We start from the raw sequence: 56,042 nt of genomic DNA, 5'->3' as shown, positions 1-56,042 counted from the left end.
GCCTCCTGCCCACGGTTACACCTACCCGAACGTCTCGGATGATCCTGACCAGACGGACGTTCTGCGAAACCGTCTCGGCCTGCGCCGCCATTCCGAGCTTCACCCCGAAGAGTACCGCCGCACCAGTCACAGGATTCTGGAAATCCGGATGGGTCTGGGGCCGTCCGGGCATTTCGATGCCGACCACCTGAAGGCCATCCATCGGCATATCTTCCAGGACGTCTATGAGTGGGCTGGTCACATGCGCCACGAAAGGCCGGTCGTGGACGGAGCACGGGTCGAACCGATCGGCTCCATGCGGAAAGGGTCAACAACCTTCCTGCCCGGTTCCCATATCGACATGGGGCTAAACGAAGCCTTCAAGCCGATCCGCAACCCGGATGTCCTGAAGAACTCCACGCCGGAACAGTTCGCGGCCGTCGCCGGAAAGGTTCTAAACGAACTCAATTATGTCCACCCGTACAGGGAGGGCAACGGCCGAACGCAGGACGCGTTCATCGCGGAACTCGGCCGTCATTACGGGCATAACGTGGACCTCTCCGTCATCACAAGAGCCCGCATGGTGTCCGCGTCCATCGCCGGCACGCAGGATCCGGATCACCCTGCTATGCCCGCCTTGCTGACAGATGCCACCGATCCCACCCGTGCGCGTGCCCTTAAGGAGCTGCTGCAGGACATGGGCTCTGGCCCCGCCGCAAGGCCGCTGGATGACCTCGTCATCCGCACGGCCGCGCCTGGGGAAACGGTCTTGGGGATCTTCAAAAGCCGGACCAGCCTTTCCGGTGCGTTCGAAACGCCTGAGGGGATCGTGGCGGTCCCCGTAGCGGATCTCCGAAACGCCGTCCGACAGGATGGCGGATACACTGTTACCGTGCAGTCCGATTTTTTGACGGCCTCTGCTGCTCCAACGCTTCGACCCGTACCGCGTCCGGTCATTCCGGCTGTCTTCGGGCCTGCGGAAGAGAAGCGCGAAAGCGCGCTCCTGGCGCAGGCCAAGGAAGAAGGCCGCAAGGCCGCCGCCTCTCTTCATGCGTTCTGGTCGGCCCCGCCTTCCCTCGTCTGCCGCGACATCGAGGCCGCGATCCGCCAGGAGGGCGGCGATGCAGCACAGGCCTTCACCGGCATGAAGGCCGGAGGCCGTCATGCCGCGCTCGGGAAAGAGATCGAAAAAGAACTGCGCCACAATCCCACTTTCGCGCGCGAGCTGGGCAAGGTGCAGAAGGACATGGCAGCCTATGGCGACAGTCGGGAAAAGGCCTTTGCGTTTGGTGCCGCTCACGGTCGGGAAGCAGAAATCCTGACAGAACTGTCCGGGACGGATCGGGACATCGCCCGCCATGCCAGCCGGACTCCCACCTCTGAACCGGGCCGCGCCCTGATCCAGACCCTGACCGGCCAGCCCGCCCTGACCTCCACAACGGACCCGGCAGGCCACCCGTCTCTTTCGTCTGCCCGAACACCCGGCCCCGGCTGATCGCCCCCTGTTTTCCTAGACCCATCCTGCCCGTGCGGCCCTGCAGCAGACGCGGGCCTGACACCTGCCGCCGAGGGTCGCGCAGTGGCTTTACGGACTGGCACGGCGACTGTCAGACTGAACGCTGGATGCGAGGCCGCCGTCGTGGAACGTGCCTCCCCGGACGGTCCGCAGGACTGGCCGGGGAGGTTGAGGAGCCGTCTCACGAACAGAACACCCACACCAGGACCGTCCGTCATCGGAAAAGAATGCGGGTGAACCGTTACCCGGAAGGGCCGAGACGCAGGGGCCAGACGCCCGACCAAGGGCGGCTGGACCCTGTGGCTCGGTGGAGCTTGGCGACGCAGGAGCCTAGCGGAATAGGGTGAGCGAACCCGTCAGGGCCGCCCCGAACCCTTTTTCTGCCAGTCGCATCTTTCCGCGTCATTCTGCCCTTCTGAAGCAAAAAACACGCCATCATCCGAGGCGTCCGCTTCGTGATTAAGGACATGAAACAGATGCTCACCATACCGACGGTCTGGCCGTATTTCCTCTTTCTGTTTGGTCTCCAGTGGCTAATTACGGCTATTCGTGAGCGAAACAGCGCCAAGCTCCTTGGCACACCCTATGCGCTTTTCGACATCGCTACAGCGTGCATGGCGACGATGATGCTTTGGCTGCGGCGCTCGACCCGGTACGCACTTTTTCTGGCGATCCCGGTTACGGCTCTTTGCGCCGTCCTGTCTCTTGGATTGTACCTGCTGGGACACGAGAAGGAGGCGATCAGCGCTCTGGACGTGGCTTTGATGGCAGGGTTCGGAGGCTGGTTGCTCGAACTACTCTCTTCCATGATCGAAGAAATCTGAACCCTTCGCTTCTTCGATTGCCTTGGCGCAGCCCCCCTGTGGGGGGCGAGCATTGGGGGCAAAACACTCCGCGCCGACGAGGCGCGTCCGCCTTCCCGGAAAAAACGACGGGGGAATTGAAAAGGGCGGACGGGAGAAGAGACCGAGGGCAGAGCCGAGGCCGTCAGCGCGGCCCCGGTGAGTGGCCGGACCTGCTGGCCCGGCCTGTGGGGGTTAGAGAACGGCCCCCCATTGTGCGGCGCGGACGTTCTCGGTGAGGCTGCGGGCGTTGTCCTTGACGTAAGGCTTCCAGTCTTCCCCGATCAGTTCGCGGTAGGCGTCACATGCGCCCTGAGCCATGACGGCGAGCGCGTAAGCTTTGGGGGCCTGCTGTGCAGCGAAACGGACGGCCCGATCTACGCGGTTTTCCCCGCCGTCGATGCCTTGGCGGTCTTCGTCGCGGCTTTCGTTGCTGAAAGAGTTCTGTTCGTCGCGGGCAAGCTGGCGCTTGTTCTCGTAAAAATTGGCGGCCCCATAGGCAGAGCGGATCAGGCCGTCCACGATGCGGCCAAGGTGCATTTCCATGGCCTTGAAATTGCGCTCGCCCCGGAAGTCGGTGACGACAAGCACATCCTCAAGAAGCGTGTACTGGTCGCGGATCATGCTGAGACCGGCCCCCATTAGCTCGTCATAGTCGCCAGCCTCGAAACCGAAATGCTGAACGATAGCGGCGATCTTGTCATCGTTGGGGGCAAGGCGCATGACGTCTGCCAGCGTGGGAGCGGCAATGGCCTTGGTGCGTTCGCGGGCTTCGTTGAAACGGCGGACGGCGGCGGGGCTGGCCTTGTTTGCAGCCTTGCGGTTCTGGGCCTTCGGTGCGATTGTGGTTGCTGCGTCGGACATGAAACGAACCTTTCTAGTCTAGCGAAGTCCCGGCTTGGTGTTACAGCACTAACCGGGGCGCTTTGTCTTGAGGGCCAATCCCTCTCGACAAGTAAAAGATAGCCTTTCCGGCCTTTCATGACAAGAGAAAAAGCGCGGAAAAGCGCGGAAAAGCGCCATAAAACGCGATTTATTTTTGCAGGACAAGTAAAAAGATTTCTTGATTACTTCATGAATACCTGTCGTTTTCCTAGACCCATCCTGCCCGTGCGGCGAGCACACTGACGGCGACGAGAGTGGAACGACGGTGGCGTTTTCCTGAGCCCATCCTGCCACTGGCCAAGACGGGCGACGGGACAGGCCGTCAAGCCCGGAGCGTCCTGAGCAAGGGGGGCAGGTTTGCGGCTGATGCGGGGTCGCGTGCGGCCCTGCAGCAGACGCGGGCCTGACACCTGCCGCCGAGGGTCGCGCAGTGGCTTTACGGACTGGCACGGCGACTGTCAGACTGAACGCTGGATGCGAGGCCGCCGTCGTGGAACGTGCCTCCCCGGACGGTCCGCAGGACTGGCCGGGGAGGTTGAGGAGCCGTCTCACGAACCGATCACCCACACCAGGACCGTCCGTCATCGGAAAAGGATGCGGGTGAACCGTTACCCGGAAGGGCCGAGACGCAGGGGCCAGACGCCCGACCAAGGGCGGCTGGACCCTGTGGCTCGGTGGAGCTTGGCGACGCAGGAGCCTAGCGGAATAGGGTGAACGAACCCGTCAGGGCCGCCCCGATCCTTCTTTTCTTCTGCCCTTCAAACCACCCACGAGTCAGTATCGAAGAAAGAAAACACATTATCCCCTCTCTCCTGCTCTGCCTTCTTCAATCTCCTCCTCAGCACCTTCTGCTTCTGGCGCGCTTTCCGCCTCTTCTTCTCATCAGCCTTCCAGCACTCTCGCAGGACGGCACGCAGTTCGGGACACTGTGCGCGTATCTGTCCATAAGCTTGACGCCTAAACAGGGCCACGCCGCCGAAGCGGTCGATACCTGTCAGCAGGGTGCATCTGCCGATCCCCGGATAGAAGATCACGCCGAGACCATCCTGCGCATCGGGTGTTGAGGGCAGCCGGAGGAAAAGGGTGGCGAAGCCATCCGAGGTCTGGACCCATCCGGGCGCTGGCTCTGCCAGTTGCCGCAATGGCATCAGGTCAAAGTCCGGACAGTTCTCAGCTATGGCCGCCGGGAGAGGCTGAGACCTGTGCCAGAAGCTGGCGCTACAGCCCGCCCAGTCTCTCGAAGGATCCGTTGGAAACAGGATCGAAAAAACGGTGATGAGGTCTGCTTCATACACGAGCTGACCGCCCTGCCATTTGGCAAAGCCCGGATCATCGAAGCTGTCGAAATACTCCATGCCCCGGATACTGACGTCCGGATAGTCGTCGGACAGCCCGTGACCGTGCCCGAGGAAGGACGTGCCGATGCCATTTTCGAGGGTCATCACCAGCGTGGTGTCGTTCTCCCACGCCATCTGGTCTGGTGCACAGGTCCGGTAGGCGCGCTCTTCGGCGATCTGGCGCAGACGGTCCTGCGGGCCGGTGAGCGTAAAGACTGTTGTGACGGGAGTAGCCACGGAAAGCTTCCTTTTTCTCTTTTCAGATGCTTTCCCGCAAGGCGCAGACGGCTGGACGGGACAATGGCGCGCCCTCCAGGGTGCGGGCCGCGTGCGGCCGAACCATTGTGGCGGCCAGACGGCCTGTGGCGACTGGACTTCCTTTTCTTGCCCCTTCCCTGCCTGTCCCCACCTGCAACTCCTGTAACCGTCATCTGTTTCTATGGATGTTCAACGATCCGGCCTTGCCGGAGCCTATTGAGAAACAGGATGCTTTTATGAAAACCTCCCTGATGATTGCCGCTGCTGCCGGACTTCTGGGAACAACACTTGCATCCGCCCAGGCAGAGCCGGGTGGATGCCTCAAGTACGGTGCCGCAGGCGCCGTAGGTGGCCATGTTGCCAACCATCATGGTGTTCTGGGCGCCACGGGCGGATGCATCACCGGTATGTACGTCCGACATGAATATCGGAAGGAAGCACGTCAGAAGGCGGCGCTTTATGACAAGGATCATCCAGGAGCCAAAGGCTCCTATGAAGAGAAGGCCACGGCCTATGACGTGGAGCATTCCACAAAGCCGGGTCAGATGAATGGGACTGCTGCCGAAGCGCCGAGCGGTCAGCCGCAGTAAACGCCACTCTCCCGTATGGGATCAGAAAGGCCGGGCTTTGCCCCGGCTTTTTTTGTCTTCTTTTTCTGCTTTGGCGCTGCTGGATGAGTTTCTGGGTACCGGTCCGTAAGAGCACTGTCCCTCAGCGTATAAGTCGCAGGCCGAACGCCTAGTCTTACCCTCAGTACAGATACAGGGAAGAACAGGATGACGATTTATTCTCACAAACGGGAATACCAGCAGTGGTTCGCCTGAGGCTGAGGCCCCGGGGTGGGCCTTCGCGCGTTGAGCGGAGCGACGACGCGCACGCGGCCTGGAAGAGCCTTCAGGCAGAACTCAAAGGCGCGAAAGGCGAAGACAGGATCCGAACCCTCCTGAACGAACTCGGACAGCCCAGTCTCCACGACGTTCATCTACCTAAAGCCTCGGGGGAAGGCACAACCCAGATCGACCATCTCGTCCTATTGCCCCGTGCCCTCATGGTCATCGAGACCAAGCACTATGCGGGCCATCTGAGCGGGCATCCAAATGACGAATACTGGCGCCAACGTTTAGGCAAAGAAGAAGGGGGCCGGCTGATCTACAGCCCTCTTCGCCAGAATGCGGGCCATTGCGCAGCCGTCCGCGCTGTGACGTCACAGGCCTGTCTGGATGTGGAGATCCTGAATCGCGTGGTCCTGACAGGGCGCGCTAGCGTCAGCCCGGCCCTTCAGGCCTGTGTCAGAACCCCGAACGCCCTCGCCGACGAACTGCGACACAACTGCGGAGAGGCGTCAGGACTGATGATGGGCTTGTGGCAGAGGATCGTGCGCGTCGCCCATCACACAAAGAGATAGGCGATAGCGTCTTATTCCACGGCAATACCGATGGCGGCCGCTGTATACCGGGTTGTCGGAAGGATCTGGACAACCACCTCCCCGCTAACGTCGGAGAGATAGAGAAGCCCGTCTTTCGGGCAGCCCAAAGGGCGCCCATCAGGATCGAGCACCAGGCGAAGGCTGGTGATCGGGCTGACTTCATAAACATGATGCTCGTCCCAGGAGACGAAAGCATGAATCCGCCCTTTTTCGGCCACCGTATGCAGCGTTCCCGGGAGAATACCTCGGGTTTTCTGCTTCAAACGCTCTGACATGAACTGACCAACAGCCTCTTTCTGCTGCTCGGTCAGGCTCTCATATGTGCAGGGGGCGGGATAGATCGGTTCACCAGTCACGCGGCCAGTCCTTCCTTGCTGAGATGGATAAGGAAAGCCACAGAGGGGCCTCCCTTATCGAGACAGGTCAGTGTTTTGCCGACGCCTGGCGTTCCTCGTCAATAAAGTCCGTGACGTCTTTCAGGACGCCATCCGGAATTTCCTCACCGTCATCAAGATCGACTTCCAGACCTTCAGCAGGTGCCTCCGTGCTGCCAGCCGACAGGCCCAGGCAGAGATCCGGATCTTCAGGATCGTAATCGACCCGCACAGCCCATCCATCCGACAGGAAGACGAAATCGCTGAGCAGTCCGTCCTCTTCGAGATCCTCGTCATGCTCAGCCTCATCGGCGTCGGACGGCAGATCGGCGGCCTTGCAGACACCCGCATACAGGCCAGGAAAGGCCGTGTTCAGCGCATCCACAACCTGCTGGGTCTGCGGACGAAAAGGTCCGGTCTTTGAGACCGGCATGACATCGCACATCAGTTCAGCTTCCAGCAGGTGGACGTCACATGCTGACTGAAGGTCAGACGCGTATTGCCATTGTGATCACCGATCAGCTCGCACCGCACCCAGGTGTAGGATCGTGCCGGGCCATTGTCCTTCTGAAGGATCAGGATGTTGCCTTCCTCGCCCGCGCTAGAATGGATGAGGTAATTTTTGTTCAGAAGATCCTGAAGACTGTCAGGAATGACTTCAAATGCGGTCGCGACAGATGCCGTATGGCCTTTGCCCGACAGGTTGGGTGTCACAGGCCCCATACTCCCGAGCGCGGGATCGAGGGCAAAAGCTGGCGAAAGGGCAGCGGCCGTGAGGCCGGCTGCCAGGGCAAGAGAAGAAATATATCGGGTCACGGTCGATCCTTGCGGTTCATTGGATCTGAAAAGATCGCTTTACCCCGCAAAGGTAAAGACCGCTTCTGCGACTTCCTAAAAGAGACTCAGACCTTTGCAGGGCGTCCGCGACGCTTCTGCGGGATCTGACGCACGGGAATCTCTGGTTCTTCTGGCTCGGAAGCCGGATTGCTCCGACCGCCCTTCGTAGCCCCCAGACCGATCTTGTGAGCCAGATCCGTGCGGTGACGGGAGTAAGCAGGCGCGGTCATGGGATAGTCAGAAGGCAGGCCCCACTTGGCGCGGTATTCATTCGGGGTCAGGTTATACGCGCTCTTGAGATGACGTTTGAGAAGCTTCAGCTTCTTTCCGTCTTCGAGACAGATAATGTGGTCCTCAAACACAGACCGCTTCGGATTGACGGCCGGGACCAGCTCGACTGGCTCTGGCTCGGGCGGCTGACCGGCCGACGCCAGGGCTGCATGGACAGTCCGGATCAGCTCGGGAATCTGCTCTACCGGTACCTCATGAGCACTGACGTAGCTTTCGACAATATCGGCCGTTAGATGACGGAAATCTGTTTCAACGTCTGTGGTCATTTCAAATGCCTTTTCAAATTTTGACTGTGTAGAGTGTCTGTCTATACGCAAGATAACATGACAGGTCACTGAGGTCGCGTCGCTCGCGGCATAGGAGCCGGGGCAACACCTCGTCCCAGATGACGGTGTTCGGAGCAGTAGTGCGTATCGCCTTTCGGTCCGATGAACCCGAAAGCCGCCCCCTTCCCGCACACGTCGCAGTCATAAAGCCAGCCAGACTTCGTCCTGGGCCGCAGGGAGGTGTATGGCCTGTCGTCAGGACTGTGATGATCGGGCATGCCTTAAAACCCCATGGCATCAAGAGCGGCCGCCGTGTGCCGGAACCGGCCCCCTGTCTCTCTTCTCTTCGATTGCCCCTGCTGGCGCAGCCAGCCCGTCACGCGATGCTCGGCTGGGATTTCCTCAATGAAGCCTGACGGCCTCGCTGAAACACCCTGACGATAGCCGACACTGCTGATCGTGGCCTGTTGCATCGCACGGGTCAGCGACACATAGGCCAGACGGCGCTCCTCCTCATAATTGCGCTCGCCCATCCCCGGAAAGACTGTCTCTTCCCAGGCTGGCAGGAAAACGTGGGGAAACTCCAGACCCTTGGCGCGGTGCATGGTCATGAGCTGCACCCGATCGCGCCCACGCTCGTTCGGTGAGGCCGTGGCAAGGGCTGCGTGCTCCAGAAGATCCTGAAGCCGGGTAAAGCCCTCGGCCAGCCCGACCAGCTCGGACAGGTTCTGCAAGGCCGTCTCCCCCTCTTCGGACGCGGCCTCCCGCCACATCGTGTAGCAGCCCGTCTCTTTCAGAAGCGTATCGAGGCGATCGCAAAGCCGCATGTCCGGGATCTGGCCGATCCGGGAGACCGTCTCACGGAAAGCAAGCAGGCTGTCACGCACCTTGGAGGGAAGCGTTGCCGTAGTGACGGCCGCACACAGGCTGAGGCCGCGATCCTGCGCCTCCTGCTCTATCTGGCCAAGCGCCTTGGCGCCAAGGCCTCGCCTGGGCACATTGGCCACGCGCCGGAACGCCTCATCGGACTGGCGACTGTCCGGACAGGCCGCCAGCATCAGGAAAGCGAGCGCGTCCTTCACCACGGCCCGGTGGTAGAACCCGACGTCGCCGATGATCTCGTAGGGGATACGCGCCTTGAGCAGCGCTTCTTCCAGAGAGCGGGACAGACGGTTGATCCGATAGATCATCGCCATGTCATGCCAGGCCACACCTTCTGCCGCACGACGTCCCATCTCGGCCGCGATCGCGTCGGCCTCATCTGACGCATAATCGTAGGTGAGCACCTCGATCTTCTGACCATCGCCCTTCTGGGTAAACAGCGTCTTCGGGATCCGACCCGGGTCTCGCGCGATGATGGCGTTGGCGGCCTGGAGGATATGATGCGTGGAGCGGAAGTTCTCTTCGAGCTTGAAAAGTCTGGCCCCGTCAAACTCCCGAACGAAGTTCCGGATGAAGCCAATTTTGGCCCCACGCCAAGAATATATTGACTGCGAATCATCGCCCACAGCGAAGAGTTCTCGTGAGTATTCAGACATATAGGTGAGCCAGAGCATCTGTGCACGGTTCACGTCCTGAAACTCATCGGCCATCACGGACGTAAAGCGCTGTGACCACCTGTCACGATAGGATCGGTCGTTCATCAGCGCAAGCGTTGGCCACATCAGCAGGTCCGAGAAATCGGCGGCGTTCTGCTCGCGCAGGGTGGCCTGATAGATCTGGTAGAGCCGGACAGCAAACTCCCAGCCTTCGACATCGACCATCTGACGCGCCGCACGGCGGCGCTCGATCAGCCCGCGTACCCAGGCCGGTGCGGCCTCAGGTGTGACGAGGTTCTCCTTCATATGCCCGATCCGCTCGCCCATTGTCTTGACCTGCCGGACGTCACACTTCTTGCCTGTGTCCGGTTCGGGCACAGTATCCGGGTCCATGGCCTTCATGAGACGGCGGATCAGCGCCGTCGCATCGTCTGCGTCGCGGATGTCAAAGCCAGGATGCAACTGCGCCACCTCAGGCTCCGCCCGGAGCTGCCGCGCGCCGAGGCCGTGAAAGGTGCCAAGCCAGAACGGAGCCTGTCCCTCGCCTAAGACGCTCGTGATGCGCTCGCGCATTTCCTGAGCAGCCTTGTTGGTAAAGGTCACGCACAGGATCTGTGACGGGCGCATCCCATACATCTGGATCCGGCACGCCACACCAGCCGTAAGCGTCTTCGTTTTTCCCGTTCCGGCCCCGGCCAGGACCAGCACGCGCCCAAGCGCCATGGCGGCCTCACGCTGCACTGGGGTCAGCGGATCCAGTACGGGTGCGAGGGTTTGGGGATAGGCGCTCATGCGGGCACCTGCTCAACCGGATAGACTTCAGACGCCACCGGATCCTCGACGGCCACGACATTGCTGCTGTCAGTAAAAAGGGTCAGCGGATGATAGAGATTGAAGCCCTCATGAGGGCCGTCCCAACGCCCGGCAATGACGAGGGCCAGTGCGCGGTTCAGGCCGCTGCCCAGCCACACAAGCTGATGCGGGACCGGCATCTCCGGCGCTTCAGGATCCGTACAGCCGAGGCGGCGCGCATGATCCATCCAGATCGCAGAGGCCTTTTCGTGGCCCAGCATGTTGAAGGTCAGGCCGCTCTTGAGAACCATCTGGTCGATATGCTGGCAGGCCGTTGATCGTGTGTCGTTATACATCATGACGTCCTCAAAAGCCTTGGGGCAGGCTGACAAAGTGAGCGTTGGGAGTTCAGGTCCGTTCAGACGGACGATCGTGGACTTGCGGGTGAAGACGATCAGCTCGCCGTCGCGGTCCCAGGCATCATTCAGGCGATCACCGCCGATCACGACGCCCTGCACCAGCCCCTCGGGCGTCTGCGCCTCGCAGAAGACCTCAGGAGCAGAGGATCCCACCCCGGCACGCTTCCAGACTTTGATGGCCTCTGTGTCCTGCCGCCACAGGATCAGCGTGACGGCCTGCCAGCTCAGACGGGATTTGCTCTGTTTCATGCGGCCACGTCCTGACGGGCGCGGCGCTGCAGGACCGCGTTCCAGTCCTTGTCCCTGGCACTCGGCGAGTAGCGCAGAGGTTTCAGCCCGGCCTCACGGATCATGGGCGCATAGATTTCTTCGTAACGATCACCCTGGGCATCGCAGTCCACGGCAATCATGACACGGCCGCCTGCCTCAATGGTGCCGAGAAGAGCACGAAACTCCTCCAGGGCCTCGGGGCTCATGCCGCCACCTGTTGAGACATACAGGCTGGGTTCGAAATTGAACGGGTCCATGGCCGCATAGGACAGCACGTCGATGGCAGACTCACCGATGACCAGACGAACGGGCGTTTCCCCTTTTTCGCCAGTCCTCATCCGAAAGAGCATCTTGCCACCGCCGCCCGAGGAAAAGCCGCGATATTCCGGCCCGCGCATCTCCATGCCGGTCAGCTCGCCTGCGTTGTTGCTATGGGCGAACCAGGCCGTGCCCTTCATGCCTTCCCGCAGGAGGCCCTGCTGAATTGCGAGACGAAGGATGCTCTCCGGCAAGGCGCGGTCACGGGTCAGATAGGTCCAGGCGGCCGACCCCGGATGGGGAGCCTGACGGTTCTTCCACATATATTTCGGATCACGCGCGGGCTTGCGCTCCTTCGGTTCCGCCACATACTCGGCCCCGCTCGGCGTCAGGCCCAGCATTCCACGGAGTTCAACGCGTGCGTTGCCAAGGGACATTCCCGGATTGAGGAACCGGACCAGGTCGATGACCGAGCCTTTGACGATCGAAGAGGAATTGTGCGGATCCCACCAGCCCTTGCCGCCGTGGGTCACGATGATGCTCTCGCCCTTCTGGCGACGAAAGCGCATGTGACGGGCGGAACTTTCGGACCGGGCGAACCTGTAACCGGCCTGTTCCAGAACAACGATGCAACTGATCTCGTCACGAAACTTCTGGAGTTCGTCGTTCATCTGCTGAGGCGAGTTCTGGTAAGCCATGACGGAAAATCCTCCCGAACGTCCGTTACTTTCGATCTTTGGAAAGTATAGTAAATTACCGTCACAATATCCACTGAATACAACGGAATACCGTGCAATATATTTACTTGATTGAATAAAATAGTTCTTGCGTCCAGCGCGCCAAAAACCAGTTTTTCTTGTTCGTCCTGCGGGGGTTTCGGGGGCAGCGCAGCCCCCGGTGTTGCCGCTGAAAGGAGCTGTGTGGAGACGTTTTTCTCGTCCCGTCCTGCCAGGAACACGACAGTTGCGGGCCGAGGGTGTCAGGACCGGAAGACTGCGGATCGGCAAAAGCGGGTTGCGGGCAGCGCGGGACACCGTCCTGCGATGAACGCGGCCCTCTTTTGACGAAAGACGCGGTCTGGAGCCCGAAGGGTTGTCTTGAGACCCTCGGACCGTGACTGTCACACTGATCGCATGACGGCGAGGTCGGAACACAGCTCCGTGCCACCCCGCAAGGGGTGGTTGAAGCGGCAACGTCTGATGGTTCGGCATGAACGGATCCTTCAAGAAGTGTCATCAGTCTGCCCGTGCCATCTGCGACTGAAGCCCTCGGCCTCAGCTTTTTTTGTCTATCCGGCATATGAGGTTGATGGCGACCTGTCGAAATGGCCAAAAGTTACGGGATACCCGTATTTTTCTCTTTGCAATAACTACGGGTATCCCGTATTGTCGTCTCATGGATAACAGGTTTGACCCCGCAAAAGACCTCGCCAACCAAAAAAAGCACAAGCTGTCTCTGGCCTTTGGCGACCGTATTTTCGAGGACGATAATCACCTGATCTTGCCCACCATCCGCATCGAGGATGAGGAGGATCGCTACAAAGTGGTTGGCGTCGTGGGCGAGAAGCTGTGCACCGGTGTGTTTGTCTGGCGGGACGATCTGCCCCGCTTCATTTCCGTGAGAAGGAGCAACAAAGGTGAAGAGAAAGCATATCATTCTGCCTGCTGATCCGGCGGATTCCGAAGACCGTGCGGTATCCACCGAAGGCATGGAGCGTGGGCAAAGAGCGCGGTTGATCCGTAAAACCCGTAACGATCTCGGTTTGTCTCAGGTCGAATTTGCCAGCCGTTTCCGCGTCCCTGTCGGCACGTTACGTGACTGGGAACAGGCACGGGCGATGGCCCCCGACTTCGCTGTAGCCTACGTCCGGGTCATCGGACGTCACCCCGATATGGTAGCTCAGGCAGTGGCCTGAGCTACCTTCACAACGAGCCGGGGATTCAGCCCATCAACCCCAAACGCCGGATAGCCTTTTTTTCGAAGACTCGATGTCGGCCATCCCGTCTTCGTCCTTCTTCGTCTGCCCTTTCTGTCGTTCCAGTTCCGCCAGTGTGCGTCTCACGGCCTGTGAGAACCGCGTTTTTCCTTCCCAGAAACGGCGTGAATACGCGCGGCGGTTCATCGTCGCCGTCCTCATGCCACACCTTCCGGACGATCAAGGCTGTCCAGGAGCTTCTCGTGTGACCGACGGCGCAGGATCGCGGCCTTGCGGCGGAAACCGGCCGTCAGGCGCGATGGCAGCATGAGGGACTGATCCGTGTCTTCCAGGAGCACGGCCTCTGCCATAAGGCGGACGCTCAGGGCGCGCGCCTGACTGCGAGGGACTGTGAGGAGAGCGGGCGTCGCATAGAACATAAAACCTCCTGAGACCCGCCTCTGTCAGGAAGCGGGTATAAAAAGACCGGCTCCAGGGCCGGTTTGCGTGCGTGTTACGAAGAAAGAGGACGTCAGCGGCCTGTGTCGGTGAGGATCCTCACATCCCCGTCCTGGGCGCTCACGACGATCTCGGGTTCAGGCGGCCCCTGATCGGTACCCGGGCGGACTTCGTAAGCGCCGCGCACGAACACGAGCTGGCTCTTGCGGGCGCGTCGCTCCAGAAGATCTGTCAGAAAATCGTTGTGGCAGAAAATCCTGTGCCACACGGTCTGGGGGACGCGGCGGCCGGTGTGTGTGTCGGTGCGGTGGCTGTCCGTCGCCAGACGGAAAAGGGCCACGCGGTGTCCGTCCTGTTCTGTGCGGATCTCAGGATCCGCGCCAAGGTTGCCAATGACGATGGCAAGGCTGAGGGTCTGAGCCATTGCTCTGTCCTTTTCTCTGGCCCGTGTCAGAAAAGCTCGGCCTGCACGGGCGCGGCAGGGAGAGGCTGGTGTTCGGATGGCAGGGAGATCCTGAAGCGCTGTGCCAGACGGGCCAGATCGGCCCGGTCGCGTGCCTCCTGCTCGGCGGCAAGGGCGCGCGTGTAAGCGTCGATCAGCCCGCTGCCGATGATGCGGTTGCGGATGTCGCGTTCGACGTCCGACCAGGTCCAGGCCGGATCGCCATAACAGCCGTGCAGGACGATGCCGCGCAGGAAGCCCAGACGCGCCTGTGTCGTGGAGAACTGCGCGCCCCAGAAGCCATGGATGTCGAAATGGGCGATATGCCCGAACATCTGGCTCAGGCGGTTGTAAAGTGTGCGGTTCCACGCGCTCTGCGGAAACCCGCGTGCGATGAAGGCCAGCAGCGCGTTCCCGATTTTCGCTTTCTCGGCTGTGTCACTGAACTGCGTTGCGGTGAGGCCCTGAGGCCCGATCGGCGGCCGCCGCAGGGACGGGCACGCAATGGACGCTGGCTCCAAGCCGTTCATGACCGCACCTCGCGGGCGAGCATCGCCTCGACCTGAGTGAGGTAGGCTTTGAACGGCGTCTCTTCAGGAATCACTCTGATCCACTGCTCGGTGCCCAGAGATCCTTTCCAGCGGGCGTCGCAGAAGCCCTCGGGATGATCGCTCCCACGCTCGGGTGTCACTGACACAAGAAAGGAGGCCTCCGGATAGTCGCCGCGCAGGCGCGTGCCGTACTCGACAACGGCCGCCCGGATCCCGGCAAGATCAGGCGCTTCGATCCGTGTCTGTCTGTAGCGGTCAGGGGACGAACAGGAGATGAGGCTCCCGTGAGAGGCCGCAGGGATGGCAGCCAGAGTGTATGTCGGCATGGTGATCTCCACACAGGACAGGGCCGCCCGTGAGGGCGGCTGATCTCGGATCGGTCAGAGAAAGGCGGGAAGCACCACCACCAGAACGATGAAGGCTGCGAACAGCGCGACGCCCGCTACGAACCCTGCGAGTTCGAGCCATTCCGTGCGGTTGCGGGGACGCAGATCGGAAAAGTCGGCCATGTCATTCTCCTGTTTTCTTTCATGACCTCTTCCGGCGACCGCAGCGGAGACTGGCTGGCAAAGGCGCTGCAACGCAGCGGGATCGGACGACCCGCAGCGCAGCGAGGACACGGCCGACCCACCCTTTGCCAGACAGGCTCCGGTGTGGTGCCTGCCCTCTCCTTCTCCCCCTTCCCCCTTTTTCTTTTCCCGTCTCCTACTGCGCGAGATTGGCGACCTGCCGCGCCAGGCGGGCACAGAGCGCGCGCGTGACGGGGTCGTCCTCGTCCACAACCGCACCGGTCAGGACAGGAAGAAGGCGGCGCGCTTCAGGTGCCGAGAGATCCAGATGCCAGCACGCGCCGATCTGCGTGGCCACCGCATCCGGCTGATCGACCGGGCGGACGGACACCGAGACCTCATTGCCGTCCACGTTTTCGGGTTCGAGAACGGCGTTCTGACCGTCTGGCAGGCGAACAGAGCGCAGGCCGCTCATGTTCGGCTCGTCAGCCGTCGCGTCCAGCACGAGCTGACCGGCTGCCTCGGCCGTCTGGGCCTCAACCTGAAAGGTGACGCGATCGGAGAGAAGCTGGCGCTCGCTGAGCGTCACAGTAAAAACGGGCATGTCAGGGCTCCTGAACTGAAAAAGGCCGCCCCGGAGCGGGCGGCCTTGAAGGGCGGACGAAAAAAGAGAGGCTCAGTCGCTCACAAATTCGGAGCTGCCGAACACATCCTGCCAAGGGCTGTTTCTGGTCAGGTGGCAGTCGGACTGCCAGTCGTAGTAACCGGACTTGAACCGCGACGTGATGGCCTGGAGGGTTTCGGTCGCCGTCTCGTCCAGATCCTCCTCGGTCCGCACGATCACACTGCCGTAGTGGCTCTTGCGGACGGAAAACTTCACCTTCGGGAAAGCCTTCTTCAGCATCCGGCGGATGTTTTTGGCCGCCAGCGTGCCGCTGCTGTCGTCGCCCTGCTCCAGATCGGCATAGTCCGGATTGACGCGGAGTGCTGCGACCTCGGCGGCATGTTCGGCTTTCGCGCGCGCTTCGGCTGCCACCTTCTCAGCCTCAACCTCTTCGGCATGGGTGCGGAGGAAGGCGATCTCCTCAGCGCTTGCCAGTTTCTTGTCGGCTTCGATCCGCCACTGGACACCGCGCAGAATGGCCTCGGGCAGACGACGGGAGATCGAGCCACAGGCAAAGACGATGTCATAGGAGGCGCTCCCGCCCGACACGATGGCCCCGCCACGCGACAGGGACCGGACGGTGGTCGGGCTTTCCTTGCCGTAAACAGCCATGACGATTCCGGCTCCCCGGCTGTAGAGGTGAGTATAAACGCGGGTGCCGACCTGAATGGGAGCAAGAGTGGGGACGAACATCGTCTGATCCTTTTCCTTTGGATTTTCGTGATGTCTTCTCCAGCGTCAGCGCGGGAGGGCCGGGTCAAAAGCGGCGCGTGCGCCGGCACCGGAAGCGGCGCAGCCGGTGAGGAGCCACCTTTTGACCCGGACGGAGCGCGATGGCAGCGCCCCTCCCCTCCTTTCCTTTTCTTTTCCCTCTCCCTGCTTCAGGCCACGACCACGATTTCGAGGTGGTCACGCATGAACTGCATGGCCTCGTTTTGCTCCGACTGCTCGGGCTCGGGCGCGTCGAGAGAGAAGGTCTCTTCTGAGTCCGGCTCCGTCACTGGCACGACAGGGCCGTTCGACAGGTCGGCCTCATCATCGGCTGCTCCATCGAAATCATCTTCAGGCACCTCGTCCAGGTCCTCATCGTCCACCACGCTTTCCAGCTCGCGGATCTTCTGCTGTTTTTTCTTCTGCTTTTGCGTCCAGACGTCCTGCGCCTGCGCAAAGGACGCCACCTCGGGCAGCCAGTGGCCTTCCCCGACATGGTTCATAAGGACCGCACGCATCTCCTTGCCGGTGTTCTGCGGCGCAAGGCCTTCGGCCTGAACCGCTTTGGTGATGCCGGGCTTGCTGTAGCATTTGAGGAACGCCTCAAAGGCCATGCTGGGCATCTTCTGGTCGGCTCCGAACAGGACGCCCACGAGCTGCGCGGGCAGGCCACTGCCGCTGTGCATCGACACGTCGCAGTTCAGGATGCTTTGCAGGACGGCGACGGCATGGCGGCGGATCAGCGTCTCGTCACGGACAAGGCTGCCTTCGGGGAACAGGTCAGCCATCGCAAGCGTGCGGGCGGTTGGCTCTGACCAGTTGTTTCCGCTGGCATCGCCATGCACACGGACGTTCTCGGCTTCCAGCGCCAGCAGGAGGGCTGCGATCAGCTCCCATGGATCGGCTGTCTCGGCCACCTCGCCGAGGGCTTCGCGCAAGGCGACGGTGCGGATCTCGCCGATCATCTTGTGGCCGGTCCCGGAAACATCCGGTCGTTCTTTCGGGGCCTCGGGCTCTGCGGATACGTTCGCGTGGCTCTGTGTAAAGGCAACAGACGGACGGCAGCGTTCTTCCACGATCTTCAGGGTCCGGGGATTGAGGCCGTAACCCATCACCTCACCCTCCTGTGTCGGCATCCAGGTCCCCATGGTAATGAAGCCTTCGGGGGCGCGGATGTATCCGTACTCGTCCGTGGTCAGGACAATGGAGCGTTCGGGCCGCTCATTGTCCAGCCAGTCCTGCTGCGCAGCGGCGTAAGCCGTGGCATCGAGCGTATAGCGGCTGTCCGTTCCGGGCTCGGCAAACAGATCCTCCATCCAGACGATGTTGTGCCTGCGGGCAAGATCATCACCGAACCGGGCGTTGCGGGCATACCATTCCCGCTGCTCAAGGTTCCGGGCGAGCGCTTCCCAGGCCACGGTGTCCTTCGGATCTTTCGCCTTCAGGCGGTACTCGGCCGGGTCTTCTCCGTCCTCGACGCTCTCGGCATACGTCTCCGCCCATGCGTCGCGCTGCTCTTCCAAAGACGCCTGGGCGAGGATCTTGCGCTGGCGGTCATCCGGTCCACGCCCAAGAGCGATGGCATCGAGGATGGGCGGATGCAGTTTGGCCAACAGACTCAGGCGCTTGAGATAGGTCGGCGTCACCATCAGGGCCGAACAGACCTGCGGATCCGTGTAGCCAAGCTCCTCACGCAGACGGGTGACGCTGTTCCACTGCTCCGGCTCCGTCATGTCGAGACGGACGAAGTTCTCGCTGACGGCGGCCAGTGCATCGAGGTCATCGCTCTGGTCACCGACATACACGTCAATTTCAGGAAGGCCCGCATAGATGGCTCCCTGCGCGCGACGGTGCCCGGCCACAATCATCAGGCGTCCATCTTCCAGTTCGCGGACTGCCGGGGGATGGAGGATGCCAATCGCCTTGATATTCAGCGCCAGCTTGCGCAGTTCCTCAAGACTTCCGATGGAAGAGCGCGGATTGTTCGGATTGGGCACAAGGGTTTTCGGATCAACGCGGCGAAGCTCGGCCATGGAACGCTCTTTCTATAATTTTTCAGATGTCCCTCCCGCGTCACGGGCCAGCCAGCCGCGCAAGGCCGCGCGAAGCGCGCCCGGCCTGAGCCTTGCGCGGCTGGCTGGTTCGTGACAGCCCCGCCTTTCCTTCTTGTCCTTCCCCCTTTCAAAACACTCTTCCTTCAGAAATTGCATCAAATCCGTGAATGCTGTATTTTATGTAAATAAAGGAGAACGCTATGCGCACATTCTCGACAAGCGATTTGTCCCGCAAATCCGGAGACATCATCGCCAGCGCCCTGCAAGGGCCAATTTCAATTAATCAGCGCGGCAAACCACGGTTGGTCATGCTAAGTGTCGAACAATACGAGGCATTGGTGGGAAGCGCACCAGAGCGTACTGCCGGTGCCACTACGGAAATGCCTCAGGATCTGGTGCACGACGTAGCAAATGCGATTGATGGTTACCTGCTGGAAACCCGCACAGAACCATGAGTCAGCCTTTTAGGCCCGGGATGGTTCTGCGATACCCCTATCTCTGGCATTGGCAGAGCGGGAGTGGCGAAACAGAAGGACGCAAAAATCGTCCAACGGCCGTGGCCGCAGTCTTTGTGGGACGTGATGATCGTCAATACGTTCTGCTCCTTCCCCTGACGACGAAACAACCCTCTGGGCCACGCATTGCAGTCGAAGTCCCAGCAACCGAGAAAAAGCGAGCAGGCCTTGATCAGGAATTGCGCCAATGGATCCTGTTGGACGAATACAACTTGGATCCGACCGCTACCTCGTATTACTTGCAGCACACGTCATCCCTCGGTCAGTTCAGTGACGCGTTCATGCGTCCCGTACTGACACAATTCCGGAAGCTTCTGCCTACGGCACGACGCGTTTCTCGCTATCCTTGAGAAGACCGCTTCCGCCCTCGTCTCGGACGTTCGGATGCCCAGATCACATTCCCGACTCCGGACATTGGCCCTACCCAATCCTGCTTTAGGCGGCAGGCGCCCGATAAACACGTCAGTAAGGTGCTCATGGGAAGCGCACTTTCCGCGCCCTGCAACCAAACGTTTTCTTTGCCCGCTTGCGTCAAATTTTCATTAAAAGTATGAAAGTGTAACTCTTGTGACAGCCTGACATGGGGTCAGCGCCGGTCATGCCGCGATGGAGCTGAAACGTTATGGCTGACAACTCTGACGAGCAATTCGTAGCGTCCGATTACACGCTGCTTGGTGACGCGACCGACGACCCCAACGGTATGGTCGACATGCCGGCCGGTCAGGAGCCAGCCACGACCAACGCGGTTCCGTCGGGCGTCGAATACAATTTCCTCGCCGCGACAGCGGGGTATTACACGGTCAGCTTTGCCTATCAGAATACGGCGAACGCGCCGGCTTACGAACAGCTTTCCATCAATGGCCAGAACGAGCCCGGGGTCGTCGAATTCGACCAGACTGGCGGCGTCTCGACCGGGACGGCGTATGCATCGGTCTATCTCAAGGCCGGTTTGAATTCGATCGAGCTGAATAATCAGACGACCGACGAGACCAACGGTCTGACGCCGGTTCCCGAGGCCCAGCTTCAGGCAAGCCCCGCCTTCCAGATCGGCACGTCCACGGTCGCGGCCGGCGCATCGCCCTCCCAGGAAACGTCGGCGCAGTCGCTCGCGATCTCCAATCAGACGGACATGCAGGCGTTCGTTCAAGGCGAGAGCATGGCGCCTAAGCAGCAATGGACCTTCGGCCCGAGCCTGTCCGAACTGCATGTCGGCAGCAACGACGAACTCAATCAGCTCGACTTCAACGCCGTCTGGTTCCGCAACGTCACGCCCGGCCAGCAGGCCGAGACTTATTCGCCGTATTTCAAATCCAACGAGTCGTTCGATGCCAACGGCGTCCTGCATGTGAACTATGGTGCCTACTCGCCGACCGGCCAGGCGCTGCCGGTGCAGATCCAGGCAACCTATGCCAACGTTCCGAACGAAAACCTCATCGTCGAAAACCTGTCCCTGACCAATCAGAATGCGAGCGGCACCCAGCCGCTGGTCTGGGACGTGATGAATGCCACCGGTATCAACCCAGGTGAAGTCAGCAGCACGACATGGGATCCGACGCATAACGCATGGATCGTTACCGAGGACCAGGGAAGTGGCAAATCCCCGCTTTATCTGGCGATCGGTGACTATCAGGTCAGCAACAGCACGCACGCGGCAGGCGTCGACGGCGTCAATGTGCGCGGCAGCTATTCCCTGTCGAGCGGCGCGTCCGGCAATCCGTCCCTGAATGCTCCGGACCAGGGCGTTATCGGCGGGTTCGAGAACAACGGCACGATGATCGGCAGCAGTTCGGGCGCGTCGGGCACAAATCTCGCGGTCGGCACCACCGACAGCGATGTCACCCTGAATCCCGGCCAGACCGTCGATCTCAGCTACTATCTGTCGACAGCCACCAGCCTGTCGCAGCTCGACGCCAATCTCGATAAATATACGAACACAGTCGGGTCCACGACGTCGTCGACGCCGATGACGGACGCCACCGGCGCTTCCGCCGCGAGTTCCTGGACTCAGCAGACGGCTACCGCATGGGACGACACGCTCAACCAGGCCTACAATTTGGCTGGGTCGACAGAAACAAGCGGACAGGCTGCAACTGCGGCCAGCGGGCAGACACTGGATCCTACAAGCAGCGCTGCGGCCGAGAGTGCCTATCGCTCCAGTCTGATCAATATTTTGCAGGCACAGAGCCCGGAATACGGCTCGTTCATGGCGTCCACCAACCCGTCCTATGAATACAAGGTCTGGGTGCGCGACAGCGCCGCAACCGCGATCGGTCTGGACGACGCAGGCCTGACCCAACCGGCCGACAAGTTCTGGCGCTGGATGACGTCCGTCGAGCAGAACGGCATGAATGCGACCTATAGCGGCAACGCTTCAGGCACATTCTCGACGAACTATGGAGAATTCGACCAGAACCTGCCGATCGGGTTCGTCGCGCCGGAAAACGACTCTCAGGGCCTGTTCCTCATCGGGTCTTACCGTCATTACGAGCAGATGCTCAGCGAGGGCCAGACTCAGCAGGCCCAGTCCTTCATCAGCGATCCGACGGTGCGTCAGACTCTGGTCAACTCCGCGAACTGGATCCAGGAAAATATTGGTAGCAACGGGCTTGGGCCGGCTGACTACTCAATCTGGGAGGACATGTACGGCTATCATACTTTCACGCAGGTCACCTACGCGGAAGGGCTGAACGCAGCATCGCAACTCGCCTCGGCCATGGGCGAGGGCAATCAGGCCCAGACCTGGGCGACCGGCGCCGAGACGATCAAGGATGCGATCCTGCGTCCGACCACGGCGTCGACGCCGGGGCTCTGGAATGCGCAGGAAGGTCATTTCGTCGAAATGATCAACCCGAACGGAACGATTGACAATACGATCGACGCCGATACCAACATTGCCGCCGTCTTCGGTCTTGTCTCGCCCACAAGCATCTATGCGACTGAAAACGCGCAGGCTGTCGAAAATGCGCTGACGCAGGACAATTTCGGTCTATCGCGCTATCAGAACGAAACATTCTACCAGTCCTCGCAGTGGAGCCCTGGGGGCACATACGAGGCGCAAGGCATCTCGCCGTCCTGGCCGCAGATGACCGCCTATGACAGCATCGTCAGCATGGATTCCGGCAATACGACCCAGGCAAATAACGACCTTAGCTGGATCGAACAGTCCTATGACAATGGCGGCACTCCGCCCGGTGAATCCTACGACTGGGCGCGTGGCCAGCCGATCGAAAGCACATCGTCCGAACCGGTGACGGCGAGCTGGTACGTCCAGGATCTCCTGAACAGCACCGGCCAGACATCGACCCTGATGCCTGCGATTACCGGGCAGGCACCGACCGCTACGCCGCAGACCGACGTCTCCGTCAATACAGGCACGACCGGGTTCGGGTCCTACACCCTTGGACTCGACAGCGCGGGTAACAGCCAGGCCCAGGATATGATCGTCGGCGCGGGCAACACCTCTGCCACGTCGGTCGCCATGGTCCGCAATGAAGCTGCTGCCGGTACACCGGAAACCATCGACAACACGAACGGTGTCAATGACCTTCTGGTTTTGGGCAATGCTGGCGATACGAACGTTCTCGCGGGGCAGAATTCCACTACGACAATCATGAACAACGCTGCCGGGGACCATGGCACGGTGGAATACACGGGTGCCGCGGGCGCCAGTGCGACGATTCTCGCCGGCCCTCTGACAGAAATCCAGGCCGCCGGTACGACAAACCTGATCATGGGATCGCAATCCGATACGACGACGTCCGATGCCTATATCACCGGTGGCCAGTACGACAGTGCCGACCAGACCAACATCACCACTGAGGGCCCGGCAGGACAACTGGACGCGATCGACAATCAAGGCAACGCACATACGACGCTTCAGGTCGCAAGTCCGACCGACCTCCTCTATACCGGCCGCGACACCACGTTGAATCTTGGCACTGACGGCCAGAAGTCGACCATCAACTCGCTTGGTAACGACCAGATTCATATGAACGGATCGAACGTGAACGTGGCGTCCGTCACCGGAGGGTTCGACACGTTCTATGGTGGCACCGGCACCATGACCATCAACGCCAGCCAGTCGGTCGGCTATACGCAGGAAATCTATATCGGCAGCCAGACGTCCGGCGGGAGCCTGACCTATACAGGCGGCAACGCTGCGAACCAGATCACGCTGGGCGACGAAAGCAGCGTTGCGATCACGGCCGGCGCCGGGGCTATGAACATCACCGCAAACGACAGCACCGGTCTTTGGGCCAGCCTGACGAACGCGGCATCGGCGGACCTGAACTTTGGGTCCAGCCTTGGCAACTCTATGATCTACGGCTTCAACGGAAGCACTGACAGTGCGACCATGCAGGGTGTCACCGGGACGTCCTTCTCGGGGGGCAACCTGATGGTCAGCCTAGCTGACAATCACAACATCACGTTCTTCGACGTCCATACCCTTCAGGGCATGAACATCGTCGGCGCCTGACAGACAATTGGGTCGTAGCGAGGCTGCGACCCATTCCAGTGACAAGTGTGAACGTGACCGAGATGCCTTCTGATAACATGGCAACAACACGCCTTTGCTCAAGCCATGCGTGGTTGGCGTGCTCACCCTACAATCAGTTCTACGTCACTCGTCCACTGGGCTGGATTCTTGTTGATCCGACGAAGCTGTCGGCAACCGAGATACAGCAGCATATCGAGCAGAACCTCCAGGAACCGATCAATGAGGAGGAGTTTCGGAGAAGGCTGTTCAGATCGCATCGTGTTCAGTTCAGCTCCGATCGCTGCACCGTGACGCCCGAACTGCGGCCATTCTGGAGCAATCCCGTCCTTTCTCTCTCGTTCGCGGGTTTGCGTTTCGAAGGTGCTTGGTCGAAAGCAGCGTTTCGAGGTTAATTTTCGAGGTATCAACAGAGGCTTTTGCCTTTCTCGATACGGGGGTTCTGCTCCAGTGTGAGAGGCAGCTTTCCAGCTTCGATTTCGAGAAGCAGACATTCAGCATTCCCCCCATTTCTGACTATCTTCCCAATTTTCACGTAGCTTCGAGCGCGGCCTTTGCTTCAGCCTCTTCCGCGTCGTTACGGCGTTGCGTATCGGCTGCCAGATCCGCCTCAAGGGCCGCCATGGCCTCGCGCTTCTCCTGCAACAGCGCCGCCTCCGGGAACGCCAGACCCACACGGGCGCGGTAGCCGGGGAGCTTGCGCTCGGCTTCTTCCACCTGACGGCGCGCGTCCGCCAGCTCGACCTCGAACCGCAGCAGCGCGTTCTCGATGCGGCTGACCAGCCCGACCGGGCTTGTCTCGCGGTCGAAGTCCATGCCGAGGATGCGCCCGTCCAGCACAAGACCGAGGGTTGCGTCCCATGTCTCCTCCCCGTCAAAGCGGGTGCGCCAGGTCTCGCACAGGATCTCGAAACCGCCGATCGCACCTAACGTCCACTTGCCTTTCTCCCCGGACTTCGCGGCGAGACGGGCCTGCGAGAGAAGCCACAGACCGGCCTTCTCACGCTCGGTCATCTCCCGATCCTTGCGCACCAGCCTGAACGCTTCACCGCGCGTCGGCTCACGCTTTGCGATGTCGTTCTGAAGACGCGGGATCACGGCCTGCGCCGTCTCACGGTCACGCTCGGCACGGTCAATGGCACGACGGACGTTGTACTGGTCGTCGTGATGCGCGGCCTGCAACCGCTCCAGGCGGGCCAGCTCGGCCTCCAGTCCCGCCTTTTGCATCAGGCGTTCATCCCCTGACGCAAGGGCCTTGGCCATGGCAAACTGGTCGGCTTCCGCCCCCACATCTTCCAGACGGCGGATCGTCCGGTCTCCGGACATGGCAAGGCAAATGAACTTCTGCTTGCGCTCCAGCATCTGCCAGTTCGTCGCATCCACCGAGCCTTTCAGGGCATAGGCGTAAATCCGGATGACCGGGTTCTGGTTGCCCTGCCGCTCGATCCGGCCTTCACGCTGGATGATGTCCGAGACCAGCCAGGGCACATCGAGATGATGCAGGGCGATCAGCCTCTGCTGCGCGTTCACTCCCGTTCCCATGGTCGCGGACGATCCGATCAGGATCCGCTTGCGGCCCGCGTTCATGTCGCGGAAGAGCCCCTGCTTGGCAGCGCTCTTCTTGTAGTGCTGCATGAAGGCGATCTCTTCGCGCGGGATGCCCATGCGGATCAGCTCGTCGCGGATCCAGCGATAGGCCGAGAAACCGCGTGTCTCCAGGGCGGATTCCGTGCCCAAATCCGAGAAGATCATCTGCGTGGCACCCGGCAGGTCATATGCCCGTCCCGTCTCGGGGTCGGTGTAACGGTTGGCCGACGTGTCCTGCCAGATCCGGAAGACCTTGCGGATCATGACGTTCAGCTTGTTGCTGTTGTCGTTATCCGCCCAGTTCCGCACGAAACGCAGGTCGATGGCCGCGTGCCGGGCATCGGTGATGACGGACAGCAAGATGTCGTCACCCTTCTGGGGCTTGCCCGTGCGCTCTTCAATCGTCTTGATCCGCTCGGCAAGCGTCTTCTGATATTCTCGGAAGGCGTCCCCGCTATCGGCCACGACGATCTCACGCCTGCCGCCCGCAATCTCGGGCAATTTCACGTAGCGTCGCAGGTCGTCCTGCTGCACGACGTCGGCAAAGTCGCGATACATCGCCATCAGGTCGGCAACATTCACGAACTCGGAGAACCGCGTGACAGGCTTGTAAAGACCGCTCGGCTGAAGCTCCAGTTCCGTGCGGGTCTCGCCAAAACTTGCGGCCCAGGCGTCGAACTCGTGCAGGCCACGCTCGACAAGGGCTGGCAGGTCCATGAACCGCTGGATCGAGAACATCTCGCCCAGGGTGTTGGTAATCGGCGAGCCTGACGCCATCACCAGCACGCGCTCGGGATTACGCTTGGCGAGGTAGCGCGTTTTGACGAACAGATCCCAGGCGCGCTGGCTGCCGTTCGGGTCGATCCCCTTCAGATCGGACTGGTTCGTGCCGAAAGACAGTTTGCGGAACTGCTGCGCCTCATCCACGAGGATCTGGTCCACCCCGATCTCGCCGAGATGCACCATGTCATCCTTGCGGCTGGACAGGGCCTTCAGCTTGGCTTCCATTCCCTCCTTCAGGCGCTCGATGCGCTTGCGCGACAGGCGGTCATCGCGGTTCACGTTCTCCAGAAGGCTTTCGTAGGACGCAATCTGGTCCTCGACCATTTCCTGCTCAAAGGCGCTCTCGACCGGCACGAACTTGAAGGCGTCATGCGTGATGACAATGGCGTCCCAGTTCCCCGTAGCCGCCCGGGCCAGGAACCGCTGGCGCTTGTCCTTCACGAAGTTGGTCTCGTCCGCCACGAGGATCTGGGCGTTCGGGTAGAGCATCATGAACTCACGCGCCATCTGCGCAAGGCAGTGCCCGGGCACCACGATCATGCCCTTGGAAATCAGGCCGAGGCGCTTTTGCTCCATCACGGCCGCGCACATCGAGAACGTCTTCCCGGACCCCACCGCATGGGCCATGTAGGTGCTGCCCTTGGCGATGATCCGCCAGATCACCCGCTTCTGATGGTCGCGCAGGCTGATTGCTGTGCTCGCTCCGGGCAGTTTCAGGTGGGAGCCGTCGAACGTGCGCGGGACAAGGTTGTTGAACGCATCGTTATACAGCCGCACCAGACGCTCGGCGCGGTCAGTGTCCTGCCACACCCACGTCTCAAACGCGGTCTTGATCGCGGCCAGCTTTTCCTTGGCGGCCTCGGTCTCCTTCGTATTCAGTTCACGGTGTTCGCCATTCACATCGCGCCAGGTGTCCCAGATTTTCGGGCTGGCCTGATTAAGCGCATCGTCCAGCAGATCCCCGGCATGACGGCGCTGCGTCCCCCAGACCGAGGTGGCCTCCGCCTTGCCGGAAAACCCGCTCTTGTCCACGCTCCAGGTCGCCACCTCCAGCGTGTGGTGAATGGTCGTGCGGACCCCCATGACCTCTGCGACGAAAGCCTCGACATCCGGCACAGGGATCCACGGGGCTCCCAGACGGGCGGTGATGTCGGACGGGCGCAGGTCTTCGGGCTGGACCTCTTCAAGGGCGGCGACATTGCGCTGATAGCGTCGGTCGCGCTCGGCCGCCTCCCGGGCCTGCGCCAGCTTGGTGCGAACCGCGCCTGACAGGGCTTCGTCTGCCGTCACCCAGACCTCACGGCCACCTGTGCTGCGGATCGGGTCGAGATAGACCGAGGATCCGAGTTCGGCGAGCACCTCCTCACCTGGGCGGCCCAGAAGCTCCGCCATGCGCTCGACGTCCACGCCGCCTGTCTCGTGCAGGGAGACCGCCAGCGCATCATGAGCGCCGTGAACCTCGGGCTCGGACGGCGCCTGGATCACGCGCTCGCTGAAGATCGGACCCGGACGGCCGGTCTGGGCCTTCTCGTCATACTCTTCGATCGAGCTGACCAGCCACACATCCGGGTCATCGTAGAAGGGCTGAAGGTTCGGACGCCGCTGTGTGGACTTCTCCTCACCCGTCTCTTCATCCACCCGCGTTGTGGTGTTGGTGAGGTTGATCGCTCCGAACTGACGGGCGAAGGCCTGATACGCGCGTTTGAGATCGGCCTGATGGGCGCTGTAGGGCAGGTTTTCCACCTGTGCCCGAAGCACGAGCCGGGCCGCATCCCTGACAGGAATCAGGCCCTTGATGATCGCGGCGTGCTTCTGGAAGATCCCTTCCTTCTGCTCGCCTTTCTTCACCTTCACCAGCACGGTTTCGCCGTCAATGATCTGGTGCAGCGCGCCCTTGTGCAGCAGGTAGCTCCCCTCTTTCAGCAGGGCACCGTCTGCGGCCGTTCCGATCTCGGCGGCGTGGTTATCCTGCACCGCCGCGACATCGAGTGTCTGCGGGACGGGGAAGCGGGCTAGCGAAGAGAGACGGCCAAGGGCCAGTGGCAGGGCCTCGTCCAGCATCTGGAGCGGATTGGCCTTGCAGGTGTATTCGGGTCCGAACTGACCGCTCGTCCAGTCGTGCCGGCCGAGAACCTGCTGGCCGTTTTCCGCGAAGTAGCGGTTGATCCGCAGCGGGCCTTCGCCCTGATCGGTGTCCTCCAGCGCAGCCACGTCCAGCCAGGTGGCATCGCCTGCATCCTCGCCCGGTGCGCGGCGGCGGAATACGAGCACGTCCACCACGACATCGGTTCCGGCATCGTCGCGCATGGCACCCGCTGGCAGGCGTGCGCCGCCCACGAAATCGGCTGTCTCGAATATTGTGCGCCGTGCGCCAGCATCGGACTTGTCCATCGTCCACCGCGACGTGACGAACATCGCCAGCGCTCCGGGACGCAGACGGGAGATGGACCGGGCGATGAAGTAGTCATGCAGGGACAGGCCAAGGCGGCCCAGCTCGTCCGTGCCTCGAACCGTGCGGTTGCTGAAGGGCGGGTTGCCGATGACCAGATCGTAGCGTTCCGCCAGCTTGGCCGTCGTGAAATCCTCGGACCGGACCCACTGGTTCGGAAACAGCTTGCGCGTGATCCGGGCCGTCAGCGGATCGTTCTCGATTGCGGTCCACGCGGTTTTCGGGGCCAGCTTCGGGGGCACGCTCGCCATGAAAAGCCCTGTGCCACAGCCCGGCTCCAGAGCGCGTCCACCCCGGAAGCCCATCTGCGCCGCCAGATCCCACATCGCATGGACGATCAGCTCGGGCGTGTAATGGGCGTACTGTGTCGCCCGTGCCAGACCCGCCCGCTCCTGCTGGCTGGTCAGTTCCTCAAGCTGGCTGCCGATCTCTTCCCACCCTGCCCGGAAGGTCTCTCCCGCACGCGGGAACAGGCTGTTGGCCAGCTCTCCGGCCCCGAACCCTGTGAAACGGGCAAGGACGGCCTGCTCGTCGGGGCTGGCGTTGCGGTCTTCGGCTTCAAGCGTGGCCAGAAGGCGGATCGCCGCAAGATTGTCTCGCGCACGCTCTTTCCAGCCCTGGGCGAGACCACGCGTTCCGGCCAGGGCAAAGTCCACCTTCGGCAGGACAGCGGGGATCGGGGCCGGGGCTTTTGCCCCCTGTTGGGCCGCAGCGGCGGCTTCCTCAAGGGCGCGGTCTCCCGGAAGCTCGCCCCAGTACAGATTGGACTGGCTGCCGCCGAGTGCTGAGGTATCGAAAAAGCTCAGTTGGGACGTGGACATGGAAAAACTCCGGACAAGCGGCAGCGCCCGGTGCTGCACGGAGGCAGACCGGGGGGCCGGAAAACAGGATCAGTGCGGGGAGAGAGGCGTCAGGCCTCCCGGATCAGTTCGGGGTCAGAGGGGACCAAAGCGCAGGCGGATCTGCTCACACTCGCCCTCGGACAGGCGGGCCAGCGCGTCACAGTGGTAGGCCGACCCTTCCCGTGCCTTCGTCGCCACGCGCCACCAGGCTTGCGGATCGCTGCAATGCAGACCCACCAGATGCGTCTCGTCGTTCTCGGGTCCGCATCCTTCGAGGAGCGTCCAGCCTTCCTTGTGAGCCTGTCTGGGTTCAAAGGCCGTGGCCTGTGCGGGGCGTTCGAGGGTCTCTGACATCGTCTTTATTTCCTTTCCTGACCCTCTCCGGCGAGCGCAGGACAGCGCGACCTGCCAGAGCGACGCGCAGCGTCGGGACCGCCCGGCCCGCAGCGTAGCGAGGACACGGCCGGACCCACCTCTTGCGGGGCGGGCTGGCCTGTGCTGCCCCCTCCCCTCCTTTTCCTTTTTCAACCGTCTGTTTTTTCTACTTTTTTCTAAGTCGGCCCTGCCCCCTGCCCGAACGCTCCGGCCGGTAGCTCCCAGGCTGGTGTGAGGACGGTCGGGATCGGCCGCGACGACAGGCACGCGCGGGCCAGATCGGGCGCTGACAGGGCAGCGTCATACGGCCTGTCCTGCTCCGCGAACTGCTCCAGGGAGACGGTCCGCTTGATGGTGCAGCCGAACTGCTGCTCGTACTGTACGAGGCGCTCAAAGCGGGCAGGATCGAGCCAGCGGATCGTTGCAAACTGCCGCGCATCGCCAAAAATACAGGTGGCACAGGACAGCCTGGAAAAGCCGATGCGGTATGGCAGCGCCGGCATCACGTTCCAGCGCTTCAGACTGTCCCAGACCTGAGGAAACCGCAGACGTGTGCCGTTTGGCCCCTGCCCTCCTGTACGGATCAGCCCGTCAGGGCTTTCGAAAAGGACAGGCGCCGTCGGGGCAGCGTTGCGGAGCATCTCCCGCTCGAAGCCGCCCTCTCGCCAGGAGCGATAGAGCGGCAGCCCGAAATCCTGCGCCAACGCGCTCACATAGGGCGAGGTGGAGGGCCAGTCCATGAAGGATGGCCCCTGCCCGTCCACCTCGTGGTGCCACAGTTCCAGGCGGTCCTTCGGAGCACCGGCTTCAAGGAGGGCAAGGAGGCAGGCGGTGCCGTCTTTCCCGCCCGAGACGGCCACGATGATGCTGTCATAGGAGGTCAGATCCGGCGTCATGGCACAAACCTGCTGACAGGAGCACCTGTCCGGACAGAGCGACACATCAGGGCGGTGGGGACAGGAGCGGCCCGGAGCATGAGTGGCTTTACATGCCGGTTATCCCAGCTCAGGCCTTCACAGCGTGAGAGAAGTCCAAGCTGCACGGCCGCCTCGTCCCGGCAGGCACAGACCTGCTCGTTGCCACCCGATCCACGGCGGCACGGCTCATGTGCAGGCGCGTGACAGCCCGTGCAGGCGATGGTCAGGGCCGGGTCGCCCTCTTCCCAGTGCGCGTTGCACCGACGGCAGGACATGGGCTCCTGGGTATCAGTCCACCGCAAAGGCGGCCGACCGCGAGGCGCTGGAACATAGGGGAACTGGTAGCGGCGCATGATGCTCGATCCATTTCTGGTTTTTGAACATCCTTGCGACGGCCTATCGATCGCCCGCGGTGCAACAGTGCCGCGCAGCGGCAGGATCTGAGTCATCCGCACTCACGCACAGCCGGCGCAGCTGGCGAGCATGGGGAGGACGGACGCTGACCCACCTGTTGCATCGAGGGCGATTGATAGGCAGTGCCTTATTTTGCCTTCCCTTCTACAGTTCTTCTTTCCTTCTCGCCGCCCACATAGGGAAAGAGCCCGCGACGTTGGGCAGTAGCCAAGAGGCTTGGGTAGCCGCTACTCGATTATAATGGATAGCCGCTACCCGCAGATTGGTGCAGGGACGGGAGGGTCTTCTGGCTTCCATGCCGCTCCACGTCGCTACCCACCACCCGACTACATTGGGTAGCCGCTACCCGCAGATTGCTGCAGGAACGGGAGGGTCTTCCGGCTTCCATGCCGTTCCACGTCGCTACCCGCTACCCGGCTATAATGGGTAGCCGCTACCCGCAGATTGCTGCAGGAACGGGAGGGTCTTCCGGCTTCCATGCCGCTCCACGTCGCTACCCGCTACCCGACTACATTGGGTAGCCGCTACCAGCAGATTGCTGCAGGAACGGGAGGGTCTTCCGGCTTCCATGCCGTTCCACGTCGCTACCCGCTACCCGGCTACATTGGGTAGCCGCTACCAGCAGATTGCTGCAGGAACGGGAGGGTCTTCCGGCTTCCATGCCGTTCCACGTCGCTACCCGCTACCCGGCTACATTGGGTAGCCACTACCAGCAGATTGCTGCAGGAACGGGAAAGTCTTCCGGCTTTCATGCCCTCCACATCGCTACCCGCTACCATTGAGATATCTGCTATCTTTTGGATATTCGCTACTTATTGGATAGCAGGTATCTTGACGGTAGCGGGTAGCGTATCTATCTAGATTGGTTCACAGGCTTAGTTCCGGCTAAGGCACGATCTCTGGAAGGAAACAAAAATGCCGATCATTGTGTTTGCGAGCAGCAAAGGTGGCGTGGGTAAAACGACTTCTGCATTGACACTGGCCTCCGTGCTTGCCGCTAATGAAGTGAAAACAACAGTGGTCGACGCTGATCCCAATGCTCCTCTCTGCCGATGGGCAGAAAGGTTTCCAGATGCGGTGCCTGCCGCCCTAACGGTGGTATCTGCTTTGGGAAGTGACGTTGCGGAGGTCGTCGACAACGCGTCTGATCCTTTCGTGATTGTCGATCTCGAAGGAAGCAAGAACGTCGAGGTCAGTGTTGGCTTAGGGCGGGCCGATCTTGCGCTAATCCCTATGAAGGGAAGTCAATTAGATGCGGACGAGGCTGCCAGCATCATCAAGCTCATCAAGAGGCAAGAAACCGTATTCAAACGAACTATACCGTTTCGAGTATTCTTCGCACAAACATCTCCGATTATTACTGACAAGGGCATGCGCGAAATCAAACAGCAGCTCGATGAAAACGGTATTCCCATGATGGGTACTTCCTTGGTCGAGAGGTCTGCATTTAAAGCACCATTTCGCCTGGGTGGCACAATTTACGATCTGTCACCTAAGGAAGTGCGCAACCCGGCTGTAGCTATTGAGAACGCTGAAGCATTCGCAACAGAGGTTCGGGACGTGCTCGTACAAACTGCCAAACAGCACGCTTGAGACGGAGTAAGTGACGATGGATGAACCACGGAAGGCGGCTAGAATCGATTTCGGTGCAGCTGTTGACTCAATTACGCCACGCCGCCCGAAAATCGATAAGAGTACAACCTCGGCCGCGATTGCGGACGCTGCACAGGCGGGCTTCACAGGCAGGTCAGATAAGATACACATTGACGGCCGTTCCCTGAGAAAAAGCGGGCGGACAGCACAACTAAACATCAAGCTTCGTCCCGAAACTAAGGCTCAATTTTTAGAGCAAGCTCAGGCATTCCCAAACACTGAAGACTTTGTCCGTCATCTACTAGGCCTACTCAACGGAGCAGAATAAGCCGAAGAGGAGAGGGAGCTAGATAAGCGGGGCTTCAAAAGTGCACAGGCCCATGTGGGCGACTCTTTCAAAACCGGCTGCGCCCTGGATGCTTGGTCATGGCGTCCTCGACCTCGATATATTTCTCCACCACGCCGAAGGTCTGGTGGCGGGAGAAACGCTTGAGCGAGACCAGATCCGTGCCGTCACGAGCTCCTGTGGTGATCGCGCCGCGTCGCAGGCTGTGCCCGCTGAAATCGCCTGTCAGTCCCGCATCGAGGCAGCGCTTCTGAATGATGCGGGCCACAGACCTGTCAGACAGCGCCTCTGAACCCATGGCGGGCAGGGCAGGGGGCTGACCGGCCTCGGCGGCTGGCGGAAGCCACACGCGCCGGAAAACCGGTCCCTTGGCTTCTTTCAGTCTGGCCGCGCGTAGCCACGCCTCATACGCCCGAACCGGGCAGAGACCGGTAATCCCCCTCGGGATCGCCACCTCGACACCCTGACTGGTGCGATCGCCCTTTGAGCGGTCCAGCCGGATCCGCATCCCGTCATCATCGAGCGCCACATTCTCCAGGCACAGCGCCGCCACTTCGGACCGTCGGAGGGCGCCAGCAAAGCCGAGCAGAAGAATGGCCTTGTCCCGAACGCCCACCAGATCATCCGTATCGATCTGCTCGATGACCTCGCTCAGCAGATCCCAGGTCAGCCCCTTGACCTGACGGGACGCGCTTTCCGTTGACGTCCTGCGAATGCCTGCAACCGTTTCAGACACAAGGGCATGGGAGGTCGGGACGGGAACGTGGGCAACATGGTGCAGATAGCGCAGTGCGGCACGGTGCAGATCCACCGTCGCGGGTCGCTTCTTCTGCAGCGCAAGATCAGCCAGATAGGCGGCGACATCCTCGCTGCGGGCGGGCAGGGCAGGGAGCCCATGTCCTGCCGCCCATGCGCACCAGGAGCGCACGGCCGATCGATAGGTGCGACGTGTGTTCAGTGCCTTCGCGGCGCGGGAATAGGTCTTTGAGGCGCGCTCCGCCGTCACCAGCGTCCCGTCATAGTCGGGCAGGGCCTCGTCAGTCAGGGCATCGAACCACTGCAGGACCGCGCCAGACTGCTGACCCAGAGGAGAGGCCAGCGTGGCTGTCTGCGATCCCGCTTTGCGCCGCCTGGCGGCCTTCGGCCTGAGCCAGGCGACGAACACCGGTTCGGGTTCGAGATCCAGAGCAATCGCCAGTTCGTGCCCGGAGGGCAGGGCGGTCAGATGGGCACTGGCGATGGCCAGTGCCTCCTCTGCCGTCTCAACATCGGTGGACAGGACCGTGTCTTCGGCAAATTCGTTGTCGCGGTATTCGATGCCGCGAATGACCAGAGAGAGATGAGGGGAGAAGCGACCGGTCGAGAGAAGGGCCACCGCTTCTGTCAGATCGCCGGCAGGAAGCTGCTGCCGGGTCTTCTGGTCCAGCCGGTCCAGGACGGCCTCACGGGCAGCCTTTGCCGAGCCTGCGATGTGAAGATGGCTGAGCATGAACGCCTCCGCGAAACCAGAACCTGACTTCTGATAGCACGAAGCCGGGGTAGGGCAGAGAGGAGAACAAACACTGTCCAACGCAGGCCGGAAATGTGTTAACGAAGACTGAATGCCGATCCGACCGGAACTGAAGCCGCTTTACCCCTCTAACTGGCCTGAACTGAGCCGACAGGTGCGGTTCGAGCGGGCAGGGGGTGTCTGTCAGCGCTGCGGCCGGCCGCATGGACATCACCTTCAGGTGCTGCCGGGTGGCCGGTGGAAGCATCCGGAGACGGGGCACTGGTTCAATGGCCGGGGCAGGCGCATCTCGCCTCCGGACCTGATCGAGCACCTGCAAATACGACAGACGAAGGTGGTTCTGGCAGCGGCCCATCTGAATCATGATCCCACCAGCAACCGGCTGCACAATCTGCGTGCCCTCTGTCAGCGCTGCCATCTGCTGCACGACCGGATGTATCATCTGGCTCAACGACGCCTGACCTTCCGACGGCGCCTGGCGCTTGGGGATCTGTTCGAAGGACTGTATCGGGCCGGGGTCCCGCCTCTGGGCCTGTAACGGGTCAGATCAGGCAGCCGTCTGGAATGCGACGGGCCTTCAGCCGGCGGGGGAAGGGGGCTGCTTCCTATCGCTCACCGATCAGATGTTCAATGTGCGTAACATGCCCGGCCCTGATGCCAACGCGCGTCTGCGCCTGCCGCACGAATTTCCGGTTCAGCTCGCGGGCCAGCGTTTCGCCGTCCCTGATCGGCACAACACTGTAGGTTCTGATGGCCCAGGAGATGTCGCACTGCCAGTCGGTATGGCGGCTGCGCGTATGCCACTGCTTCATGGCCTGGTCTCCGCACCGCGCCGCTTCGGAGTGGCTCCAGCCATTCACCTCTGCCATCCAGGCCAAAGCGGCATCCTGCCTGCCCTCGGCCATGGTCTTCCCCCAGTGACGCACGCCATGGCAGTCAGGGCAGAGGGAAATCACCCCTTTGAGGGTCTGGATCCGCCGCTCGTCGTCATACGCCCACCCTTCGTCAGCTTCGACCGGCCATTGAGGTCCTCGTCCTCCGCACACCCGGCAGCGGGACCCGGAGCGCGCATAGGCATCCTTCCGGATCCGGTTCCAGTCTTCGGGCGCCAGGAAGGCGCGCAGATTAAAGCCCCACAGAGCCTGGGGCACCATCCACGGACGGATGTAGGGAGGCTTGCGGTCCGGCCGATACCGGTAAGGCACGAAAGGCAATAGAGCGTCGAGCTTGTCCCGGTGCGCCATCCAGCACTTCTGCTCCCCGTTGAACGTGGCACCGCCCCGGGCTGCTTCCTTACGGCGCTCAAACGGGACGCAAAGAGGAATGAGTGTCGTCAAGGCAATCACTACAAAAGGCACGGCCACGCGGCCGTCGTGGAAAGAGGGAATGTCGAGGCGCTCGGGATATATCCCGTCATTGCTGACGGGACGACCCCGGATCATTCTCCCGCGTTGGGGCCACGCTCGCGTTTCCCTCAGTCGCGTCAGCAGAACTATCCTCCGGCCGCAGACTTTTCGAAGAGGCCGTGCGGCAGCGCGCCTCCGCCACGAGGCGTTTCACACGCTCGACTGCCATTGCACCACCATGCTCCATCGTGTTCATCGGCTTTCTCCGTTCAGAATGTCAGCTCCAGATCGGGCACCTGCCCTGTGAAGGACACTGGCTGGCCCGTTTGTGAGTGCAGACCGGAAGAGCCCGATTTCTGTGGCGCTGCCTGCTTCATTGTAGTAATGTCGCTACATAAGAAACAGGAGGCTCCCGAGATGACTGTCACCACATTTTCCAGTCGTGAGTTCAACCAGGACACGTCCCGGGCGAAAAAGGCTGCCGTTGAGGGGCCTGTCTTCATCACCGACCGCGGCAGGCCGGCCCATGTTCTGCTGAGTATCGACGACTATCGCCGGCTGACCCACAGACCGCGAAAGATCGCGGATGCACTCGCCCTGCCTGGTGCGGAAGACATCGAGTTCGATCCGACGCCCATGATCCTCGGCCTGCGTCCCGCGGACTTGGGCTGATGTTCCTGCTGGACACGAATGTTGTTTCCGAACTGCGAAAGGTGCGGGCGGGCAGGGCCGACCCTAATGTCGCCAGATGGGCAGAGCAGGTGGAGGCCGAGACCCTTTTCCTGTCTGCCATCACCGTCATGGAGCTGGATGTCGGTGTCATGCGGATCGAGCGCAGGGATCCCGCCCAGGGAAGCGTTCTGCGGAACTGGCTGGAGAACTACGTTCTACCCGAGTTTTCGAAGCGGGTACTTCCCATCGATCTGGCGGTCGCCCGCCGCTGCGCTCACCTGCATGTTCCGGATCCGGGCCCGGAGCGCGACACCCTCATCGCCGCGACCGGCCTGGTACATGGCATGACGGTCGTGACACGGAACACGGATGATTTCCGGCATTCCGGAGTGGCACTCCTCGACCCGTGGAAACCGCAGCATGACTGATCACCGGCAAGACTGCAGCATGGCCGGTTGTGAAGCCCTGTTCGTCGAGGGACTGAGGCAGTTCGTGGATGCCTGCGCGTATATCAACGCCGCCCTCCCGAACGAAGCGGAAGACGCCCCCTGGACAGTAACGATGCATCGTCTTGCAGCGAGCGCTGCTGAGGCAGCGGAGAACCTTGAAAATCCCTCCGCAAGTAAGATTGCCCTATGGGCAGATGAGGCAATGAAAGTCCGCTAAGGGGGGGGCAGCGGAACGTCTGTTGTACAACGGAAGTCGAAAAAAGCTGACGTTGTTGGCGATCCGGCATCACGATGCTGCTCAATCATGAAAATCAGATAGGTTCCCGATCGCAATCACTGACTGAGTGAGGAACCCCGCGGCAGCATGCGTCCAAGCACTTTGTCTTTCAGGACAAACTGATGAAAAAGCGCCGCCGCGCCATGGCCTGTCGCAAGACCCATAATCAGCCAGGCGTTCCAGTAATGTAGCGTCTGAAACCACGTCACGGTTTCCGCCGGGAACCGCGCAAAGGGGGATGGAATCAGGAAGCCGAAAAAACTCATCGTCTGCCCGGCACCCCATCGCCAGAGATAGCCCAGCAAGATTTCCGCCAGAAGCAGCACATAGAGCGTGTACTCTGCTCCAAGGGCGAATACCCGGTCCACAGGCACGAGAAGGTCCGACAGATGCCGGCCTTTCGTCAGACGCCAGACAATGCGGAACGCCATGATTGCAGTCAGCAGGATGCCGACTGTCAGATGCGCGACCACCATCAGATGATGGACGGGTTTTGTTGGCCAGTTCCAGGTTTCGCCAAGAGCAAACTGAAGCAGCACCAGAAAGGCCGTCATCCAGTGAAGGATGATCGTCGGCCTGTCGTAACGCAGCAGGCTATCCGTGATGTCCGGCGTTGAATAAGGCATATACGTCTCGGCAAAAAAGAACCCTGAATCCACTTCCGTATCATGCTTACCTGACAGGATTCTGAACAGAACAGATTTTCCTAAAACATAAATAATATTGAAAATAACTCGCAATATCAGAATGAAATATCTGTTGTCGCGGCAAATGATGCATCTTAACCTTTATTTGTATTCACCAGAAGCAGCAGGTCATCTTATGTCGCGTCTCCATCCTTTGGCCGAACGTCATGCCGTCGAGAAACTGGGATGGCTGCGTGCGGCTGTTCTCGGCGCCAATGACGGAACGCTGTCGACCGGCAGCCTCATCGTCGGCGTTGCCAGTTCTCATGCGACACGCGGCAGCATTCTCGTCGCGGGACTGTCCGCGCTTGTCGCGGGCGCCCTGTCCATGGCGGCGGGCGAGTATGTCTCGGTCAGTTCCCAGGCCGATTCCGAACACGCCGACATCGCCCGCGAGAAACAGGAACTGGTCACGGACTGGGAGGGCGAAGTCACCGAACTGGCCGGGATCTATCAGAAGAGAGGGCTGGATGAAGACCTCTCGCGCAAGGTCGCCGTCGCCCTCATGAAGCATGATGCGCTCGGTGCCCATGCAAGGGATGAACTGGGTTTGTCCGAGGCCACGGCGGCAAGACCCATACAGGCGGCATTCGCCTCAGCAACCGCCTTTTCATCCGGAGCATTACTGCCCGTGCTGGCAGCTGTTCTGACCCCCGTGGCCTGGGTGTCCTGGGGCGTGTCCCTGACGTCCGTCGTAGTTCTCGCTGTTCTGGGCGTCGTTGGTGCGATTGCTGGCGGTGCGGCGCCTCTGCGCCCAGCACTGCGTGTGACGTTCTGGGGTATTGTGGCAATGATCGTCACGGGCGGAATCGGCCGCCTGTTCGGCGTGTGAAGCCGCGTTCCAAGCTCTGAACGAGGCATGTCCTAGGTAGTCTTGACTTCATCCCATATATCCGTGATCGTCGATTTATGGATACAGAATCCGCACTCTCGGCCCTCAATGCGCTGTCCCAGTCCACGCGGCTGGAGATCTTCCGCCTGCTGGTGCGCCACGAACCGGACGGGCTGCCCGCCGGGGACGTCGCGCGGCACCTCGATGTCCCGCAGAACACGATCTCGGCCCATCTCGCCACCCTGACGCGCGCTGGCCTGCTGACCTCGCAGCGCCACAGTCGGCTGATCGTCTATCGCGCGTGTCTTCCGCGCCTGCGCGACCTGATGCTTTTCCTCGTCAGGGACTGCTGTGCGGGCAGCCCCGAACTCTGCGCACCCCTGATCGCGAACCTGTCTTCCTGCTGCCCGAGCCCGGAATCCTGCCCATGACCATCACGATCTACCACAACCCGGCCTGCGGCACGTCGCGCAACGTGCTGGCACTGATCCGCAACAGCGGCGAGGAGCCCCGGATCATCGAATATCTGAAAACCCCACCGAGCCGAGCCGAACTGGTTGATCTGATCGCCCGTATGGGGGTTCCGGTGCGCGCGGTCCTGCGGGAAAAGGGCACGCCCTTTCATGAACTCGGCCTCGACAACCCGGCCCTGAGCGATGATACGCTGATCGACGCCATGATCGCACACCCGATCCTGATCAACCGGCCCATCGTCGGCACCCCGCTCGGCGTTGCGCTCTGCCGTCCGTCCGAAACGGTGCTGGACCTTCTTCCCGCGCCGCAGAAGGGTGCCTTTGCCAGGGAGGACGGCTAGAAGATCGTGGATGAGGTCGGAAAGCGGATCGTCTGATGCTGGCCCTCGCCATTTTCATTGCAACACTGGTTTTCGTCATCTGGCAGCCTCGTAGCCTCGGTATTGGCTGGAGTGCGATGGCCGGTGCCGCCGTGGCTCTGGCGACCGGTGTGATCCACTGGCACGACATCCCGGTCGTCTGGCACATCGTCTGGGATGCGACCTTTACCTTCATCGCGCTGATCGTCATCTCGTTGCTTCTGGATGAGGCCGGGTTCTTCCACTGGGCGGCCCTGCATGTCGTGCGCTGGGGCAAAGGGCGAGGCCGGACGCTGTTTCCGCTGATCGTGCTGCTGGGGGCGGCCATCGCGGCCGTGTTCGCCAATGATGGTGCGGCCTTGCTGCTCACGCCCATCGTCATTGCCATCCTCACACAACTCCGCCTGAACCATGGCGCGGCGCTGGCCTTCATCATCGCGACCGGCTTTGTCGCGGATACCACCAGCCTGCCGCTGGTGACTTCCAATCTGGTGAACATCGTCAGCGCCAATTTCTTCGACATTCCCTTTGACCGCTACGCCGCGATCATGGTCCCCGTCGATCTGGCCGCCCTTGGCGCGACACTTGCCGTGCTGTGGCTCTATTACCGGCGGCAGGTGCCCCAGACCTATCCCGTCTCTGAACTGCCTGCACCTGTCACGGCTATTCGTGACCGACATGTGTTCCGCGCGGCTTTTCCGCTGCTGGCCCTGGTGCTGGCGGCCTATTTCCTGACGGCGCCGTTTCATATCCCGGTCTGTATCGTGGCTTGCCTGGCTGTCAGTACCCTGCTGGCAGTTGCCGGATATGGAAAGGTCATTCCCGTCAGCCGCGTGCTGCGGGGCGCGCCGTGGCAGATCGTGTTCTTCTCGCTGGGGATGTATCTGGTGGTCTACGGGCTGCGCAATGCCGGGCTGACCGATCATCTCGCAGTGGTACTGGTCTGGCTCGGTCATCAGGGGACGTTCACGGCCACCATCGGCACCGGCTTTCTGGCGGCTGTTCTATCGTCCATCATGAACAACATGCCCGGTGTTCTGATCGGCGCGCTCGCGATCCAGCAGGCGCACGACATCACGCCTCTGACCCGCGACCTGATGGTTTACGCCAACGTCATTGGCTGTGACCTCGGGCCGAAATTTACCCCGATCGGCAGTCTCGCCACCCTGCTGTGGCTGCATGTGCTGGCATCCAAAAACCGTCGGGTCACTTGGGGGCAATACATGACGGTGGGTCTGGTGATCACGCCACCCGTCCTGCTGGTCACACTTGCCGCACTGGCCTTGTGGCTGCCCCTGATCAGCCATCCCTGACAAGACCGAAGGATCTGATGGAACCATGTCCAAGCCGGAAATGCCCGCCCTGCACCCGGAGTATCTCGAACCGGTCGATCTCGCACGATTGGAACCGCAACCACGGGTTGACCACCCGCCACGCATCCTGCTGCTGTATGGCTCGCTGCGGCCGCGCTCGTTCAGCCGTCTGCTGGTTCTGGAGGCCGAACGCATCCTGAAGGTACTGGGGGCCGAGACACGGGTGTTCGACCCGACTGGCCTGCCGGTTGCGGATTCCGTGCCGCCTACGCATCCCAAGGTTCAGGAACTGCGGGAACTCTCGATCTGGTCGGAAGGCCAGGTCTGGTGCAGCCCCGAACGCCACGGGAACATGACGGCAGTATTCAAGAACCAGATCGACTGGTTGCCTCTGACCGAAGGATCGATCCGCCCGACGCAAGGTCGCACGCTAGCGGTCATGCAGGTTTCGGGCGGCTCGCAGAGCTTCAATTCCGTCAACGCCCTGCGGGTGCTGGGACGATGGATGCGGATGTTCACCGTCCCCAATCAGTCCAGCGTGCCGATGGCCTATACCCAGTTCGGTGACGATGATCGGATGAAACCGTCTCCCCTTTATGACCGGATGGTGGATGTCATGGAGGAACTGATGAAGTTCACCTGGCTGCTGCGGGACCGGGCCGACTACCTTGTCGATCGCTACAGCGAGCGCAGATCAGAACACCGCCTGCCTGAAAAGCTGTGAGAGCCCTTTTGGCAATTCAGGGATGAGCGTTTCTGCGTAACATGAGGCTTCCCATGGCGATGTGGATCATGGCCTCTGCGACGTCGATCCGCTGTTCGTAGTCCTTCACAAGGCGACGCCAGCGGATCATCCAGCCGAAGGTCCGTTCCACAACCCACCGACGCGGCAGGATTTCAAACCCTTTTGCTGTATCTGACCGCCGGATGACCTCGACTGTGAAGTCGAGAAAGGCGGCTTTGTCCATCAACTGCAAGCGGTCATAGGCCCCATCTGCGAACAGGTGCTTCACCCACGGCCAGCGTTTACGAATGGCATCAAGGATCATCTGTCCGCCCGCACTATCCGAAATATCGGCAGGTGTCAGTCTGACCAGAAGCAGTCGGCCAGCCGTATCGACGGCAATGTGCCGCTTGCGACCAACGATCTTCTTGCCTGCGTCATAACCATGTGTCTTTGCGTGGGGTGCCTTGATACTCTGGCTATCAATGACACCACCCGATGGACTGGCTTCGCGTCCTGCCGCTTCACGATCGAGCATCAAACAGACATCATGAATGGTCTGGAACAGGAAACGGCGCATCAGCCTGTGGAACCACCAGTAAACCGTTTGCCATGGGCCAAAATGAACCGGAAGCATCTCCCAGCCGCAGCCTGAGCGCACGAGATAGCGCAACGCGTTGATGATCTCACGGAAATCGGTTGTCCGTTTCCGGCCACGCCGGTTCGCAGGGGGCATCAGAGGCGCTATGCGCTCCCATTCCTCATCTGTCAGATCAGACGGATAGCGTTTCGTCTTGCGCGTAATGCTGGCCATGCAGCCTCGTTGGGCTGGCGTCCACATCCTGCCGTTGAATCACGCTCAAAACCTCTTGAAAACCTATCACAGCGAATTTCCAAAAGGGCTCTAAGAGCCTGTTTGGAAAATCACGGGTGAGCATTTCTGCGCATGAGATTGGCGCCCATGGCGACGCATGGCCTGTGACACGTCGACGCGGCGCTCGTAATCACGCACGAGCCGGCGCCAGCGGGTCATCCAGCCAAAGGTCCTCTCGACCACCCAGCGTCGCGGCAACACCTCGAAGCCCTTTGCTCCGTCATGGCGGCGGATAATCTCGACGATGAAATCCAGATAAGTCGCCTTGTCCATCAACTTCAAGCGGTTATAGGCGCCATCGGCGAACAGATGCTTCACCCACGGCCAACGCCTGCGGATCGCATCCAGGATCATCTGAGCGCCGGCACTGTCGGAGATGTCGGCCGGAGTCAGGTTGACCATCAGAAGGCGCCCGTCCGTGTCGACGGCGATATGCCGCTTGCGTCCGACGACTTTTTTGCCGGCATCGTAACCCCTTGTCCTGGCATGAGGCGCCTTGATGCTCTGGCTGTCGATCACCGCTGCTGTCGGACTGGCCTCGCGGCCTGCCTGCTCCCGGTCGAGCATCAGTTCAACGTCATGGATGGTCTGGAACAGGAACCGTCGCGCCAGCTCACGAAACCAGCCATAGACCGTGCGCCAGTGCCCAAAGTGGATCGGCAGCATCCGCCAACCGCAGCCTGAACGAACGAGATAGCGCACCGCATTGATCACCTCACGGAATTCAACCTCTCGTGGGCGGCCACGACGTTCAGGACCTGGCATCAATGGCACGATCCGCTCCCATTCCTCGTCTGTCATGTCAGACGGGTAGCGTTTCGTCTTACGGGTGATCCTGGCCATCCGGCCCCTCTGCTCTGGCGTCCACATCCAGAGCTTGAATCACATCAGATCGATTTTCCAAACAGGCTCTTAGCCGGGAAATGGCCGAACAGTTCGATGTCGTGATCGTGGGCAGCGTTCAGGAAACTGTCAGGTTCGCCTGATATACTGAAGATCCTGCCGCAGCTCATTCACGCGATGATACAGAAAGCCGACTGAACTTCATGTGTACTCGTCATGTCGATTATCAGGTCGTTAACCGCGCCTCGGAATGGGCAGGGATTCATTTCCTGAAAATCCGTACTTTCTGTATCGCTCTCACCCTGTTCACCCTCTGCTTTTCTTCAGCTCTTATTTCAAAGGCCAGAGGTCAGAGCCTCACCTTTGCCCAGGGGGTGGAAGCGGCATGGTCCGTCGATCCGGGGCGGGATGAACTGAATACGAACTATCGTTCGGCATCGGCACGGGCCGAGGCTGCCGACTCCTGGTTTGCAGGAGGCCCGACGGTGTCGGGTCAGTATTTTGACGATCACGCCATCGGCAGCAATGAGGGATACACAACCTACGAGGGGAGTGTTTCTGTTCCCCTCTGGTTGCCCGGACAGGGCACCGCTACTGTTAAAGCGGCGAAAGCAGAAGCCTTGACCGTACAGGAACGGCTGCATGTGGAGCGGATGGCTGTCGCCATGAGGGTTCTGGATACCTCCGCCGGCGTGCTGATGGCCCGGAAACGTCTCAGCATTGCTCAGACACTGCGGGAAACGCTGGAAAAAATAAAACTGTCTGTCCAGCATGGCGTCCGGTCTGGTGAGAATACTCTGGCAGATGAGCATGCCGTCGCCGCCGATCTGGCGAACGCAGCCAGCGAGCATTCACTGGCCGTCGAGCAGGTTGAAACGACGACGTCAGCGCTTCGCATCGTGCTGGGCCGCTCCGGGGTACCGAACATCCTCTCCTACGATGATCCGGCTGCCGCGCGTGCAAGGTTGACTTCCGTCAGGATTCTTGAGGACAACGATCCGCGTGTAAGAGCCGCACAGCAGGCTGTCCGTGCGGCGGAAGAAGGTATGCGTCTGGCACGGGCTTCATTCATGCCCGACCCGGAAGTTGGTGTCGCTGCGATTCATGAGAAACAGTATGGCAGCCCATGGGATGATCGGGTGGGCATTACAGTGTCGGTCCCTCTGCCGAGTGACGTCCGCAATGTCCCGCTGGAGGCCGAAGCGAGAAACAAGCTAGCCGCGGCCTCCAACCAAGAACAGCAGGCCCGTCGAAGCGTACGCCAGGAACTGGCGCAGGTTTTTGTCCACCTGACAGCGGCAAAGGACACATTCAGAAATTCAGTGTTGTCCGCTGACGATATGAACAAGCGCGCCAATGAGATGGTTCGGTCGTGGCAGGCTGGTGAGACATCGCTGATCGAACTTCTGCGTGCCAGAGCTGCTGCGTACAGCGCACTGCAGACGCGTAATCAGGCGGAGATCGCTTGGCATGCCGCAATCATCCGGACATTAATCGCAGCAGGAGAATTCCAGTGAGCTTCAGAATAGTCGTCATCGGACACCAGAGGTGGCTTCTGGCGCTGTTCTGCCTCTCCGGGGCGCTCACACAGCCCGCATTCGCGACAGACGACGAACAGACCATCACGATGGGAGCGGCTGCACGGGCGAATGCCAAGCTGGTGATCTCAGTGGTGCAACATGGCACGCTCGGGGAAAATCTCGACGCAATGGGCACCGTCATGTCTGACGCGAGCCGTATCGTTCGCATTCATCCTGCTGGATCAGGAAAAATTCTGAATGTGGCTGTTGTACCTGGACAGCATGTCCGCAAGGGCGAGGTTCTTCTTACGTATCAGGATCACTCCCTGCATTTGGTCCGCCTTGAGATGACAAAGGCGCAGTCTGCGTTGTCGACGGCACAGGCAGCCTATCAGAATGCTGCCGCAGCCTATAGCCGGAGCCGTGATCTGGAAGGGATAACGGTTGCCGCCGGAGAAACCAGGCACCGTCTAGCGCTCTTCAAAGCAGCAAGAGACGATATTACGGCCCGGCAGGCTGATGTGGATACTCTGCAACACCAGCTTGATGAAGAATACAATTCCGTAACGGAATCGGACAAGGGACAGATCACCCCCACAGATGAGACATCCTCCATCATCTCGCCGACCACGAGTGAGGTGCAGAGCGTGCTTGTCGGTGTTGCGGATGATATCTCGCCCGCGACGGAACTGGTGGCTCTGGCCGACATGTCGTCGGTCTGGATCGTATCGGACATCCTCCCGCAGGATGCCGCTCAGATCGTCGAAGGTGGTGAGCAGACAACGGAACTGCCAGCAGATGGCGCAATGACCTTGCTGACGTCGAAGATAACGTCAGTCGGCGATCTGGCGGACCCCGTGACCGGCCTTGTTCGTGTCATCAGCCGCGCAGCGAACCCCGGAGGCCATCTTCACCCGGGCATGTTTCTCAATACGCACCTGCCGACACGCGCCCGAACTGAAGGCATTATCGTGCCCGAAAGTGCCGTTACGGAGATCAACGGCATCAGCACCGTCTTCCTGCCCGTCGGCCCCGACCGTTTTCGCCCGCAAGAGGTTCAGGTCGGTGCCGAAAGCGCCGGACAAAAGGTCATCGTCTCCGGCCTCACGGTGGGCGACAGGATTGTGACGCATGGCGCATTTGCCCTGAAAGCCATCATACAGACCTCTGATCTGTCCGACGGAGACTGACACCGCCATGCGTGCCTTTCTTTCTGCTCTTCAGGCCCGACGCTGGCTGGTTCTCAGTGTGCTTGGCCTGATTTTCATTGCCGCCTGCCGCATGGTGCGGAGCCTCCCCGTTGAGGCCGTGCCGGACATCTCGCCCAGACAGGTGCTCGTTTCCGTTGTCGCTCCGGGTCTTGCCACGGAAGAAGTCGAACGACTGATCACGTTCCCGATTGAGACCAGTATGGCGGGCATCCCGGACATGACCGATCTTCGGTCCGTGTCACGTTCCGGGGTTTCCGTCGTGTATGTCCAGTTCGCGGACGACACGGACATCAATCTCGATCGCACCCGTGTCGAGGAGCGGATTCAGCAGGCCAGAACCCTGATCTCCGTACCAGGCGTGAGCGTGAATATCGGGCCGCTGACAACGGGGCTGGGCGAGATCATGCAGTTACAGATCAAGGGAAACGGCTATTCCCTGATGGATCTGAACCGCCTGATGACATGGACGGTCGCACCACAGATGAAGCTCGTACCCGGGGTGGTGGACGTCAACGTGAACGGGGGCGCGGAGGAGACATTCCAGGTTGCCCTCGATCAGGCCCGCCTTCTGGCGCTGGGGGTTTCGGTCGACAATGTCTTCCAGGCCGTGGACGGCAACAACTCCGCATCCGGTGGCGGGTGGATCGAGCATGACGAGGAGCAGCAGATCGTGGTCGGACGCGGCCTGATCGGCTCGCTTGATGATTTCGGCTCCATTCCTGTCAGGACCAATGCCAACGGCTCCGCCATTTTCCTGCGGGATGTCGGACGCATTTCCATGGGGCCGAGAACACGTCTGGGCGCGGTGACCCGTGACGGTCAGGGCGAGATCGTGATCGGTGTCGTCATGATGCAGATGGGCGCGAGTTCCGATGCCACGCTGGCCGCCATCAATGCGGCGTTGCCCGGCATCCGGCAGTCCCTTCCCAAAGGCGTGACGCTCGACCCCTATTATGTACGCTCGACACTGACAGACAGCACAATCGCGACGGTGAAGGAAAACCTCATCATCGGCGCGACCCTGGTGATCGGCGTCCTGATCGTGGTGATCGGCGACTGGCGGGCCTCACTGGTCATCGCCTCCGTCATTCCGTTCGCCCTCGTCTGCGCCATGACGGGAATGCGCGCCTTCGGGATTTCCGCCAATCTGCTGAGTCTGGGCGCAATTGATTTCGGTATGATCGTCGACAGTTCGCTGGTCGTGGTGGAAAATCTCATGACCCATCGCGCGCGCGATCGCGCCACCGGACAGAGCACGCCACTCTTCACGCTGGCGGTATCATCAGCCGCAGAAGTCCTCCGGCCTGTCAGCTTTGGCATTCTCGTCATCATCATGGTCTATCTGCCGATCCTGACCTTGCAGGGTATCGAGGGCAAGATGTTCCGGCCCATGGCGCAAACCGTGATCATGGCGCTCCTCGCCTCGCTCTTTTACTGCGTCGTCGGCATGCCCGTCATCGCGGCACTGGTGATGAAATCGAACGGTCGTCATAATGATACGCGCCTGGTTGCTGCCCTTCGTCGCGTCTATGGCCCGATGCTGGCTTGGTGTGAAACCCGACCGCGTATTCTCTTCGGCACGACGATCGCGATTTTCAGCGTGTCCGTTTGGATCGGCCTGCATCTGGGCGGCGAGTTCATCCCGTCTCTCGGTGAAGGCGCGCTGACGATGACGACGACGCGCCTGCCGGGGATCTCACTCTCGGAGGCCGTGAAGGAGGTCTCCCTGCAGGAACGCATCCTGCGCCGGTTTCCGGAAGTCACCAGCGTCGTAAGCAACACAGGCACGTCTGCGATTCCGACCGATCCGATGGGCGTCAACGAGACCGACAGCTTCATTTTCCTCAAGCCACCGTCGCAATGGACCACCGCACGCACGCAGGAAGGTCTCGTCACGGCGATGAGCCGGGTCATGAGCGATGAACTGCCGGGCGCTCAACAGTCATGGAGCCAGCCCGTCCAGATGCGGATGGATGATCTGCTGTCCGGCGTGCGCACGCAGATCGCCGTTTCGATCTATGGCGATGATCTTGCCACCCTGACACGCCTTGGGGACAGGGTGGCCGGTATCATGAAAGCCATTCCCGGCGCAGCGGATGTGGCGCCGCAGGGGGCAGGGAGCATCTCTTTCATCCATATCGACATCGACCGCAGACAGGCCGCCCGTCTCGGGGTTTCGCAGCAGGAACTTCTAAATGTGGTGGAAGCTGTCGGCGGTCATATCGGGCGGCCCGTTACGGTCAATAACGCGCTAATCAGCACGCAGATCCGCTATGATCCCGCCCAGGCCGGAACACGGGATCAGATCGCCCGCCTGAGAATCCGCCGCGCCGACGGCCGGGGCGCCGTCCTTCTTTCGGAAGTTGCGAAGGTTACGGTTCAGGACGGTCCGCCCCGCATCAGTCGGGACGCGATCCGCCGCCGTCTGATTGTTCAGGCGAACGTGCGCGGGCGCGATCTCAGCTCTTTCGTGACGGAAGCACAAAGAGCGGTCAGTAAAAAAGTCAACCTTCCCGCAGGCTATCGCATGGTCTGGGCGGGTCAGTTCCAGAATCTGCGTTCAGCCATGGCGCGTCTGGAACTTGTCGTGCCGGTCGCTCTGATTCTGATTTTTGCCCTGCTAATTCTTGCTCTGAACTCCGTCTGGCTGGCGGGGCTTGTTTTCATCAATCTGCCAATCGCCGCAACAGGTGGTATTCTTGCCCTGTGTCTTCGGGGCCTGCCGTTCAGTGTCTCCGCCGGGATTGGCTTTATCGCCCTGTTCGGCGTGGCCGTTCTGAACGGCGTAGTGCTTGTTACCGCGATCCAGTCCCTGCGTCTGGCAGGGCGCAGCGCTGCCCAGGCGGCCTTTGAGGCGGCAGAAGAGCGTTTCCGTCCTGTCATGGCAACCGCTCTGGTGGCCAGTCTGGGCTTCATCCCCATGGCCGTCTCGACAAGCGCCGGTGCCGAGGTCGAGCGCCCGCTGGCCACTGTTGTGATTGGGGGGCTGATCTCCTCGACACTTCTGACGCTGCTTGTGTTGCCCTCACTGTATGCTCGCATCATGAAAAATCGTGAATCATGAAAATCCTGATCATCGAAGACGAACCGGCTCTTGGTTCTGCCGTCAGGGACCGTGTCCGTCAGGCTGGTCATGTTGCCGACTGGTTCAGAACCCTGACTGACGGGCGGGCAGCCCTGAGAGCGTCCGCTTACGATTTTCTTCTGCTCGATCTCGGGCTTCCAGACGGCAATGGCCGGTACCTTCTGCGTGAGATCCGGCGAAATCGTTCTTCTCTGGCTGTCCTGATCACAACCGCTCAGGACCAGATAAGCGACAGGATTGCAGGTCTGTCGGAGGGAGCAGACGATTATATCGTCAAGCCTTACGATCTCGACGAACTCGTCGCCCGTATTGAAGCAGTCGCCAGACGATACATCGCATTGCCGGATAATATTGTGATCATTGATGACGTGGAGATCGATCTTTCTCGGCGACAGCTCAGACGTGAAGGACGCACGATCGATCTTTCCGCGCGCGAATGGGCCATTGTCGAACTTCTTGCCCGTCGACCGGGGGCACTGTGCAGCCGCGAGCAGATCGAAGATGCTCTTTATGGCCTCAGCGACGATGTGGAGAGCAATGCCATTGAAGTCTTTATCAGCAGGATACGAAAGAAAACCGGACCCGGCCTGATCGTGACGGTCCGGGGCAGAGGCTACAGCCTTGCAGAAAGTTCATCCTGATGAAGCGCTGGAGCCTGGCGTCCCGCATAGTGTCCGGGACACTGATTATCGTGCTAGGCGCGCTGGTGTTGCTCAGTATCCTCGTCGCGGCCTTTACCCGCTATGAAGTCACGGAGCGTCTCGACAACTCGCTGCAGGAAGTGGCCGAACGCCTGGAGTTCGTCATCAGTGAACTGGACAGAACGGATCAGAAGAGCACCACGCCAGGTGGTCAGGTCGCACGCCTGCCCGGTGTGAATCGGCGTACACTGGCCTATCAGATTGCCTCGCCGGACGGCCGCCTTGAGGTGAGATCGCAGAATGCACCAGAGACGCTGTTTGTTCCCCGACTGAAAATGGGATTTTACAATGTGCCGTCGTTCCGGGTGTATAGTGTCCCTTCCGCATCCGGTCGCCATTACATTCTGGTGGGGGAGCCGGCCTTTCACCGAAATGAAGCAGTCAGGCGGGCTATCCTGATTTCAGTCCTGCCAATGGTGATATTTTTTCCGGCAATCTGGGTCTTGGTCCGCTGGCGCGTCCGCCGCGCCATGCGTCCCCTCACAAGCCTTCAGCACGAAATCAGGAGTAGAGGCGGTACCAATCTGGTTCCAATCCCGCCGCTGGATCTGCCCGAAGAGCTTGTGACAATTCATTCCGCCGTCAATCTTCTTCTTGAACGTCTGAAAATGGCGCTCTCGACCGAACGCGCCTTTGCCGCGAATGCCGCACATGAGCTGCGCAACCCCATAGGCGCGCTTCTGGCGCAGGTGCAGGTCCTCAGAAATCTGCTTCAGCGTTCAGAATATGAAGAGCGCGCGACGACCATCATGCACCAGGCCCGCAGGATTGGCCGGATGATGGAAAAACTCCTTCAGCTTTCACGAGTAACGTCGGGAATCGCTCTTACGGGGGATATATTTGATCTGGTGCCTGTCATCCAGTTTCTGGCACGGGAGCTTGAGCGAGAAAAAAACCAGACCATTGACCTTTCAGGAGTCCCTCATCTCATGATTCGGGGCGACATGGATGCCGCAGGGATCCTGTTTCGTAATCTTCTGGAAAATGCTGTTCTTCATGGTTCTTCTCTGCGGCCGGCGCACGTGATTGTAACGGAGAATTCCGAAATTCTGATCTTTAATGACTGCGATCCCCTCACACTTGAGAGTTTGCAGAATATGGAAAAGCCCTTCGTGAGAGGTAAAACTAACGCTGAAGGCAGTGGTCTCGGGCTTGCGATAGTGCGACAGGTCTCTCTTCAGCTTCAGGCTGACATCACGATAACCTCCCCTGCTCCAGGAAAAACAAGGGGTATTGTCGTTACTGTTCGTTTCCCGTCCGGCGATACCGAAGTCGAAGCCAGTTGGGAGGGATCGAAGAACTATTGATTGATGTCCTGGCTACCTGATTTCAGGCGCAGGGTACGATGAACCGCTCCGGCACTGGCAGAGACAAGCCCTTGTATGCCGTGCTGCGACGTCCGCTTTGAGAAAGCTTCGGACGGCCCTGCGACGTCCGAGAAGAGGCGTAAGCAGCACGTCCGCTTACGCCCTCACTCACGACGTAAAAGCGTAGAAAAGCATTTTCCGAGAGCGGACATTTTCCTGCTTGAACGACTTTGTCTGAAGAGTGGCATTGATAATTACTTCAATAAATTCGGCAGAAAGCACTAGGAAAATAGTTTTGTAACTTATTCTCTCGAACTCAGTTAAAGCTTGCTGCTGAACGAAGAGAACGTGATGACCCCGCCTCGTACTGCCACAGTCGTTGCTGACGAAACTCCTGCTATTCCAGGGCTCAATCGGGCTCTGTTCGCCTTATGCGCTCTCAATTTTTTCATGGCGGACGTCCAGGCCGGGATAGGGCCCTTTCTGGGCGTTTTTCTTCAGCGTCACGGCTGGCAGACGGGGCCGATCGGAACCGTCATGACCGTGGGTGGAGTTGGCGGAATGCTCGCCACCATTCCCGCGGGCGCGCTGATTGATCACACCACGAAAAAGCGGTTGCTTGTCATTGTGGCCGCGTTCTGCACGATTTCCGCTTCTCTTCTTCTCCTGAGTTCGCAATCCGTGGCCGTTGTGACAGTCAGTCAGCTTGCAACCGCTTTGGCCGGAGCCGGAATCGGCCCTCTGATGGCGGCCATAACGCTCGGGATCGTGCGCCAGAAAGGCTTCAACATACAGATCGGCCGTAACCAGGCCTGGAACCACGCTGGCAATATGGCCGGGGCCGGACTGTCCGGCTGGCTGGGATGGCAGTTTGGCCTCTCAGCGATTTTCTTTCTTGAAGTGGCCTTCGGTCTGTTCGCCATTTCTGCGGTGCTCCTGATCCCGGAAAAATCCATAGATCATAAGGCTGCACGCGGACTGGACGATAAACCCGCTGACGATGAGGGAACGGCCGAGGGGTTACGATCCTTTCTGCGACACAAGCCTCTTCTCATTCTCGCGAGTTGTCTGTGTTTCTTCCATCTCGGAAACGCCGCGATGCTCCCGCTGTATGGCATGGCGGTCGTCAGTGCAGGCAAAGGCAATCCAGCCATGTTCACGGCGATGACCGTGATGGTCGCACAGGCTGTGATGATCATCGTGAGCCTGCTGGCCATACGTTTCGTCAGGGACCGTGGTTACTGGATCGTCCTACTGATATCGTTTGCCGCCCTACCGCTGCGTGGTTTGATCGCGGGAAGCTTCATCCAGCATTGGGGGGTGTGGCCGGTGCAGATCCTCGATGGGATCGGTGCGGGGCTTCAGAGTGTCGCCGTGCCGGGTCTGGTGGCCAGACTGCTGAACGGAACCGGACGGATCAATATCGGACAGGGCGTCGTCATGACGGCGCAGGGCATTGGAGCAAGCCTTTCTCCGGCGCTGGGAGGGTGGCTTGCCGAAGATCTGGGATATCCCGTGGCGTTCTATACTCTGGGCTGCTTTGCAATCGTATCGCTCGGGCTCTGGATAGGTTCGGCATCGACCCTGCGATCTGCCGATCAGGTGTCGGCATGACCTTTCACCAGGAGGCGATCTGGACGATCGCTGTTCTGGCGACGGCCGGTGTTATTCTCCGACCGTTCCGGACCCCGGAGTGGATATGGGCCGTCATAGGGGCCGCAGCTCTTGTGCTGGTGGGGTTGATCCCTCTGACAATGGCGGAGGCCGGCCTTCTGAAAGGTGGCGATGTTTATCTGTTTCTGATCGGCATGATGCTGCTCAGTGAAACGGCGCGTGCAAACGGGCTGTTCGACTGGATAGCCACCTGGGCCGTCAATCATGCCGCAGGTTCAACGGCAAAGCTGTTCACACTGGTCTATCTGGCCGGTGTCGTGGTGACGACGTTCATGTCCAACGATGCGACGGCTGTTGTGCTGACTCCCGCCGTGTTCGCGGCAGCAAAAAAGGCAAAAGCTGATCCCCTTCCGCCGTTGTTTGCCTGTGCACTCGTCGCCAATGCGGCAAGCTTTGTCCTGCCCGTCTCCAACCCGGCGAACCTGGTTCTGTATGACGGCGCACTCCCCGCGCTGGGATCATGGATGAGGTCATTCGCGCTACCATCGCTCCTGGCAATCATGACGACCTATCTGGTTTTGCGCCTCATGGAACGGTCACACCTGCGTCAGGACTGCGCCTCACAGGTTGCAGCCACCCCATTAACACTGGGCGGCAAGGCGGCTTTTGTCGGCATCGTCCTGACCGCGCTTCTGCTTGTCACAGTGTCCGCATTTGATCTGTCTCTCGGCCTGCCAACAGCACTTGCTGGCATTGGAACAGGTTTGGGCGTGTCGGTGCTGGTGCGACGATCACCGATTGCGCTCATGCGGGATATTTCATGGGGCGTTCTCCCGCTGGTCGGCGGCCTGTTCGTTCTGGTGGCCGCCGTTGAAAGTACTGGAGTGGTCGGGGTGCTTGCCCGCCTGCTTCAGCACGCCGCCAAAAGCGATCCTGTCACTGCTGCCTGGGGAGCTGGCGCTCTTTTGGCCTTTATCTCCAATATTATGAACAACCTGCCTGCCGGCTTGATTGCCAGTGAGACAGTGGCGCAGGCGCATGTCCCGCGACTGGTGATCGATCACCTGTTGATCGGTGTGGATCTTGGCCCAAACCTGTCCGTGACGGGATCTCTGGCCACAATCCTCTGGTTGCAGGTGATCCGTCGAGAAGGCGAAGAGGTCGGGTTTTTGCAATTTCTCAGGCTTGGTGCCGTGGCCATGCCCGTTGCGCTCTTCACGGCACTCGGTGCGCGACTGTTGATCGGGTAAACGATACTCGCAGCCGGTTGCCAGTCTCAGAGTTGTCCGTGGATCAGATTTATTGTCCGACGAACTCTATGAATAGATGTGCTTGCTGTCTGTTAAATGAATTCTGCCCTAGGGAAAACGTGGCTGTAGAGGTTTCGCTGAGTTCGAACGAATTACTGTCAGTTTTTCTCCACTATTTGCCGATAGCGGACACTCCGCTTTCCCCCCCAAGTCAGCCGCGAGCCTCAGAATGGTTACAGACCTGCGTAAGTTGAAACGGCAATCGCGAAGAGGGCCAGAGACGATTAGGCTGTCTTTCTGGAAGCAGACGTTGTCCTTGGATGAGCGCCCCTGGAACACGCCTCGAAAAGGCCTTTTCGGGTCTTTTTTGTGTCCCACCCCCTATGTCCGATAAAGTAAATTAACGGACATAGGGGGTGAAGAGGGGGCGATTTTTGGAAAAAAGACTGAGACTTACCTTTTGAGGATATTAGGGTAATTTAATGCTGTTGCTACGGGCCGCTTGGTGGTATTGAAGGCTCATAGGCGAGAGACGCAGCGCGCCTTCCGGCCTGTGAAATAACGGAAAAGTCTCTCAGACAAACAATCATGACATCCTGTTCGGAGCGTGGCGCAAATCAGGCCCTGTGACTCATCCTTCCGGTCGAGGACTCAAATGACGATTTCCCTTGAAGCGCTCAAAAAGCAGGTCCATCTTGGAGACTATCCGAAAAGCGACGTCTCATAGGATCAATGGTTCCTCCGTTCGCCGAGAGGCTCACCCGTTTCAGTCTCGAACTGGGACGTCTGGATCAGGCGCTGAGACATGGCTCGGCTGTACCTGCCGTCCTGTTTCGGCAACGCCTGGATGCGATTCAGCGCCATAGCGCTGTCGACGGCTGGCTGATCGATCCCTGGTATCTGGTTGCCGAACTGCATGGCCTCGTGCCGAAAGTGGTTGGCCAGGACGGCTATGAACGCGGTACGGCCGTGGATGCGGCATCCCATGCCTTTACGCTCTGGCGTTGCTACGCTCGCCCGGATGCTATGCAGACGAGTGCCATTACAGAAGCCGAAGCGTTCCTGAATGATCAGTCATCAGGGTGGGGCCCTATCCTTGATGCGGGGATCGCTTTTCATCGCTGGTTACAGGCCGGGCAGCCCCGTGCTCCCTTCTGCGCGGCGTTAAGCCGGTACTGGCACTCCCATGATATTCTCCGGACGCCCTTGATCCTGACCGGCATAGAAGCACTCGCCCCGGGAACCCCTTGGGAGATCGAGCCCTGGCTGTGCTGGTGGCTCAATGCTCTTCTGGCCGAAGCCCGGGACGCGCACGATCTTCTGCGCCAGCTGGAGCGAGCCAGGACACAGGCACTTGAGAAGTGCGGCGCACAGCGTCGTCATTCCCGTGCGCCCCAAGCGGTCAATGTGCTGGCCATCCAGCCGCTCGTGTCTGCCTCTATGCTGGCGGATCGTCTGGGCATGTCGATGAAAAGCGCGCTGCAGCTTCTCAGCGCGTTCCAGGACCGAGGCATTGTTGTGGAAGTCACGCACCGAACGGCTCATCGCCTGTTTGGTCTGGCTGGCATGGGAGCGCTCCGAGACGTCGTGAAACCTCCAACACGACCCATCCCCGGCCGAAAGCGCGGCCGGCCCCGTAAGGATCATCTTTTCACGACGCAAGCTATCCCGGAGGAAGAGATTACGCAGCTTCCGCCATCGACGCGGCTGGCCCCGGTTCAGTTCGACTATGAGGATCTGGCTGCAGCCATGAATCAGGCTGATGAAGCCATGTTGAGAAGCTCCCGGCTAATCGCCCGCCTCAAGGGACAGAAGGCCAGCTAGGGCCTGTTAGATCTTGAATTTCTTCCCATATTGTAGGGATGGAAGAAGGAGACAGAACAGGCACCTTTACGGACGAGACATGGGCGATCTGGGAACCTCTGATTGAGGAGGTTCGCCCGAGGGGCAAGACGCCGCCACATGATCTGCGGCGGACGATAGCAGCGATTTTCTGGCGTCATGAGAATGGCGCGAAATGGCGCAGCATCCCTGCGGAACTGGGGCCATGGTGGCGGGCGGCACAGCTTTTCATCCGCTGGGCGAAG

Annotated in this window: 56 protein-coding genes and 1 pseudogene (1 of these 57 running past the window's edge); 31 read left to right on the top strand and 26 right to left on the bottom strand. The window is 60.5% G+C overall.

All coding sequences use genetic code 11. The annotated features are described in order from the left end of the window. Nucleotides 1-1,474 carry the 3' portion of a Fic/DOC family protein gene (locus HKD24_RS10695; RefSeq protein ID WP_194260273.1) on the top strand. Its footprint begins 2 nt before the window's first position, so the window shows 1,474 of its 1,476 coding nt (coding positions 3-1,476); only part of the start codon is in view: it crosses the left edge, with 1 base visible at nt 1; the stop codon is at nt 1,472-1,474. Nucleotides 1,475-1,971: 497 nt separating this feature from the next. After that, nucleotides 1,972-2,319 (top strand): hypothetical protein, encoded by a 348-nt coding sequence (locus HKD24_RS10690; protein ID WP_194260272.1) that lies wholly within the window; start codon nt 1,972-1,974, stop codon nt 2,317-2,319. A 213-nt stretch (nt 2,320-2,532) separates the two neighbouring features. Here the strand turns inward: HKD24_RS10690 and HKD24_RS10685 are convergent, their stop codons facing one another. Continuing rightward, the gene (locus tag HKD24_RS10685) at nt 2,533-3,201 is read right to left on the bottom strand and encodes a hypothetical protein (RefSeq protein ID WP_062273658.1); all 669 of its coding nucleotides are present in this window, start codon (nt 3,199-3,201) and stop codon (nt 2,533-2,535) included. A gap of 779 nt (nt 3,202-3,980) precedes the next feature. Continuing rightward, nucleotides 3,981-4,796 carry a hypothetical protein gene (locus HKD24_RS10680; protein WP_194260271.1) on the bottom strand — a complete coding sequence of 272 codons (816 nt, stop codon included), beginning with the start codon at nt 4,794-4,796 and terminating at the stop codon, nt 3,981-3,983. A 257-nt stretch (nt 4,797-5,053) separates the two neighbouring features. Here HKD24_RS10680 and HKD24_RS10675 point away from each other — a divergent pair, with 257 nt between their 5' ends. Both HKD24_RS10675 and HKD24_RS10670 read left to right on the top strand, forming a co-directional pair. Beyond that, nucleotides 5,054-5,407: a hypothetical protein gene (locus HKD24_RS10675; protein WP_194255956.1), complete on the top strand. Its 354-nt coding sequence runs from the start codon at nt 5,054-5,056 to the stop codon at nt 5,405-5,407. Nucleotides 5,408-5,628: 221 nt separating this feature from the next. After that, the gene (locus HKD24_RS10670; protein ID WP_194260270.1) at nt 5,629-6,222 is read left to right on the top strand and encodes a nuclease-related domain-containing protein; all 594 of its coding nucleotides are present in this window, start codon (nt 5,629-5,631) and stop codon (nt 6,220-6,222) included. Between the two features lie 11 nt (nt 6,223-6,233). Here HKD24_RS10670 and HKD24_RS10665 read toward each other — a convergent pair whose 3' ends face one another. The 7 genes from HKD24_RS10665 to HKD24_RS10635 all read right to left on the bottom strand — a co-directional run bounded on the left by HKD24_RS10665 (nt 6,234) and on the right by HKD24_RS10635 (nt 11,986). Beyond that, nucleotides 6,234-6,599 carry a hypothetical protein gene (locus HKD24_RS10665; protein WP_194260269.1) on the bottom strand — a complete coding sequence of 122 codons (366 nt, stop codon included), beginning with the start codon at nt 6,597-6,599 and terminating at the stop codon, nt 6,234-6,236. 67 nt (nt 6,600-6,666) lie between these two features. Beyond that, nucleotides 6,667-7,062 (bottom strand): hypothetical protein, encoded by a 396-nt coding sequence (locus HKD24_RS10660; protein WP_194260268.1) that lies wholly within the window; start codon nt 7,060-7,062, stop codon nt 6,667-6,669. Beyond that, entirely contained in the window at nt 7,062-7,433 is a 372-nt protein-coding gene (locus HKD24_RS10655) for an ABC transporter substrate-binding protein (RefSeq protein WP_194260267.1), read from the bottom strand. The genes HKD24_RS10660 and HKD24_RS10655 overlap by 1 nt, the downstream gene beginning before the upstream one ends. A gap of 86 nt (nt 7,434-7,519) precedes the next feature. Further along, entirely contained in the window at nt 7,520-8,011 is a 492-nt protein-coding gene (locus HKD24_RS10650; protein ID WP_062273647.1) for a MucR family transcriptional regulator, read from the bottom strand. A 281-nt stretch (nt 8,012-8,292) separates the two neighbouring features. Further along, on the bottom strand, nt 8,293-10,341 hold the full coding sequence (locus HKD24_RS10645) for an ATP-dependent helicase (protein ID WP_194260266.1): 2,049 nt from the start codon (nt 10,339-10,341) through the stop codon (nt 8,293-8,295). Beyond that, complete coding sequence (locus HKD24_RS10640) at nt 10,338-11,009, bottom strand: hypothetical protein (RefSeq protein ID WP_061500337.1); 672 nt, start codon at nt 11,007-11,009, stop codon at nt 10,338-10,340. Before HKD24_RS10640 ends, HKD24_RS10645 begins: the two co-directional genes overlap by 4 nt. Then, nucleotides 11,006-11,986, bottom strand: coding sequence for a DUF3991 and TOPRIM domain-containing protein (locus tag HKD24_RS10635; RefSeq protein ID WP_194260265.1), 981 nt, complete (start codon nt 11,984-11,986; stop codon nt 11,006-11,008). The genes HKD24_RS10640 and HKD24_RS10635 overlap by 4 nt, the downstream gene beginning before the upstream one ends. A gap of 697 nt (nt 11,987-12,683) precedes the next feature. Here HKD24_RS10635 and HKD24_RS10630 point away from each other — a divergent pair. Together HKD24_RS10630 and HKD24_RS10625 are read left to right on the top strand one after the other, a co-directional pair. Beyond that, nucleotides 12,684-12,956 carry a BrnT family toxin gene (locus tag HKD24_RS10630; protein WP_062273639.1) on the top strand — a complete coding sequence of 91 codons (273 nt, stop codon included), beginning with the start codon at nt 12,684-12,686 and terminating at the stop codon, nt 12,954-12,956. Continuing rightward, nucleotides 12,925-13,203: a helix-turn-helix domain-containing protein gene (locus HKD24_RS10625; protein ID WP_010505506.1), complete on the top strand. Its 279-nt coding sequence runs from the start codon at nt 12,925-12,927 to the stop codon at nt 13,201-13,203. Before HKD24_RS10630 ends, HKD24_RS10625 begins: the two co-directional genes overlap by 32 nt. 218 nt (nt 13,204-13,421) lie before the next feature. Here the strand turns inward: HKD24_RS10625 and HKD24_RS10620 are convergent, their stop codons facing one another. The 8 genes from HKD24_RS10620 to HKD24_RS10585 form a co-directional block, all read right to left on the bottom strand. Further along, complete coding sequence (locus HKD24_RS10620; protein ID WP_194260306.1) at nt 13,422-13,643, bottom strand: hypothetical protein; 222 nt, start codon at nt 13,641-13,643, stop codon at nt 13,422-13,424. A 92-nt stretch (nt 13,644-13,735) separates the two neighbouring features. Then, entirely contained in the window at nt 13,736-14,086 is a 351-nt protein-coding gene (locus HKD24_RS10615; RefSeq protein WP_194260264.1) for a single-stranded DNA-binding protein, read from the bottom strand. Between the two features lie 26 nt (nt 14,087-14,112). Next, entirely contained in the window at nt 14,113-14,634 is a 522-nt protein-coding gene (locus HKD24_RS10610) for a hypothetical protein (protein WP_081105706.1), read from the bottom strand. Further along, nucleotides 14,631-14,981 (bottom strand): hypothetical protein, encoded by a 351-nt coding sequence (locus HKD24_RS10605; RefSeq protein ID WP_194260263.1) that lies wholly within the window; start codon nt 14,979-14,981, stop codon nt 14,631-14,633. The genes HKD24_RS10610 and HKD24_RS10605 overlap by 4 nt, the downstream gene beginning before the upstream one ends. Before the next feature lie 54 nt (nt 14,982-15,035). Next, a complete protein-coding gene (locus HKD24_RS15485) occupies nt 15,036-15,164 on the bottom strand; it encodes a hypothetical protein (protein WP_255308586.1) in 129 nt (42 codons plus the stop codon). 196 nt (nt 15,165-15,360) lie between these two features. After that, on the bottom strand, nt 15,361-15,768 hold the full coding sequence (locus tag HKD24_RS10595) for a hypothetical protein (protein WP_194260261.1): 408 nt from the start codon (nt 15,766-15,768) through the stop codon (nt 15,361-15,363). Between the two features lie 72 nt (nt 15,769-15,840). Beyond that, nucleotides 15,841-16,521 carry an LPD29 domain-containing protein gene (locus tag HKD24_RS10590; protein ID WP_194260260.1) on the bottom strand — a complete coding sequence of 227 codons (681 nt, stop codon included), beginning with the start codon at nt 16,519-16,521 and terminating at the stop codon, nt 15,841-15,843. Nucleotides 16,522-16,709: 188 nt separating this feature from the next. After that, entirely contained in the window at nt 16,710-18,572 is a 1,863-nt protein-coding gene (locus HKD24_RS10585) for a ParB/RepB/Spo0J family partition protein (protein WP_194260259.1), read from the bottom strand. A gap of 221 nt (nt 18,573-18,793) precedes the next feature. Here HKD24_RS10585 and HKD24_RS10580 point away from each other — a divergent pair, with 221 nt between their 5' ends. The 3 genes from HKD24_RS10580 (at nt 18,794) to HKD24_RS10570 (ending at nt 23,998) form a co-directional block, all read left to right on the top strand. Beyond that, entirely contained in the window at nt 18,794-19,048 is a 255-nt protein-coding gene (locus HKD24_RS10580; protein ID WP_016738627.1) for a type II toxin-antitoxin system prevent-host-death family antitoxin, read from the top strand. A 682-nt stretch (nt 19,049-19,730) separates the two neighbouring features. Beyond that, on the top strand, nt 19,731-23,585 hold the full coding sequence (locus HKD24_RS10575; protein WP_194260258.1) for a glycoside hydrolase family 15 protein: 3,855 nt from the start codon (nt 19,731-19,733) through the stop codon (nt 23,583-23,585). 77 nt (nt 23,586-23,662) lie between these two features. Continuing rightward, nucleotides 23,663-23,998, top strand: a complete 336-nt coding sequence (locus tag HKD24_RS10570; RefSeq protein WP_194260257.1) for a hypothetical protein — start codon at nt 23,663-23,665, stop codon at nt 23,996-23,998. Between the two features lie 136 nt (nt 23,999-24,134). On the opposite strand, the gene HKD24_RS10565 is transcribed toward HKD24_RS10570, so the two are convergent. The 4 genes from HKD24_RS10565 to HKD24_RS10550 all read right to left on the bottom strand — a co-directional run bounded on the left by HKD24_RS10565 (nt 24,135) and on the right by HKD24_RS10550 (nt 30,831). Continuing rightward, nucleotides 24,135-29,243, bottom strand: a complete 5,109-nt coding sequence (locus HKD24_RS10565; protein ID WP_194260256.1) for a DEAD/DEAH box helicase family protein — start codon at nt 29,241-29,243, stop codon at nt 24,135-24,137. 114 nt (nt 29,244-29,357) lie between these two features. Further along, complete coding sequence (locus tag HKD24_RS10560; RefSeq protein ID WP_194260255.1) at nt 29,358-29,618, bottom strand: hypothetical protein; 261 nt, start codon at nt 29,616-29,618, stop codon at nt 29,358-29,360. A gap of 197 nt (nt 29,619-29,815) precedes the next feature. Then, entirely contained in the window at nt 29,816-30,535 is a 720-nt protein-coding gene (locus tag HKD24_RS10555; protein ID WP_194260254.1) for a tRNA lysidine(34) synthetase, read from the bottom strand. Further along, nucleotides 30,532-30,831: a hypothetical protein gene (locus HKD24_RS10550; protein WP_228124328.1), complete on the bottom strand. Its 300-nt coding sequence runs from the start codon at nt 30,829-30,831 to the stop codon at nt 30,532-30,534. The genes HKD24_RS10555 and HKD24_RS10550 overlap by 4 nt, the downstream gene beginning before the upstream one ends. 434 nt (nt 30,832-31,265) lie before the next feature. Between HKD24_RS10550 and HKD24_RS15480 the strand changes: the two genes are divergently transcribed. From HKD24_RS15480 to HKD24_RS10545, 4 genes are all read left to right on the top strand, one after another. Continuing rightward, nucleotides 31,266-31,400, top strand: a complete 135-nt coding sequence (locus HKD24_RS15480; RefSeq protein ID WP_265589064.1) for a hypothetical protein — start codon at nt 31,266-31,268, stop codon at nt 31,398-31,400. 47 nt (nt 31,401-31,447) lie between these two features. Beyond that, the gene (locus HKD24_RS15475; RefSeq protein WP_265589063.1) at nt 31,448-31,582 is read left to right on the top strand and encodes a hypothetical protein; all 135 of its coding nucleotides are present in this window, start codon (nt 31,448-31,450) and stop codon (nt 31,580-31,582) included. A gap of 47 nt (nt 31,583-31,629) precedes the next feature. Next, entirely contained in the window at nt 31,630-31,752 is a 123-nt protein-coding gene (locus tag HKD24_RS15470) for a hypothetical protein (protein ID WP_265589062.1), read from the top strand. A 133-nt stretch (nt 31,753-31,885) separates the two neighbouring features. Then, nucleotides 31,886-32,563: a ParA family protein gene (locus HKD24_RS10545; protein WP_194260252.1), complete on the top strand. Its 678-nt coding sequence runs from the start codon at nt 31,886-31,888 to the stop codon at nt 32,561-32,563. A gap of 395 nt (nt 32,564-32,958) precedes the next feature. Here the strand turns inward: HKD24_RS10545 and HKD24_RS10540 are convergent, their stop codons facing one another. Next, the gene (locus tag HKD24_RS10540; RefSeq protein WP_194260251.1) at nt 32,959-34,398 is read right to left on the bottom strand and encodes a site-specific integrase; all 1,440 of its coding nucleotides are present in this window, start codon (nt 34,396-34,398) and stop codon (nt 32,959-32,961) included. A gap of 112 nt (nt 34,399-34,510) precedes the next feature. Here HKD24_RS10540 and HKD24_RS10535 point away from each other — a divergent pair, with 112 nt between their 5' ends. Continuing rightward, complete coding sequence (locus HKD24_RS10535) at nt 34,511-34,957, top strand: hypothetical protein (RefSeq protein ID WP_194260250.1); 447 nt, start codon at nt 34,511-34,513, stop codon at nt 34,955-34,957. Nucleotides 34,958-35,024: 67 nt separating this feature from the next. On the opposite strand, the gene HKD24_RS10530 is transcribed toward HKD24_RS10535, so the two are convergent. Next, on the bottom strand, nt 35,025-35,861 hold the full coding sequence (locus tag HKD24_RS10530; RefSeq protein WP_228124327.1) for a hypothetical protein: 837 nt from the start codon (nt 35,859-35,861) through the stop codon (nt 35,025-35,027). Nucleotides 35,862-36,182: 321 nt separating this feature from the next. Between HKD24_RS10530 and HKD24_RS10525 the strand changes: the two genes are divergently transcribed. Genes HKD24_RS10525 through HKD24_RS10515 form a run of 3 tightly spaced genes read left to right on the top strand, consistent with a single transcriptional unit; the run spans nt 36,183 to nt 37,103 of the window. Continuing rightward, a complete protein-coding gene (locus HKD24_RS10525; protein ID WP_194260249.1) occupies nt 36,183-36,437 on the top strand; it encodes a type II toxin-antitoxin system Phd/YefM family antitoxin in 255 nt (84 codons plus the stop codon). Then, the gene (locus HKD24_RS10520; RefSeq protein ID WP_194260248.1) at nt 36,437-36,865 is read left to right on the top strand and encodes a type II toxin-antitoxin system VapC family toxin; all 429 of its coding nucleotides are present in this window, start codon (nt 36,437-36,439) and stop codon (nt 36,863-36,865) included. The genes HKD24_RS10525 and HKD24_RS10520 overlap by 1 nt, the downstream gene beginning before the upstream one ends. Continuing rightward, nucleotides 36,858-37,103, top strand: coding sequence for a hypothetical protein (locus HKD24_RS10515; RefSeq protein WP_194260247.1), 246 nt, complete (start codon nt 36,858-36,860; stop codon nt 37,101-37,103). Before HKD24_RS10520 ends, HKD24_RS10515 begins: the two co-directional genes overlap by 8 nt. Nucleotides 37,104-37,219: 116 nt before the next feature. Here HKD24_RS10515 and HKD24_RS10510 read toward each other — a convergent pair whose 3' ends face one another. Beyond that, nucleotides 37,220-37,789 (bottom strand): cytochrome b, encoded by a 570-nt coding sequence (locus tag HKD24_RS10510; protein ID WP_043550861.1) that lies wholly within the window; start codon nt 37,787-37,789, stop codon nt 37,220-37,222. A gap of 196 nt (nt 37,790-37,985) precedes the next feature. Here HKD24_RS10510 and HKD24_RS10505 point away from each other — a divergent pair, with 196 nt between their 5' ends. The 5 genes from HKD24_RS10505 (at nt 37,986) to arsH (ending at nt 41,550) form a co-directional block, all read left to right on the top strand. Then, nucleotides 37,986-38,681: a VIT1/CCC1 transporter family protein gene (locus HKD24_RS10505; RefSeq protein WP_043550858.1), complete on the top strand. Its 696-nt coding sequence runs from the start codon at nt 37,986-37,988 to the stop codon at nt 38,679-38,681. A 77-nt stretch (nt 38,682-38,758) separates the two neighbouring features. Further along, nucleotides 38,759-39,112: an ArsR/SmtB family transcription factor gene (locus HKD24_RS10500; protein WP_173585257.1), complete on the top strand. Its 354-nt coding sequence runs from the start codon at nt 38,759-38,761 to the stop codon at nt 39,110-39,112. Next, the gene (arsC, locus tag HKD24_RS10495; RefSeq protein WP_194256150.1) at nt 39,109-39,495 is read left to right on the top strand and encodes an arsenate reductase (glutaredoxin); all 387 of its coding nucleotides are present in this window, start codon (nt 39,109-39,111) and stop codon (nt 39,493-39,495) included. The genes HKD24_RS10500 and arsC overlap by 4 nt, the downstream gene beginning before the upstream one ends. Before the next feature lie 35 nt (nt 39,496-39,530). Further along, nucleotides 39,531-40,826, top strand: a complete 1,296-nt coding sequence (locus HKD24_RS10490; protein ID WP_322783308.1) for an arsenic transporter — start codon at nt 39,531-39,533, stop codon at nt 40,824-40,826. Between the two features lie 25 nt (nt 40,827-40,851). Further along, on the top strand, nt 40,852-41,550 hold the full coding sequence (gene arsH, locus HKD24_RS10485) for an arsenical resistance protein ArsH (RefSeq protein ID WP_194256151.1): 699 nt from the start codon (nt 40,852-40,854) through the stop codon (nt 41,548-41,550). A 16-nt stretch (nt 41,551-41,566) separates the two neighbouring features. Here arsH and HKD24_RS10480 read toward each other — a convergent pair whose 3' ends face one another. Both HKD24_RS10480 and HKD24_RS10475 read right to left on the bottom strand, forming a co-directional pair. Further along, on the bottom strand, nt 41,567-42,391 hold the full coding sequence (locus HKD24_RS10480; protein ID WP_081894216.1) for an IS5 family transposase: 825 nt from the start codon (nt 42,389-42,391) through the stop codon (nt 41,567-41,569). 83 nt (nt 42,392-42,474) lie between these two features. After that, a pseudogene (locus HKD24_RS10475) lies at nt 42,475-43,294 on the bottom strand (IS5 family transposase). 176 nt (nt 43,295-43,470) lie between these two features. Between HKD24_RS10475 and HKD24_RS10470 the strand changes: the two are divergent. The 9 genes from HKD24_RS10470 to HKD24_RS10430 all read left to right on the top strand — a co-directional run. Beyond that, nucleotides 43,471-44,784: a TolC family protein gene (locus HKD24_RS10470; protein ID WP_194256152.1), complete on the top strand. Its 1,314-nt coding sequence runs from the start codon at nt 43,471-43,473 to the stop codon at nt 44,782-44,784. Beyond that, nucleotides 44,781-45,977, top strand: coding sequence for an efflux RND transporter periplasmic adaptor subunit (locus HKD24_RS10465; RefSeq protein ID WP_322782940.1), 1,197 nt, complete (start codon nt 44,781-44,783; stop codon nt 45,975-45,977). The genes HKD24_RS10470 and HKD24_RS10465 overlap by 4 nt, the downstream gene beginning before the upstream one ends. 7 nt (nt 45,978-45,984) lie before the next feature. Further along, nucleotides 45,985-49,062: an efflux RND transporter permease subunit gene (locus HKD24_RS10460; protein ID WP_194256153.1), complete on the top strand. Its 3,078-nt coding sequence runs from the start codon at nt 45,985-45,987 to the stop codon at nt 49,060-49,062. Continuing rightward, nucleotides 49,059-49,724: a response regulator transcription factor gene (locus tag HKD24_RS10455; RefSeq protein WP_043550791.1), complete on the top strand. Its 666-nt coding sequence runs from the start codon at nt 49,059-49,061 to the stop codon at nt 49,722-49,724. The genes HKD24_RS10460 and HKD24_RS10455 overlap by 4 nt, the downstream gene beginning before the upstream one ends. Next, nucleotides 49,724-51,091, top strand: coding sequence for a sensor histidine kinase (locus HKD24_RS10450; RefSeq protein WP_043550790.1), 1,368 nt, complete (start codon nt 49,724-49,726; stop codon nt 51,089-51,091). Before HKD24_RS10455 ends, HKD24_RS10450 begins: the two co-directional genes overlap by 1 nt. A gap of 351 nt (nt 51,092-51,442) precedes the next feature. Beyond that, nucleotides 51,443-52,705, top strand: a complete 1,263-nt coding sequence (locus HKD24_RS10445; RefSeq protein WP_194260246.1) for an MFS transporter — start codon at nt 51,443-51,445, stop codon at nt 52,703-52,705. Continuing rightward, complete coding sequence (locus HKD24_RS10440) at nt 52,702-53,955, top strand: arsenic transporter (RefSeq protein ID WP_061498498.1); 1,254 nt, start codon at nt 52,702-52,704, stop codon at nt 53,953-53,955. The genes HKD24_RS10445 and HKD24_RS10440 overlap by 4 nt, the downstream gene beginning before the upstream one ends. A gap of 732 nt (nt 53,956-54,687) precedes the next feature. Beyond that, a complete protein-coding gene (locus HKD24_RS10435) occupies nt 54,688-55,779 on the top strand; it encodes a hypothetical protein (protein WP_194255980.1) in 1,092 nt (363 codons plus the stop codon). Between the two features lie 38 nt (nt 55,780-55,817). Continuing rightward, nucleotides 55,818-56,042: transposase (locus HKD24_RS10430; protein ID WP_194260245.1), on the top strand; the 225-nt coding region annotated here is incomplete at its 3' end.

The organism is Gluconobacter vitians, assembly GCF_015244565.1.
In the GTDB taxonomy this organism is placed as follows: domain Bacteria; phylum Pseudomonadota; class Alphaproteobacteria; order Acetobacterales; family Acetobacteraceae; genus Gluconobacter; species Gluconobacter vitians.
This window is presented reverse-complemented; position numbering and strand designations above follow the sequence as displayed.

Coding starts and splice junctions, on each gene's coding strand:
- HKD24_RS10690 (WP_194260272.1), top strand. CDS start 1,972: ATGCTCACCATACCGACGGTCTGGCCGTATTTCCTCTTTCTGTTTGGT.
- HKD24_RS10685 (WP_062273658.1), bottom strand. CDS start 3,201: ATGTCCGACGCAGCAACCACAATCGCACCGAAGGCCCAGAACCGCAAG.
- HKD24_RS10675 (WP_194255956.1), top strand. CDS start 5,054: ATGAAAACCTCCCTGATGATTGCCGCTGCTGCCGGACTTCTGGGAACA.
- HKD24_RS10660 (WP_194260268.1), bottom strand. CDS start 7,062: ATGTGCGATGTCATGCCGGTCTCAAAGACCGGACCTTTTCGTCCGCAG.
- HKD24_RS10650 (WP_062273647.1), bottom strand. CDS start 8,011: ATGACCACAGACGTTGAAACAGATTTCCGTCATCTAACGGCCGATATT.
- HKD24_RS10645 (WP_194260266.1), bottom strand. CDS start 10,341: ATGAGCGCCTATCCCCAAACCCTCGCACCCGTACTGGATCCGCTGACC.
- HKD24_RS10640 (WP_061500337.1), bottom strand. CDS start 11,009: ATGAAACAGAGCAAATCCCGTCTGAGCTGGCAGGCCGTCACGCTGATC.
- HKD24_RS10635 (WP_194260265.1), bottom strand. CDS start 11,986: ATGGCTTACCAGAACTCGCCTCAGCAGATGAACGACGAACTCCAGAAG.
- HKD24_RS10630 (WP_062273639.1), top strand. CDS start 12,684: ATGGATAACAGGTTTGACCCCGCAAAAGACCTCGCCAACCAAAAAAAG.
- HKD24_RS10620 (WP_194260306.1), bottom strand. CDS start 13,643: ATGTTCTATGCGACGCCCGCTCTCCTCACAGTCCCTCGCAGTCAGGCG.
- HKD24_RS10615 (WP_194260264.1), bottom strand. CDS start 14,086: ATGGCTCAGACCCTCAGCCTTGCCATCGTCATTGGCAACCTTGGCGCG.
- HKD24_RS10610 (WP_081105706.1), bottom strand. CDS start 14,634: ATGAACGGCTTGGAGCCAGCGTCCATTGCGTGCCCGTCCCTGCGGCGG.
- HKD24_RS10605 (WP_194260263.1), bottom strand. CDS start 14,981: ATGCCGACATACACTCTGGCTGCCATCCCTGCGGCCTCTCACGGGAGC.
- HKD24_RS15485 (WP_255308586.1), bottom strand. CDS start 15,164: ATGGCCGACTTTTCCGATCTGCGTCCCCGCAACCGCACGGAATGGCTC.
- HKD24_RS10595 (WP_194260261.1), bottom strand. CDS start 15,768: ATGCCCGTTTTTACTGTGACGCTCAGCGAGCGCCAGCTTCTCTCCGAT.
- HKD24_RS10590 (WP_194260260.1), bottom strand. CDS start 16,521: ATGTTCGTCCCCACTCTTGCTCCCATTCAGGTCGGCACCCGCGTTTAT.
- HKD24_RS10585 (WP_194260259.1), bottom strand. CDS start 18,572: ATGGCCGAGCTTCGCCGCGTTGATCCGAAAACCCTTGTGCCCAATCCG.
- HKD24_RS10580 (WP_016738627.1), top strand. CDS start 18,794: ATGCGCACATTCTCGACAAGCGATTTGTCCCGCAAATCCGGAGACATC.
- HKD24_RS10575 (WP_194260258.1), top strand. CDS start 19,731: ATGGCTGACAACTCTGACGAGCAATTCGTAGCGTCCGATTACACGCTG.
- HKD24_RS10570 (WP_194260257.1), top strand. CDS start 23,663: ATGGCAACAACACGCCTTTGCTCAAGCCATGCGTGGTTGGCGTGCTCA.
- HKD24_RS10565 (WP_194260256.1), bottom strand. CDS start 29,243: ATGTCCACGTCCCAACTGAGCTTTTTCGATACCTCAGCACTCGGCGGC.
- HKD24_RS10560 (WP_194260255.1), bottom strand. CDS start 29,618: ATGTCAGAGACCCTCGAACGCCCCGCACAGGCCACGGCCTTTGAACCC.
- HKD24_RS10555 (WP_194260254.1), bottom strand. CDS start 30,535: ATGACGCCGGATCTGACCTCCTATGACAGCATCATCGTGGCCGTCTCG.
- HKD24_RS10550 (WP_228124328.1), bottom strand. CDS start 30,831: ATGTCCTGCCGTCGGTGCAACGCGCACTGGGAAGAGGGCGACCCGGCC.
- HKD24_RS15480 (WP_265589064.1), top strand. CDS start 31,266: ATGCCGCTCCACGTCGCTACCCACCACCCGACTACATTGGGTAGCCGC.
- HKD24_RS15475 (WP_265589063.1), top strand. CDS start 31,448: ATGCCGCTCCACGTCGCTACCCGCTACCCGACTACATTGGGTAGCCGC.
- HKD24_RS15470 (WP_265589062.1), top strand. CDS start 31,630: ATGCCGTTCCACGTCGCTACCCGCTACCCGGCTACATTGGGTAGCCAC.
- HKD24_RS10545 (WP_194260252.1), top strand. CDS start 31,886: ATGCCGATCATTGTGTTTGCGAGCAGCAAAGGTGGCGTGGGTAAAACG.
- HKD24_RS10540 (WP_194260251.1), bottom strand. CDS start 34,398: ATGCTCAGCCATCTTCACATCGCAGGCTCGGCAAAGGCTGCCCGTGAG.
- HKD24_RS10535 (WP_194260250.1), top strand. CDS start 34,511: ATGCCGATCCGACCGGAACTGAAGCCGCTTTACCCCTCTAACTGGCCT.
- HKD24_RS10530 (WP_228124327.1), bottom strand. CDS start 35,861: ATGATCCGGGGTCGTCCCGTCAGCAATGACGGGATATATCCCGAGCGC.
- HKD24_RS10525 (WP_194260249.1), top strand. CDS start 36,183: ATGACTGTCACCACATTTTCCAGTCGTGAGTTCAACCAGGACACGTCC.
- HKD24_RS10520 (WP_194260248.1), top strand. CDS start 36,437: ATGTTCCTGCTGGACACGAATGTTGTTTCCGAACTGCGAAAGGTGCGG.
- HKD24_RS10515 (WP_194260247.1), top strand. CDS start 36,858: ATGACTGATCACCGGCAAGACTGCAGCATGGCCGGTTGTGAAGCCCTG.
- HKD24_RS10510 (WP_043550861.1), bottom strand. CDS start 37,789: ATGCCTTATTCAACGCCGGACATCACGGATAGCCTGCTGCGTTACGAC.
- HKD24_RS10505 (WP_043550858.1), top strand. CDS start 37,986: ATGTCGCGTCTCCATCCTTTGGCCGAACGTCATGCCGTCGAGAAACTG.
- HKD24_RS10500 (WP_173585257.1), top strand. CDS start 38,759: ATGGATACAGAATCCGCACTCTCGGCCCTCAATGCGCTGTCCCAGTCC.
- arsC (WP_194256150.1), top strand. CDS start 39,109: ATGACCATCACGATCTACCACAACCCGGCCTGCGGCACGTCGCGCAAC.
- HKD24_RS10490 (WP_322783308.1), top strand. CDS start 39,531: ATGCTGGCCCTCGCCATTTTCATTGCAACACTGGTTTTCGTCATCTGG.
- arsH (WP_194256151.1), top strand. CDS start 40,852: ATGTCCAAGCCGGAAATGCCCGCCCTGCACCCGGAGTATCTCGAACCG.
- HKD24_RS10480 (WP_081894216.1), bottom strand. CDS start 42,391: ATGTGGACGCCAGCCCAACGAGGCTGCATGGCCAGCATTACGCGCAAG.
- HKD24_RS10470 (WP_194256152.1), top strand. CDS start 43,471: ATGTGTACTCGTCATGTCGATTATCAGGTCGTTAACCGCGCCTCGGAA.
- HKD24_RS10460 (WP_194256153.1), top strand. CDS start 45,985: ATGCGTGCCTTTCTTTCTGCTCTTCAGGCCCGACGCTGGCTGGTTCTC.
- HKD24_RS10455 (WP_043550791.1), top strand. CDS start 49,059: ATGAAAATCCTGATCATCGAAGACGAACCGGCTCTTGGTTCTGCCGTC.
- HKD24_RS10450 (WP_043550790.1), top strand. CDS start 49,724: ATGAAGCGCTGGAGCCTGGCGTCCCGCATAGTGTCCGGGACACTGATT.
- HKD24_RS10445 (WP_194260246.1), top strand. CDS start 51,443: ATGACCCCGCCTCGTACTGCCACAGTCGTTGCTGACGAAACTCCTGCT.
- HKD24_RS10440 (WP_061498498.1), top strand. CDS start 52,702: ATGACCTTTCACCAGGAGGCGATCTGGACGATCGCTGTTCTGGCGACG.
- HKD24_RS10435 (WP_194255980.1), top strand. CDS start 54,688: ATGGTTCCTCCGTTCGCCGAGAGGCTCACCCGTTTCAGTCTCGAACTG.